Consider the following 57,018-nt stretch of genomic DNA (forward strand, 5'->3'; position numbering starts at 1 on the left):
TTTTGGATGTCAGAAACAGCAATTTCCTCTCAATGAATGGGAGAATGTTATGGTATGTTCTTTCGCAGCTTCTTCGGCTTTTACAGAATATGATCACATCATCAGCGTAACGGACAAATCGGTGATTTCTTGCTTCCATTTCTTTATCCAATTCGTTTAACATTACATTGGCAAGAAGCGGACTTAGTGGTCCTCCTTGTGGAACACCGAAATCATTTGTTGTCCTTATTCCTTTGATCATAACACCTGCATTTAGGAATTTATGGATTAAGGAGATTACACGTCCGTCGTGAATTGTTTCACTCAATATCTGGATAAGCTTACTATGGTTTACCGTGTCAAAGTACTGTTCTAAGTCCAGGTCTACTACATACTGGTATCCTTCATTTACATTCTTTTGGCACTTGAGAAGTGCCTGATTTGTACTTCTATGTGGTCGGAAACCATAGCTATTGTCTGAGAACTTTCTTTCATATATAGGGACTAGGACCTGCGAAATGGCTTGTTGGATGACTCGGTCTACTACCGTTGGTATTCCAAGTTTCCTTGTTTTCCCGTTGTCTTTTGGTATTTCTACCCTTCTAACGGGTTGGGGCTTGTATGTCCCATTTCGAATGGAGAGGACGAGTTCCCTCTGATGTTCAGTTAGGTATGCCAAAAGTTCACCTGTTTTCATTCCATCGACACCGCCCGCACCTTTGTTTTTCTTTACCTTTTTATAGGCACGGTGCAGGTTATTACTTGAAAGGATTCGTTCGAGCATCCATTCGTTCTGTCTGTTGGTGTTAGTGGTGTTGTTTTCAGTTATCCTCTTGAAACTATGCCCTCTGTCATATCCTTCCTGTTCCGCAGTATCTTTTTGACAGCAGGTTTCTTCCTGTTTTCTGCATTTGTTCGTTTCTTCGGTAACTTTCATTGACTTCCACTTCCTTTAGTTCAGCCCTTCCTTCGATGCTCCAGGCATCTCCGTACTATGGCTTCTGCTGACTTCTCACGGCAAATCTTGTTTCAACCAGGTTTCATACTCTGTTTCCACCTGTCCGTGAGACCTCCCGTGGTAAGGTGATTCACTTTCATTCCATGTACCCGCACCATTTACGTTTCCACATCCGGATAGCTTTTGGGCTTTGACTTGTTCAGCAGCCTTACCCTGTGAGAGTACGCCTAATGATGTTCGTGTTCCTCGGGTCAGAATTTTGCCTCCAGCTTCCTTCAGATTCCATCTCACGATGGACACCCTTGCTCTTGGCTAATGGTTGGTCGCTACCTACCCCCATAGCGGACTTACACCGCCTAGCGAATCGCCATGCACGGCGCACTAGCAAAAACAAACCCTGCCGGAAGCAGGGTTTGTTAAATATTTTGCCGCGTTTCATCTGCCATGCATTCCGGGCACGTGCCGTAAATTTCAAACTTATGGCCGGAAATGGCATACCCTTCCAAACCGCTCACCATTGGCATCGGGCAATCCGGGATTTCTTTCGTCTTCCCGCACGCCAGGCAAATAAAATGGTGATGGTGGTGGTTTGTCGAGCATTTGAAACGGAAATGCTTTTCACCGGACAGCTCTGTCACTTCCAGTATGCCAAGTTCAGCAAAAAGCGATAAATTCCTGTAGATCGTATCAAAACTGAGGCCCGGATACGCATCTTTCATCCATTCGAGCACGTCTTTTGCCGTCAAATACTTATTGCTCTCCGAAAACAAATCGAGCATTTTTTCCCTTTTTCCTGTATGCTTATAGCCGTTTTCCTTCAAGATTTCAATTGCCTCATCCAAAAGCATGTTCACACCTTCTTTTTGTTCAAACCGGCACCGGGCCGGAATCGTTTCATATAAACCGCCAAAAGCAAAATGACGATGGAAATCACCACAATTGTACCACCGGGCGGCAAATTCAGATAAAATGCCGTAACCAGCCCGCCCAAAACGGAAATTTCGCCAAAAAGAACGGAAAACAAAATGGTCTGTTTAAATCCCCGGCTGATGCGGATGCTGGCCGCTACCGGGAGCGTAATCAGCGCGGATACAAGCATAATCCCCACGATCCGCATCGCAGCCGAAATCACAAGCGCAATCAGCACCATAAACAGCAAATGGATCGTTTTCGCAGGAATACCGGACACTTTTGCATATTCTTCATCAAAAGAAAGCAGGAAAAGTTCCTTATACAGCAAAAGGATCACAGCCGCCACAATGACGGCAATCCCCAGAATGAGCCAAAGATCAGCCTGGCTTACCGCGCTTACGCTGCCGAACAGGTAATTCATCAAATCTACATTATACCCTCCGGCCACAGAAATAAAGATCAGCCCGATGCCAATCCCGCCCGACATGATAATCGGAATCGCAAGTTCTTCATAATGCCGGTAAACCCCGCGCAACCGCTCGATCAGCACGGATCCGAGCACGGAAAAGCCGGTGCCAATATAAAGCGGGTTCAACCCGGCAAGAATAGAAAGCTTGCTGCTTAAAAACAGGCTGATCGCAATCCCGGACAATGTGACATGGCTGAGCGCATCCGCAATCAGCGACAAACGGCGTACGACAATAAAACTACCGATCAAAGGGGCAATCAGGCCGATTAAAATGCCGGCCAAAAATGTATTTTGTAAAAAATGATAATGAAAAAGTGCAGCAATCATTCGGTTTCTCCTTCTCACCCATGTTCATGCGCCAGCAACCGGACATCGTGGGCATACCAGGATGAACGTTTTTCTTCATCCAACTGCTGAAACGCGTGGATGTCGCCATGGAAATATAAATGCTGGTTCAAGCATGCAACATGCGTCACTTTGTCGGAAACGGCGCCGATATCATGTGTGACAAGAATCAGGGTAATGCCCCATTCCCTGTTCAGCTGCTCCAGCATTTCGTAAAAAGACCGGACATGGCGCTGGTCCACACCAACTGTCGGCTCATCCAGCATCAAAATCTCCGGCTTGCTGACAATGGCCCGCGCGATAAACACACGCTGCTGCTGGCCGCCACTTAGCTCGCCAATATTTTGATGGGCGTACGCCTCCATCCCGACTGAGCGGATCGCTTCCATTGCTTCTTTTCTGGCGCCGGGGCCAAGGAAACGGAACAGGCCGGTTTTTTTCACCAGGCCGCTTTCGACCACTTCTAAAACGGTCGCAGGATAACCAGTATTAAATGCATTGGCTTTTTGCGAGACAAAACCGATCCGGCTCCAGTCTTTAAAGCGGCTGAGCGGCGTGCCGAAAAGGCGGATTTCCCCTTCCTGCGGTTTTAACAGCCCGAGCATGAGCTTTAGCAGGGTTGATTTTCCGGAACCGTTCGGGCCAATGATGCCGAGAAACGCTCCCTTTGGTATGTTTAAATCGATCTGTTCCAGCACATTCTGCCGGTCATAACGGAAAGAGAGGCCAGAAACTTCTACAACATATTCTTCCATACGCAAACTCCTCAATCAGAATCATTCCGATTTAAACATTATACCTTCTTTCCGAAAGATTGTAAAGCGCGGAGGGGTTCACGTGGAAATGCCGGTAATTGCCGCCTTCTTATCGCTTTTCTTCCTCCGCGGCAATATCCCCTTCCATAAGCATCTGAAACATTTCTTCCCGGCCCGCATATACATGAAGCGGGGAGAGTGATGGATATTGAAACTGATTCAAAATATGGTCAATTATAAGGTGAATATCATTACCGGCGCGGAACTTTTTAAATACGCGCGGCAGTTTAACGTGAAAATCAGCCGCGAAGATGCGGAAAAAATCGCGGATTATGTGCGGGGAAAACAGTTGGACATCTTTGATGACGAGGCCCGCAGCAAAGCACTGAAAGACATTGCAAAAATTACAAGCCCGCTCACCGCAAAAGAAATCAACCGGGTGTTTGTCTTATTGGCAAAATAGAAAAAGAACCGGCCGGAAAAAGCTTTTCGGCCGGTTCTTCCTTATTTCACTACGCGCCTGACAACGCCATTAAAGCACTGTTTCCAGTAACCGCTGCTCATGGTGTCGATGGAAACGCCATCTGAACTATTGCAATCGAGAAATTTGCCGCCGCCCAGGTAAATGCCCACATGGCCGTTGTACTTATAAGTATTGAAAAAGACCAGGTCTCCCCGTTTCATATGCGAAGCACTGACCGCTTGCCCAAGCCCTGCAAGCGTATCCGTATTCGCACCGGAGCCACCCAGGTTCACGCCTGCCTGTGCGTAGGCCCAATGAACAAATGAGGAGCAGTCAAAAAGCCCGTTTGCAATGTCGCTTTTCGTTCTTCCGCCGCCCATTTTATAGGAAGTGTGCCCGATTAAAGCTGAACCGGCGCTGATCGCTTTTTCAACCGTTCCGGAACCGTTGTTTGAAGCGCTGCCGTCATCAGAAAAGGAAGGTACGCGCGCCACATGTTTTGCGCGGGATCCGGACTTTGTCTTTTCCTTCTGTGTATGTGCCGCAGTTTCTCCATTTGAATCGTCTCTTCCGGTGCTCGTGCCGGTAGAGGCGGAATCATCCTGCTTCGATTCCTGAGGCGCGGAAGATTTTGCAGCAGTAGCAGATGGTGCGGTCTCGGTCTCTTTGCTTTCCAGTTCAGCGAGCGCTGCTTTTTCCTGCGCGTTTAAGGAAGCTTCCTTGTCTTTCAGCTTCGCCAATTCAGCTGCAGCAGCTTGTTTTTGCTCCTTCAGCGCCGCTTCTAAGCTTTTCTGGTCCGCAAGCTGGTATTTGTTTGCTTCTTTCAACTCCTCAAGCTCAGCTAAATCCGACTGCACTTTCTGAAGCTTCTTTTCCACTTCAGCTTTTGCTGTATTTAATGTTTTGTTGTCTTTTTCCTGCGCTTTTAAAATGGCGCGGTCTGCTTGGACAAACGTTGTTAACGCTTGCGCTCGGCTGACAAAATCGCTCAGGCTGCTGGATTCAAGCAGCACATTCAGATAACTATCCGCTCCGCCTTTTTGTTGAATGTCACGCGCACGCCGGGCAAGCACGTTGTTGCGCTCTTCTATTCTTTTTTGCGTTTCTTTCATTTTTTCATTTAACGATGCGACCTCGTCTTTCGTCTCTGACACTTCTTGCGTTTTTTCACTGATTTTCTGATTGGTTTGGCGGATCTTAGCCGAAATTTTTTCCATATCCGACTGAAGCTGCTTCGCGTTTTCTGCGATCTTCGCAATCTCGTTTTGCTTGCCGGAAATGCTTTCCTTAACGGCCGACTCCTCGTTTTGAATGCTCTTGACAGCGGTTTCTGCATTTGCTTTGCTAAGCGGGACGAAAGCGCTGCCTGCGATCACTGCAGCAGCGGTTAACGACAAAAACTTCCTATTCACCTTAACGCCTCCATTGCTATGTATCGGCTTTTTCTCATTATGTGTAGATTCCGTTCTATTAATCTATTGATATTTCTGATTATAGCATTGATGGTTTGATAAATAGATTACAGTTATATTTCATTTTGCAAATGGAGGTTTATTTTTAAAAAATCCCGGCCAAACGAAAACCACTGAAACTGTCCAGATGCAAAAAACGATGAGACACTAAGAATGTAGTGTCTCACCGTTTTGTTTCAGCGGCTTTAAAACCTGACCGGGATTCAAGCGGGCTGCTCCACAATTTTGGCCAGCAGATTTTCGTCAAATTTCCTGTTTCTAAGCATGGCAATTTCGTATTTGTACGGCGGCTTGCGGTTCTTTTTGTCTTCGCCGACATAAGGGGTTTCCAAAATTTTCGGGATGTCAGAAAGCGCCGGGTGATGCACGATATAGTCAAGGGCTTCAAATCCGATATGGCCAAACCCGATATTCTCATGCCGGTCTTTGTGCGAGCCGGCTTCATTTTTGCTGTCATTGACATGCAATACTTTCAGGCGGCCAATGCCGATGATCCGGTCAAATTCATCCAGCACTTCATCAAACCGGTTTTTCACATCATAGCCGGCATCATGGGTATGGCAAGTATCAAAGCAAACGGAAAGCTTGTCATTGTATTTGACGCCGTCTATAATTTCCGCCAGTTCCTCAAACGTCCTGCCGCATTCGGATCCTTTGCCGGCCATCGTTTCAAGCGCAATCTGGACGGTTTGCTCCGGAACAAGCACCTCATTCAGCCCTTCAATGATTTTCTTGATCGCTTTTTCCGGCCCTGCACCAACATGGGCGCCCGGGTGCAAAACGATCTGCTTCGCTCCGATCGCCTCCGTCCGCTCAATTTCCGACCGCAAAAAACGGACACCGAGTTCAAATGTCGCAGGATTTGTTGTGTTGCCGATATTGATGATATACGGCGCATGGACGACAATCTCCTCTATGCCATGTTCTTTCATATGGGCAAGGCCGGCTTCAATGTTCAAGTCCTCAATTTTCTTCCGCCTTGTATTTTGCGGTGCGCCCGTATAAATCATGAATGTGTTGGCGCCGTATGAAACCGCCTCTTCACTTGACGCAAGCAGCATTTTTTTGCCGCTCATCGAGACATGTGAACCAATTTTAAGCATGCTGTTTCTCCCCTTTTATTTCCGTTTTTGCAATTTCCTTTGCCGTTTTTTCAGCATTTCGATCTGCCGTTCCATTTTCTTTTTGTAGCCCGGCTTCACTTTTTTCGGCCTGCCGATTGCCTTTCTCGCCGCAGTCTCCGTTTGATCCGCCTTTTTTACCCGCTTTTTGCGGCGGTTCCGATCGCCCAGTTCCACCCATTCGCCGCGGCGCACATCGCGGTAGAGAAATGCAATCCCCATTTTCTCAAGCTGGGTGAGGGCAAACTCATCGGAAGGTTCGTAAATGGTCGCGCATATGCCCGACAGATCGGCGCGGGCCGTTCTGCCGGCGCGATGGACGTAAAACGTTAAATCTTTTGGCAGCTCGTAGTTTACAACATGGCTGACCCCTTCGATATCAATCCCGCGCGCGGCCAAATCAGTGGCAATGATGTACCGGTATTCCAGGTTTTTGATTTGTTTCATCGTTTTCGCCCGTTCCCGCGGCGAGAGGTCTCCGTGGATGCGGGCCGTTTTCATCCCTTTTGCTGAGAGCCCTGCTGCAATTTCATCCACCATCGCTTTTGTGTTTGCAAATACAATCGCCAAGTACGGGTTAAACGCCTCGAGGACATCATGCAACACGTCCATTTTCTCCCGCGCGCGTTTTGGGATCAAAATATGTTCAATTTTTTTCGCTGCGATTTGGCGCGGCGCTACCTGCTCGAATTTCGGATTTTCCATGTACTTTTTTAAAAACGGCTTTAATTTTTCGGGAATGGTTGCCGAAAACACGAGCATTTGCAGTTTTTCAGACATCCTCCCCGCGATTTGGTCGACATCCACGATAAAGCCCATATCGAGCATAATATCCGCTTCATCGACAACAAACGTTTTCGCTGTATGGACAAATAACGCCTGTTCTTTCACAAGATCATTTACCCTGCCCGGTGTGCCAACTACAATTTGCGGTTGTTTTTTCAGTTTGCTGATATCCCGCTGCTTGTCCGTCCCGCCGATAAATAGTTTAGCGGTAAGACGGCCTGTTTCTTCCCATTTTAAAATTTCCTGGATTTCATGGTATATCTGTGCCGCCAGTTCCCGCGTCGGGGCCGTAATCACCGCCTGGACTTCCGCAAGAGACGGGTCTGCTTTTTGCAAAAGCGGCAACACATAAGCATGTGTTTTCCCCGTTCCCGTCTGCGACTGTCCGATAGCGCTTTCCCCCCGCAAAACAAGCGGAATCATTTTTCGCTGTATTTCCGTCGGTTCGGCAAAGCCTTTATGTTCGATCGCTTTTTCGATAAATGATTTAAAACCGAAATCTTCCCATTTTGTTCCGTTCATGTTTCCACTCCTTTTCTCATGCAGCAGAACGTCTTGTTATTATAATCGACATCCGCGAAAAATGCCAATTTCCGCATGCCCCCGTATGCAAATGGAAATTTTTGTGCCGTTTACAGGCAGAAAGAAACTTTTTTTGCATGCCAGACGTTTCCGTTTGGCCTGCATATTGTAATATTGAACGAAAAAGCCAAACAGAAAGGGGGTCAAATGGATGCCGCCAAGAAATATGTCGCCCTTTTTCGGCCGGCAAAGTCCGTCCCCGTTCGGCGGAATGCAGCGAAATCCGTTTGCCGGGAACCGCCTGGGCGGGCCGGGCATGCCCGGGCAATTCAGAGCCGGAGGGCAAATGCCGGGATTTCCGGGTAGAGCAGGCGCAACTGCAGGACGGGGCGGAGGGCTTTTATCCAGACTGTTCCAAAGGGGCGGACAAAGCGCAGCCGCCAACCCGGCAGCTGCCTTCCAGCGGGGTGCCGCCGGGGGAGGCGGATCGCTTTTCAAATCCATCGCAAATCCTTCTTCGATCAGTTCGTTTTTAAACAATACACAAAATGTCTTAAAAACCGCGCAGCAGGTCGGCCCGATGATCCAGCAGATTCAGCAGGTCGGCCCGCTCGTCAAAAATCTGCCAGCGATGTGGAAACTGTACCGCGGCCTGAAAAATGCCCCGAATGAGGATGAGCAGGATGAGCAGGAAAATCGCGAATTAAGCAGCAAAGACAAAAAACCTGCGCCAGCAAAAGAGAAAAAAAGCAACCGGCAAGCGGAGCGTCCCGCATCTCAAGCCGCAGAAAGCAAAAATGACGAAAAACGCCCGGAAAAAGGAGTCTCCGTGCCGAAATTGTTTATTTAAGGCGCCAAAACCGTTTGTACCCGTGTGCAGACGGTTTTTTCTGTGGCCGGGAACCATTCGGTATCTGGCGCACCAAAAGTTTGCACCCGCGTATAGACGGTTCGTTCTATTAAAAGCTGGCATTAGCCTCTGCTTTTCCATCCTTCCGGGAGCGCGCCATATTTCGGGCACGGCCGGCTGTGCAAAAACCCGTTTTGTATTCTTTGCCGCATTCCGATATAATACAAATGTAATAGACTCATTTCCCAGCCCGGATGCCGGTGTTCCGGCACCCTGTTAGGAGGATCGCGATGGAAGTGCTGAAAATTTCCCCCCGGGGTTACTGCTACGGCGTTGTTGACGCAATGGTCATTGCCCGCAACGCCGCAATGGATAAAACTTTGCCGCGTCCCATCTATATTCTTGGCATGATCGTCCACAACCAGCATGTGACTGATGCCTTTAAAGAAGACGGGATCCTTACGCTCGACGGCAAAAACCGCAAAGAAATTCTCGAAAAGGTGGAGAAAGGCACCGTTATTTTTACCGCGCACGGCGTCTCCCCCGAAGTGCGCGAACTTGCCCGGAAAAAAGGCTTGACGGCCATTGATGCCACATGCCCGGATGTAACGAAAACCCATGATTTAATCCGTGAAAAAGAAAAAGAAGGCTATGATGTGATTTATATCGGTAAAAAAGGCCATCCGGAACCCGAGGGGGCAGCCGGTGTCGCACCTGCGATTGTCCATCTCGTCGAAACGGAAGCAGACGTTAAAGCCCTCGATATCCGCAATGATAAAATCATTGTAACAAACCAGACGACGATGAGCCAATGGGACGTGGCGGATTTAATGGAACTTATCCAAAAGAAATATCCGCATGCAGAAACGTACAATGAAATTTGCCATGCGACGCAAATTCGCCAGGAAGCCGTTGCCAGGCAGGCCGGGGAGGCTGATTTGCTGCTTGTAGTCGGCGACCCGCGCAGCAACAATTCAAACCGCCTCGCCCAAGTATCAGAAGAAATTGCCGGCACGAAAGCATACCGGATTGCCGATGTCGAAGAAATTGAGCTGGCGTGGCTTGAAGGTGTACAAAAAGTTGCCGTAACGGCAGGGGCATCAACACCGACGCCGATCGTACGTGAAGTCATAGCATTTCTTGAAAAATTTGACCCGGAAGACGAATCAACCTGGGAACGAAAGCGGAACGTACCGTTAACCAAAATTTTGCCGAAAGTGAAAGCGCCGCACCGTTCTTCCGGCCAAAAAGCTTGAAACCTGGTTGAAACGCTTCCGGCCGGAATGGAATATAAGCAAAAGGGCGGATCCCCACCGGACTCCGCCCTTTTGCCTTTCATCATCCATGCTGGAAAAAATGCAGCATCATGAAAATCAATTGGTGTGTATTTTTAGTCCATACGAGATGCAACGGGGCCCCGTCCAAAAGAAGGAAAATGAGCTATCGCAATCTTTTTAGGATAACGGGACCCGGGTTAAAAAAGGCCGTCTTTTTCCCTACTTCGAGCGGCCCGGGCGTTTTTTAAAGAAACTGAAACGGGTCTGTGTTCACTTCGGATGCAATAAAGCGGACATCGAGCTGATGCTCCCTGCATGCTTTCTGCATATAAGCCGCGACCCCTTTTTTCATCACCTTCTCCACGTTATGTCCGGGGTCTACAACATTCAGCCCGAGCGCCAGTGCATCGTGGGCGTTATGGTAATAAAAATCCCCGGTGACGAACACATCGGCCCCCGCCTTTTTTGCCTCAGCAAAATATTTGTTGCCGTCTCCGCCGAGAACAGCTACTTTTTTCACTTTTTCGTCGAGATTTCCGACGACGCGCAATGCCGGAACTTCGAGCGCTTTTTTAACATGTTCCGCAAATTCCCGCAGTGCCATTTCCCGTTCGATTTCGCCGATCCGGCCGAGCCCATACTTCCGGCCTTCATTTAAGACCCGATAAATATCATAGGCAACCTCTTCATACGGGTGCGCCTCAAGCATCGCAGAAAGCACCTGTTTTTCAATCGACACGGGATAAATCGTTTCAATCCTTGTTTCATCTGCTGCTTCGAGCTTTCCCGCTTCCCCGAGGAACGGGTTTGTCCCTTCCCCCGGCAGAAAACGGCCGGTACCGCGGGCAGAGAAAGAACAATGGCTATAATTCCCGATCGCCCCCGCACCGGCATTTCCAAGCGCCGTTCTTACGGCTTCTTCATGGGATACCGGGACAAAAACAACCAGTTTCCTCAATTTGTCTTCATAAAGAGGCGATAATACTTCCGTATCGCGGAGCCCGAGCGCCTCCGCCAGCAAATCGTTTACACCCCCTTCTGCGATATCAAGGTTCGTATGGGCGGCATAGACAGCAATCCCGTGGCGGATGCATTTTTCAATCAGCCGGCCCTGGGGGGTATCTGTCGCCATGTTTTTTAACGGCCGGTAAACGGAAGGATGGTGGGCGATAATCAGCTGGACATCCTTTTCGATCGCTTCGTCCACCACATCTTCCAACACATCAAGCGCCACCAGCACATTTTTCACCGGCCCGTTTAACTGCCCGATTTGGAGCCCGACCGGATCCCCGTCCATTGCAAACTTTTTCGGTGCGAACTGCTCAAATAGCTGGATGACATCATGCCCGTTCGCATGCTTCATGTTAAAACCTCCTCTGCCAAAGCAATCAAATGGCGATATACACGCTTTTTTTCTTCAATTTCCGGGCTTGCGTCTGCCTGCTCCAGATGGCTGAGCACGGATTGCCATTTTTCGATTTCATTACGCCATTTTTTCCGGAAAGCTTCATTTTGGTTTTTGATTAAAACCGGGCCCATCAGGCGTTCCGCTTCCGTGAGCACCACATGGCGGCCCGCGTATTCTGCCGCAATAATTTCGTATATTTTCCCGTCTTCCTCGAGAATGTCTTCTCCTGTGATGGCCCATCCGTTTTCCGCCAGCCATCCGCGGACAATGTGCGACCCGGTATTCGGCTGCAGGATGAGCGTTTCTTTGCCGTTTAGTTTTGCTTTTCCGCGATCGAGGATAGAGGCGATTAATGCGCCGCCCATCCCGGCAATTGTAATGCATCCCGCTTCGCCCGGAGCCAAGATCTCAAGCCCGTCTCCTTTCCGGACGCTGATTTTTCCGGTCAGCCCTGCTTTTTCCACTTGCTTTTGCGCCGAATGGTACGGCCCTTCCGCCACTTCCCCGGCCACCGCCGCTGTGACGCTACCGCCCTTCACGCAAAAAACGGGCAAATAAGCGTGGTCAGACCCGATATCTGCCAATACAGTGCCGGCCGGAATAAAAGCCGCCACCGATTCAAGCCTTCTTGAAAGTTTCCCGCTGTTCATTTCTTCACCACTTTACATCTGATACCTCTATTGTAGCCACTTTTTGTCATAAAAAAAAGGGGGATGCCCCCCGTACGGTGAACCTGCCCATTATTTTAATTTTGATACCCAGTCCGCCATTTCATCAATATGGTCTTCTTCGACAAGTCCGGCTGGCATGCCACCGCTCGTGCCGTTCCTGAGTACATCTTTAATCTTATCTTTGGACAATTTCTTACCAATGCCGTGGAGATTCGGCCCGGCCCCGCCTTGCAAATTATTTCCGTGGCAGGTCACGCAAGTCTTTTTGGCAAAGCTCTCCGGATCAAACTTTTCCGAGGAGGCGGTTTCGGTTTGCTTCGGATGCTCCTTTTCTTTGGCCACTTCTTTCGCATCCCCGATCCCTTTCACGGAAAGAAAAAAGATAAGGGCAAGCCCGAATACCATAATCAGCACATATGGGATTACAGGATTTCTTTTCAATACATTCCCCCCTTGTTTTTCCGCTTTTCCAGCGTATTTACCGTGCCCATCTCCTCCATTTTAACTGAAAATTCTTTTGAAAGAAAGCCTTTCCACTTAAAAATAACGGTTGAATGCGCTTTCATCTTGTATTATAATAAAAGCAGCAAAAAATTCAATAAAGTGATACAATTGCAGGCGGGCCGGAAAAGGGCAACAGGAAAACTGAAAATTATACATTATATTACTATAGAGACCAGCAAGATGACGAGGCCGAGAAACCCCGATAAGGTAAAATACAGCAGCTTGTATGCCTTTCCGGCGATAAGCCACAACCCGCAGTTGACAAGAAGCAGCAAATATAAAGTATAGCGGTGATTTCCAAACACCTTTTCATTCAAAAACACACTGAGAAGCAGCAAAATAATCGCGGCGCCAACAAAGAAAACCGGGTAAAAAATTTCTTTATTAGCATAATGAATTCCCAGAAAAAGTAAGCATCCGACAAAAGCTGTCAAAATCATCGTTTGCAAAATAAAATGTAATTCAGTAAAATAAATGACAAATACAGCGATTGCAATGAGGGCAAGAATGAAAACAGAAACCGCGGCTTGTTTTTTAACGGATTTCCCTGCGCCGTTTTGTTTGCGGGTATTGGCCTCATTTCCCTCCGTATAGATCGCGAGTAGAAAATCGCAGTATTCTTGTGGAATCATTTTGGTCTCTTTCCACATTTTAATTTCGTTGACAATGATTTGTTTTCTCTTATCGTCCATTTTTCAACACATCCTGTGTAACCTATTCGACAAGCGGGCGGAAAATCCTTTTTTTTGCAAGAAAAAAGTTTACTTCCCGAGGAAGTAAACTAAAAACAAGGCGCCTGTAAAAACAGATGCACAAGCGCCATGTCTGTTTCTTTTTCCGGCTTATTCAAGAAAATCTTTCAGGCGTTTGCTCCTGCTTGGATGGCGGAGTTTCCGCAAAGCCTTTGCTTCAATTTGCCGGATTCGTTCCCTTGTGACACCGAATACTTTGCCGACTTCTTCAAGTGTCCGAGTGCGCCCGTCATCAAGCCCGAACCGGAGGCGGAGCACATTTTCTTCCCTGTCGGTCAATGTATCAAGCACATCTTCCAGCTGTTCTTTCAGCAGCTCATAAGCGGCATGGTCAGAAGGTGATGTGGCATCCTGGTCTTCAATAAAGTCTCCAAGATGCGAATCATCTTCTTCGCCAATCGGCGTTTCAAGTGAAACCGGTTCCTGGGCAATTTTAATGATTTCCCGAACTTTATCCGGAGAAATATCCATTTCTTCAGCAATTTCTTCCGGTGTTGGTTCCCTGCCCAAATCCTGGAGCAGTGACCGTTGCACACGGATGAGTTTATTGATCGTTTCCACCATATGGACCGGTATCCGGATCGTCCGTGCCTGGTCTGCAATCGCGCGCGTGATGGCCTGGCGGATCCACCATGTGGCATAGGTGCTGAATTTGTAGCCTTTTTTGTAATCGAATTTTTCAACCGCCTTGATGAGGCCCATATTGCCTTCCTGGATCAAATCCAGAAACTGCATGCCACGGCCGACATACCGTTTTGCAATGCTGACAACAAGGCGCAAGTTGGCTTCAGCGAGCCGGCGTTTTGCTTCTTCATCGCCCTGCTCGATTCTTTTGGCCAGTTCGATTTCTTCGTCTGCGGAAAGAAGGTCGACCCGCCCGATTTCTTTCAAGTACATGCGTACCGGATCATTGATTTTCACACCTGGGGGAACACTCAAATCATTCAGGTCAAACTCTTCGTCATTCTCTTTTTCCAGTTCGAGATGGGAAGGGGCATCCTCGTCGCTGGTGTCATCTGTCACATCGATTCCTTGTTCACCGAGCGATTCATAAAATTCATCCATCTGATCGGATGTTAAATCAAAATGGCCGAGTTTTTCGGAAATGGTATCATAAGTGAGAAACCCCCGCTTTTTCCCGCGTTCAACGAGTTGCTCTTTTGCTTTTTCTACTGTAAACTCACTTTCTTCTACTTCTTTGGAACGTGCTGACTTTCCAGCCATATGTTCCCCTCCTTCCGACAATTTCAACACTTTCAATGATCCAACAGCAACTTGATCATTTATAAAAAGCAGAGATTTCAAGTCATAGACTTTCTCAGTGCCACAATTTCACCCGCCAATTGCAGCGCTTTTTGGAAATCATTCTGCCGTTCGGCATCTTTTTGTGCCCTCAGTTTTTCCTGAATGCGCAGCAACTTCTGGTGTTTTAGCACATATTGCACATAATCTTCCAATTCCTCATCCGTCAGCTCCCCGCCTACCGTCATCATTTCGATTTCGGCAGCAATCCGCTGCAGTTTTGCATCGGGCAAATAAGACAGGAAAGCGCTCGTATCAGGCGGATTCCCTTCTTCGTACCAGCCAAGCAGGTAAGTAAAAATTGCCTGGTGTTCATCCCCGTAAAAGCTGTTTTCGCCAAGGAAATCTTTCACTTTATAGGCAATTTCCCCGTCCCGCAGCATATGCCAAAGCAGCCTTCTCTCTGCAGTCATATTGGCAGGGAGCATCCGGGCTTCCTCATGTGCAGGCACCGGATTCTCTGCAGGGCGGCTTCTCTTCCGGGTCCCGGTTTCACGGGAACCGTATTGCCTTTCCTGCTCTTTCAGGGCGTCCAAAGACAACGAAAATTCTTCGGACAGCTGGCGCAAGTAAAGGTCTTTCTCCACCGGATTCTCCAGTTTGGCAATTTCCTGAATGACTTCTTCTATATACGCCAGCTTTTCTCCTTCATTTTGGAGATTTTTATTCATGCGGAAATATTGCATTTTAAAAGCCATAAAAGTCAGGCTGGCCCCTATTACATCCATGCGGAACTTTTCTCCGCCATGCTGGTTTATGTAGTCATCAGGGTCCAGCCCATCCGGCATTTGCGCAACCCGCACTTCACAGCCGTTTTCACTGAGCATTTTCCCCGCACGGAAAGCAGCAGTGAGGCCGGCCTGGTCCGAATCGTAGCAAATGACAACGCCGTCCGTGAGCCTTTTTATCATCCGGACGTGTTCCGGTGTAATCGAAGTGCCCATTGTGGCAATACCGTTTTCAACGCCAGCCCGGTCGGCGGAGATCACGTCCGCATAGCCTTCGAAAATGACTGCCTGCTGTTTTTTGCGGATCGGCCCTCTTGCCCGGTTCAGGTTAAAAAGCAGCTTGCTTTTATTAAAAAGCGGCGTCTCAGGGCTGTTTAAATATTTCGGGTGTTCCTGTTTCCGGACCGCTCTTCCGGCAAATGCGACCATGTTTCCCTTTTCATCCATGATCGGAAACATAATCCGGTCCCTGAAACGGTCGAAATATTTGCCGTCCTTTTCATTGCGGATGACAAGCCCGCTTTCTTCCAGCACGGAAAGGGGAAAACCGCGCTTTTGTAGCATATTGGCGGCAAAATCCCAGGCAGGCAGCGCATATCCGATCCCGAACTTTTCGATTGCTTCGTCTGTAAATCCACGCCCGCGCAGGTACTTTAGCGCAGGTTCTCCTTCTTTTGTATGCAAAAGCAAATGGTGGTATAATTTTTGCAGCAGTTCGTGCGCTTCCAGCATCTGCCGGCGCTTCGGATCGATGTTTTTCTGCTCTTCGTGCCGTAAAACGACGCCAAGCTCGATATGCGCTTTTTGTGCCAGTTTCTCTGCCGCTTCCTGAAAAGAGATGCCTTCGATATCCATGAGAAAAGTAAATACATTGCCGCCTGCGCCGCATCCAAAGCAGTGAAAAATCTGCTTATCTGGGGATACGGAAAATGACGGCGTATGCTCACCGTGGAACGGGCACAGGCCGAAATAATTGCGGCCCTGCTTTTTGAGCTGTACATATTCGCTCACGACCTCCACAATATCGGAAGACCGGCGGATCTCATCAATTTTTTCATTTGGAATCATCCCTGTCATCAAACAATCCCTTCTGCTCCACCTTTATTCACAGCATTTCATCCGGGATACGGCAATGCTTATTCGTTTGCTGTTTTTCTTTTCATCCTAAAATATTCTACATTGCTCCGCAGAATCCTGCATGTTTTGCGCTTCTTCCCATAATTTTTTTGGCCCTGTCGAAATTTATTCAAATTCAGACTTGACATTTACTCATAAATAGTTTATTCCTTAAAAGCTTACTCTAAACCCGTATCATACATTTTTATCACAATTTTTTATTATAGTACACTTGCTCCATTTTGACTATAAATAAATACTGAAAAACAGAAAAAAATATGCCTCGTTTTTTTCAAAAGAAAAATTTTTAAAAAAACGGGTGGAAGCAAAGACCGTTTCAGCCTGCTTCCACCGTTTCAATTGGATTTATTTTCATCCGGCCGATGCCGCAAAAAGGCATGCGCTTCTCGAACCTTGACCGCTTTTACTTTCTCATTTCATCCATAATAATATTTGCCGTTTCTTCGACCGCTTTGTTGGTGACATCGATCACTTTGCAGCCAAGCCGCTCCGCTACCTGATTAAAATAATCCAGTTCGTATTTGATGCGTTCAATGGTCGCATAACTTGCCGAACCATCAAGCCCGAGTGTTTTCAGCCGTTCTTTCCGGATATGATTTAATGTATCAGGATCAATTTTTAAACCGATACATTTTTTGGAAGGAATACGAAAAAGTTCTTCCGGCGGATCCACTTCCGGCACAATCGGCACATTCGCAACTTTATAGCGGTGATGCGCCAGGTATTGTGAAAGCGGCGTTTTGGACGTACGGGAAACACCGATGAGGACAATATCCGCCCGGACAATGCCGCGCGGATCCCGGCCGTCATCATATTTCACCGCAAATTCGATCGCTTCCACCTTTTTAAAATAAGCTTCGTCCAATTTTCTGACGAGCCCCGGTTCATAGAGCGGCTTGGATTCATACAATTCGAGCAGCCGGTCCATGAGAGGTCCCATTAAATCGACAGCAGCAAGGCCGTGTTTTACGGCTTGGTCGTTCATGTATTTCCGCATTTCCGGCTTCACAAGCGTATAGACGATCATGCCGAAATTCATGGATGCAAGCGAAACCACTTCATCAATATGGATCGTATCTTCCACATACGGGAAGCGTTTTAATTCTGCGTCCTGGTTTTCAAACTGGCTGATGGCCGCCTTTGTGACGAGCTCCGCCGTCTCTCCGACCGAGTCTGAAACAATATAAATATGGGGTTTTGCCAAAAATGATCACTTCCTTTTTAATCGCCGTCTGCAAGTTCAACGAACGCTTTCGTGATATTCGTTTTCGTTATCCGCCCGGTCACTTCAAGCCCGCTTTCTGTTTCTTTCACAACGGGCACCGAGTCAATTTGTTTTTCAATCAGTTTTTTTGCCACATCAATCAGAAGATCATCTTTTTTACAGCAGGTAATATTCGGCATTCTTGTCATAATGATATGCACCGGCAATGCCGATAGGTCTTTGTTTCCAAGGCTTGCCCGCAACAAATCTTTTCGCGACAAAACACCGATCAGATGGGATGCATTGTCGACGACATAAAGCGTGCCGACATCTTCAAGAAAAACCGTTACGATGGCATCGTACACGGACATATTCTCGTTCACCACGACCGGCAAAGACTGATAATCTTTTACGTAAATATGTTTTAAATTTTCCGTAAGAAGCTGCGTGCTCGTTTTTCCGGTATAAAAATAGCCGACGCGCGGGCGTGCATCCAAGTAACCTGCCATTGTTAAAATGGCAAGATCCGGCCGGAGTGTTGCCCTCGTTAAATTCAGCTTTTCGGCGATGTGCTCGCCTGTAATCGGCCCGTTCGTTTTGACGATCTCGAGAATCTGTTCTTGCCTTTTCGTTAATTCGATCGTAATCACCGCCTTCATTCACACAACCATGCAAGACAATAGTATAACACATTTACGGAAATCTGTCCTTATCTGCCACTATGATACATAAAAATGCCATTGATATTTTGGAAGACAGCTGCGTATACTCAGATAGCGGGTCATGATTTTTCGGCCGGGCAAAAACAGTTAAAGCAGAACCGCGGGCCGTGCGATGCATCATCCGGCCCCGGGCAGCAAGGAAAGTCCCCCTTTTTCTTCGATAGGGGGATGTCTTATGCATTGTCCGGCCCGAGCCTTTTTTCGAGCGACTCTATCTGGCTAAGAAACCGGCCGGCTTTCAGTTGCAGGCCGGTATATTCATCATAGTACATGGAAATCGCCGTTCTCAGCTCTTTTTTTGTCGAGTCTTTAACAGAAATGCTGCCGAGCCGGTTGATGTCCAGAAAATAAAAAAGCCGGAGCAGGCGGATCGCAGGCCGTGACAACGGGAGCCGGTACGGGTCGCGCGCAAAACAGCGGGGGCAAAGAAGGCCGTTTTCCCGGATGGAAAAAGCAAAGGGCCCTTCCGTGTTGCCGCATACCGCACATTTGTCCATCACCGGGTACATACCGAGTACATTCAGCATCTTCATTTCAAAGATGTCCCTGATAATTTCCGGGTCATAGCCTTCATCGATATATTCGAGCGTCCGGAGCAAAAGCTCAAATAAAGACGGATTCTTTTTTTTATCTTCGACCGCCCGGCCCAAAAGTTCCACCACATAGGCAGCATACGCCGTTTTGAAAATATCTTCGCGGATATGGCGCATCGGTGAAACGGTCTCTCCCTGTTGGAGGGTGGCAAGACCGCGCGACGGCTGAAAAAGGAAATTCCCATATGTAAAAACCTGGGAAACCGCCGCCAGTCGGCTGTTCGGCTTTTTGGCTCCGCGCGCCATAAAGCCTAGCTTCCCAAATTCTTTTGTGTAAATATGCAGGATTTTATTGGATTCGCCGTAGTCTGTATTTTTAATGACGATCCCTTCACATTTTTCAAACAACCTCTCCACCTCTTGCCCGACAGGCAGTACGGCTTATCCTTAAGTAATGGAAAAATCCGCATCTGCCGGATCTTCTTCACGTTCATACCGGTCTTGACGCCGGTCCCTTTCCAGTTCCTTAAAAAGCAGGTACGTATCAATATTGCCGGTATCCGCAAAGACTTTCCAGGTAAATTCTAACATATTCACCACGCCTTTCATGTTGTAGGTCATGAAATTTCTTTAAAAGCCTTTTATAGCTTCACCAGGGGACACGCAAACATTCGGGGTAAAAATTTACAACCAGAAGCGGGCGCCAAAATCAATATTCGTCTTCCCGGAAACCGAAATCGCGCAGCTGGCTGATTTTATTCCGCCAATCTTTCTGCACTTTTACCCATAATTCCAAATAAACTTGCGACCCGAGCAAATTTTCGATATCAGCCCTTGCTCTTTTGCCAATCTCTTTCAGCATGCTTCCCTGCCTGCCGATGATAATCCCTTTTTGGGACGGCCGTTCGACAACGATCGTCGCCATCACGTGAATGACATCCTTGTTCTCTTCCCGCTCCATTTTTTCAATAACAACCGCAATCGAATGCGGCACTTCTTCTCTTGTAAGCTGCAGCGCTTTTTCGCGGATCAGTTCCGAAATGATAAAGCGTTCCGGATGGTCTGTCACCTGGTCTGCCGGATAATACTGCGGCCCTTCCGGCAAATATGCCTTGATGGTATCGAGCAGCCGGCTGACGTTGTTTCCTCCGAGTGCGGAAATCGGGACCACTTCACGGAACGGGTATAAATCTTTGTACTGTTCTATGAAGGCAAGCAAATCATCCGGATGAACGAGGTCAATTTTGTTGATGACCAAAAAAACAGGCGTGCGCACGTGTTTAAGCAGTTCGATAATGTACTCGTCCCCGCGGCCGCGTTTTTCTTCCGCATTGACCATAAATAGAATCAGGTCCACTTCTTTTAATGTATCCGTGGCTGATTTTACCATGAAATCGCCCAGCTTATGCTTCGGTTTATGGATGCCGGGTGTATCGATAAAAATCATCTGTGCGTCATCAGCTGTGTAAACGCCCTGTATCTTATTCCGTGTTGTCTGCGGCTTATCGCTCATGATGGCGATTTTTTGCCCGACCACCTGGTTGATGAAAGTGGACTTCCCGACATTCGGGCGTCCAATGATAGAAATAAAGCCTGATTTATATGTTGGTTGTTCCATGCAAATCCTCCGTTGAATAAGTGCCCGAAAGCAGCTTTACCATTGTTTCCATATCTTTTCCCCTTACCTGTATTTTACTACAAATAGACCCGAAAGTTAAAATGTATTTTTCATCACTTTTGAATATTTTAAAAGTTCGTGAAAATATTGTCGACTCGTGGTGAATTTACACTGATTTTAGCGTCACTTAGTATGCCATGGCCGTTTTCAAGTAGTGTGATTACCTTTATTTTAGCGCAACGGCCTGTGCCTTTCAAATTGCGGCATATCCATGGGAAGACCTCTCTCTTGATGTTCATTTAACGGTGTACATTTAGATAATAGAGTGTCTCCCCATTTTTTCCACTCATCTGCCCTTCGAGTAAAATTTTACACATACCAGATCTCGTATGCCGTTTCTGTACGACAGTCCGGCTGAAGCAGGGCATCTGCTTTTTTACGCCGAAATCGCGCAGGTAAGGACATTTGGGGGAGGGCCATAAAAAAGAAGCCGCATTAAAAAGCCGCTCCCTGGAATACATGCCATAATTTTGGAAGAAATACGATGCAGCCGATAATGGCCGCAAGCACGGCCCACATCAGGACTGCTGCCGCCGCTGCGTCTTTCGCAAGCTTGGCAAGCGGGTGGTATTTCTGCCCGACAGTCAGGTCAACCGCCCGCTCAATTGCTGTGTTCATCAGCTCCATTGCGATCACGCCGAAAATGGAAATTAAAATGGCGATCCATTCTGTTTTGGAAAGGGAGAAGAAAAAGCCGAGCAAACAAGCGCAAAACGCCGCCAGAAGATGAAAACGGAAATTCCGTTCCTGCCGGATGGTTGCAAACAGTCCTTCCACAGCCGGCCGGAAAGGGGTGCGGTATTTCGGGATTTTTTTATCGTTTAAGTCCATAGCGATCGAGGATCTCGTTTTGGCGCCCGAACATTTCCGTTTCATCTTCTTTTGTCATATGGTCATAGCCGAGCAGGTGAAGAAATCCGTGAACCGCCAAAAAGCCGAGTTCCCTTTCAAACGAGTGCCCGTACTCTTCGGCCTGCTCCCTTGCCCGCGGCACGGAAATAATGATATCCCCGAGTACGCGCGGTATTTCTGCACCAGTAATTTCGATCTCCCCTTCCCCCATTTCTTCAAGCGCGAACGAAATGACATCGGTCGGCTGGTCTTTGCCGCGGTAATCGCGGTTGATTTCGCGGATCCCTTCATTATCCGTAAACGTTACCGACAACTCGGTGCCGTCCTCCACCCCTTCCTGACGGGCAGCATAATCGAGCAATGTCCGGACAAGCTCGAGATGCTCCGCTTCAAGCTCATTTGTTTCATCCATCATATCGAGTGATAATGTCATGTCAGCCATCCTTTTTCTTATTTTTACGGGATCCTTATTTCGGATACTGGATCCTTGAATGAAAGATGCCGTTAAGCGTCTCGCAAAGCGTGCGTTTAACGGTCTCCAGTTCTTTCAAAGTAATGTCACATTCATTAAATTGCCCATCCATGATCCGCCCTTGCACAATATTGCCGACTAAATTTTGAATATCATCGGGCGTCGGATGGTTCATGGACCGGACAGCCGCTTCCACGCTGTCCGCAATATTGATGACAGCCGCTTCTTTCGTCTGCGGCTTTGGACCTGGGTAACGGAACGCTTCTTCTTTTACATCCGGGTTTTGCGCTTTTGCCTTATGGTAAAAATACTGCAGCAAAGTCGTGCCGTGATGTTGTTCGGCAATATCCGAAAAGGCTTTCGGCAGCTTATATTTTTTCAATGTTTCCGACCCGTCTTTCGCATGGGCAATAATAATGTCCCTGCTTGTTTCAGGCGAAAGGCGGTCATGCGGATTCGGGACGTTCAGCTGGTTTTCGATAAAAAATGCGGGCCGTTTTGTTTTCCCGATATCATGATAATAACTGCCGACCCTGGCAAGGAGGCCGTTCGCCCCGATCGCTTCACAAGCCGCTTCGGCAAGATTGGCAACCATCAGGCTATGGTGATACGTGCCCGGTGCTTCCGTTAAAATCTTTTTCAAAAGCGGGTGGTTCGGATTGGACAGCTCCACAAGGCGGATCGGCGACAAAATGCCGAACGCTGCTTCAAAAAACGGCTGCAGCCCCATCACGAACACAGCGGACAAAATGCCGGAAAGAAACGCAAATAAAAGGGTATATAAAAAGTCCGCTTTTACGATTTGGCCGGCATTCAAAAAATAGATGACACAGACGGCAAGCACATTCAATAGCGCTGCAAAAATCCCGGTTTGAAACAACCGGGTGCGCTCCGGCCGTTTCGGTAAAAGCAAAATGCCCCCTGTCCCTGTAATAAGCGCGTATACAACCATCTCGGCGTTAAATGTATCTGCAATGTCGCCATGAAATTCGATGCTCGCACAAGCGGCAAGCAGGGCTGAAAGCAAAAATGCGGAACGGTCCCTGAGCAAAATCCGAGCGAGCAGCGGCGCCATTGCGGCCGGATAAGCGTATTCGATACCCGGAATCTCAAGATGGGTTAAAATACCCGCCAGCTTCATCAATGCCAGGGCGATGACAAGAATCAGCCCGGCCATGACAAGCCGGTTTTGCTTTTCTTCTTCCGTTGCGCGCATCCGGCTCGTATAGAGGTACAAAACGCCAGATGCAAAAAAGGCAAATAAAGCCAATCCGATATACGGCTTAACCGATCCGCTGCTTTTTAACAGCCCGAGCAGCTGGAGTTCGCGGTAAGTTTCCCGGTCGATCAGATGCCCTTCCTGGACGATAACCTGTCCCTGCAGGATTTTCACCGGTTCAACGTTATCCCTCGCCTGCTGCCTTCTTTTTTCCGTCAGCTTTGCATCGTACACATAATTGGGCACGATCGCATATTGACCAAGCTCGGACGCAGCATTCCGGATACCCGCTTTTAACCCCGACCTTTCGATTTGCGAGGCCACCCGGCTTTTGGCTTCAGCCGCATTGTTTTCTGTCACTTTTTGGCTAAGTGCCTCATTGACATTCGTTTCGACAATGTTTCTTGCCGCTTTCAATTCATCCGGGGTAGCGGACAAAAGCGCGCGAAAACTTGTGTCGGAAATCGAACCGGTCACATTGCCGGACACATTTTCAGACAATATTTCCTTCAATTTTGCCAGCTTCTCTTCCTGCAGCCCGCTGCTGTTTTTTCCGCCGTGTTTTTTATTTTTATATTCCGCGTTCACTTCTTCTGCAACGTCAAAAATCGAATCCATCAGCGAAACCCGGTTTTGTGCCAGGCCGCTGTCAAACGTATAGACTTTCGCAACACTGGCGGCCGCCAGCTGTTTTTCTTCTTTTGTTTTTTCATCATCGACGATCGTTTTTGGAGAACGGATCGTATTGTTCGCAACTGAAAATAACTTAATATCATACGTCTGTGGCCTGATGTTCGGATAAAAAATGCCGAATAAAATAAGGGCCAGTAAAAACAGGATCACGAATGTAAACCATTTAAAGCTTAACATCATCCGCAACCTGCCCATTTGCCCGGGAATTTTCATTTGCTTTTCGTACACCGCCTTTTGCAATCGCTCTTAACGGTACCATCATATCAGTTTTCTGGAAAAAATGCATGGCAAAACAACCCGGGTGCCACGGCCCGGGTTATGCGTTTTGATAAGCTTCGATAATTTTCGCAACAAGCGGGTGGCGAACGACATCACTTTCTTCCAGATAGACGAATGAAATGCCGCGGACTTTCTCCAGTACTCTTTCAGCCGTCAAAAGGCCGGATTCCGCGCCTTTTGGCAGGTCAATCTGCGTTCTGTCCCCTGTAATCACCATTTTAGAGTGAAAACCGAGGCGCGTTAGAAACATTTTCATTTGTGCCTGTGTCGTATTCTGCGCTTCATCGAGAATGACGAACGCATCATCAAGCGTGCGCCCGCGCATATAGGCAAGCGGGGCAATTTCGATTGTTTCCCTTTCAATCAGGCGCTGTGTATGCTCCGCGCCGAGCACATCGTTTAATGCATCATAGAGCGGGCGCAAATACGGATCGACTTTTTCCTTCAAATCCCCCGGCAAAAACCCGAGGCTTTCCCCCGCTTCAACAGCCGGGCGGGTTAAAATAATCCGTTTTACTTCGCCATTTTTTAAAGCATTTACCGCCATGACAACGGCCAAATACGTTTTTCCCGTTCCGGCCGGGCCGATGCCGAACACAAGGTCATGATGGCGGATTGCCTGGATATAGTCGCGCTGCCCGAATGTCTTGATCCGGATCGCTTTCCCTTTCGCATTCCGGGCAATTTCTTCTTCGTACAGGCTTGCCAAATATTCAAGATGGCCCTTTTTTTCCATTTCGACAGCGTAAAGCACATCGCGCCCGCTGATCGGGATGCCTTTTTTAATCAAACCAAGCAGTTCGGACATGACGGCGATCACCCTTTGTGCCGCATCTTCTTTGCCGCTTGCCTGGATCGTTTCGCCGCGGGTGAGGATGTGGACCCCGTAGGCATCCTCAAGCATTTTCAAATGATGGTCGGAAATGCCGAATAAAAGCACTGCTTCGTTTGTATTCTCCAATTGAAGTTTTGCCGTACTTTCTTCTGTCATTCTAAGTCTCCTTGAGCAATTGGTTTTGCGATTGCGATATTTTCTACTACTTCATAATAAATCATCATTTTTAATGTACCATTGCGGACATGTTCTTGCAAAACATATTCATCCGTAACGGTTGCTTCTTTTGGCAGTTTTTTGTGCAAATCCTGCCTTGCTAATTTTTTTGCTTCTGCTTCGGCCTCTTTTTTGGTATAATTTCTGTCCCGCTCTTCTTTCTCACGGACCGTTTCCCTAATAAAGCGGATCGGCAATGTCCATTTTAAAAACTTGACTTTTTCTGCTTCTTCCGATGTCCGGTACTGTTTAAAACGGGGGTTCCGGAAGCCCCATACGTGCAGCTTCATCGACCCGATTCCAATATAATATTTTTGGGCTGCATTGCCGGTGTAGACTTGAAAACGAGAGGAAAGCGGAAGTTCAACCGCCGTTTTATACCACGTTTTTCCGTATACTTTCCCTTTGGCTGCCACAGGGTATTTTTCTTTATCATTCCCAATGACACCGGAAACAAGCAGCTGGCCTTTTTTCACATACTGGTTAATTTTTACAACCGGCTTACCTTTTTCAACAAACATATTTTCCACCACTGCTTTCTGTGAAGCGACAAGATGCTGTGGGCCCGGATGTTTCACCGGTTCCGGCATGTTTTTCTCCACAACGGTAAAATGATAGGTTGTCCCGCGCAGCTCCACGCCGACCCATGTCACGTCCGGAAGATTGTTTGTCAGCTTGCGCTGGATGGTTTCAATATCATCGAGAAAAAACTGTGAATGCCCTGTTTGAATACCCAGTTTGTCCAATTGTTTGCGGATTTCGTGCTCGGTTTTTGGTGTTGCACCTTTGATCTCCACGCCCCAAACCATGTTGGAAAGCACCGTGATCACGGCAAGAAAGAGAAAAAAACCGAACAGGAATCCGGCGTTTTTCAGCGTCCTTTTCCATAAAAAAGGAACGCCGCGCCCCCTTAAAAAGCGGACATGCAAATCTTGTCCCCTTACTGCTTTTCTGAGCTGGTGAATGTCTGAAAGGCGCAATTCGAACGTGACGGCCATAGTGCCCTGCCGCCTGACATTCCAAACAGCGAGGCCGGCCCTTGTCAGCTGGTTGATAAAACGTTCGATCCCTTTTCCCTCAATTTTTACAGCCACCGACCCCTGTAAAAAAGTTACCCAATGATTTTTCAACCATAGCCACCCCTATCCGTTCAAATACAACACTTCATCTATTTTGCCTTCCAGTAAAATTTCTTCGGGCAAGATCGTTTTGATGACAAAAGACCGGCCTTTGATTAACAGCTGCCCGTTTTTTAAAAGCAGCCGGACTTCTTTATCGGAAAAAGTCAAAAGGCCGCGGTGGTTCTCAACATAAATATGGATTTGACCGATCATCGTGATTCTCGGAAGGTCCATCATGACATCCTGCGGAAGGTCCATTTTTTGTAACATCCAGTTTTGCAAATGCTGCCGCCATTTTTTTGCCATAAAAAGAACCCCCTTTCATCTCATATTTATGAAACAAAAAAGGGGTTCATCACTTTATTTGCAGTTTTTTTGTCCGAAACGTCCAGGGCCGTTTGGAAACCCTCGTTTCCTGCTCAAGGATACGGCAAAGAGGCGCAAAAAACATAGCGAAAAGCCGGAAATCATAATGATTTCCGGCTTATATGAGAAAGGTCAGGATAATTGCTGCTGCACAATATTTCTCACAACCGTACCGTCAGCTCTGCCTTTTACTTTTGGCATGACGGCTCCCATGACTTTTCCGAAATCAGCTTTTGACCCGGCATGCACTTCTTCAATGGTCTGCCGGACAATTTCACGCACTTCGTCTTCAGAAAGCTGCTCCGGCAAATATGCGTTCACATATGCCAATTCGTTTTGGACTTTTTCAACAAGGTCACTGCGACCTGCATTTTTAAATTCTTGGAGGGAGTCTTTCCGTTGCTTTACTTCGCGAGAAAGGACTGTTAACTCTTCATCATTCGTCAAACCGTCTTTTCCGAGCCTGATCGCTTCGTTTTGAACAGCTGCCTTAAGCATACGAATTACGGAGAGTCTTTCTTTATCTTTGTTCTTCATCGCTTGCTTCATATCGCTATTTAAACGCTCGAGAAGACTCATCATTCCACCCTCTCTTACCACTTACGTTTTTTAGCAGCTTTTCTAGCAGCTTCTGATTTCTTTTTGCGTCTTACGCTTGGTTTTTCGTAAAATTCGCGCTTTCTATATTCCTGTAAAGTTCCGGTTTTCGAAACAGTACGTTTAAAGCGGCGAAGCGCATCATCAAGCGACTCGTTTTTTCGAACGACAGTTTTAGACATTTCTTTCCCTCCCTCCGAACACAAACGGTTACATGTCAGGTTGAGCAACCCGTGCACTTTATTATTATATAATATCCTCCATAACCGGTCAACATTTGCGCCTTGTCTTTCGTGATTTGGCTTTTGCTTATTTGCCCCGCCTGTTCCTCCTTTTGGTATAATAGAGATCAAAGATGGCATGGAAACGATTGGAGGGAGACGATGGAACAACAGGAGACGCTACATATCATTGTTTCAGGAAGGGTGCAGGGCGTCGGCTTCCGCTACCACACCCAATTTTTGGCAAAACAATACAATATATGCGGGTGGGTCCGCAACAAAGACGATGGCACTGTCGAAGTGATGGCGCAAGGCGAGAAAAAAGAGATGGAACAATTTATCCGCGGGCTGAAAAAAGGGCCGTCGCGCTTTGCAAAAGTAACCGGAATGGATATTGACTATTTACAGCAACAAGAACAGTACCGTGATTTTCGTGTGTTGTATTAAATGAATTCCCAAATAAAAAGGCATGTTCCTTCTCCCCTTTCCATATGATCATACGGGGGGAAGGACATGCTTTATTTACTTTCATTTCTTTTGTTAACGGTGACGTTTTTATTCGGCATTCACCGGCTGCGGACCGGGCTGTTTGCCTTATCCGGCGGCCATGCCGGAAACATGCTGAAAAAACTGGCAGGCCGGCCGCTGTCCGCGATGCTGTTCGGGATGGTTTTGACGGCGCTTTTACAAAGCAGCTCCGCCGTGATGGTCATCACTGTCGGGCTCGTTTCTGCCGGAATGCTGACGTTTTCGCAATCGATCGGAATCATTTTGGGCACAAATATTGGCACGACTTTCACACTTGAATTGCTGACATTTGACTTCTCCTCTTTGAGCCTGCCTTTTTTGGGGGCAGGGGCAGTTTTCTATTTTTTCGGAAAAGGCCGCGTCAAAAGCGCCGGGATGATTCTGTTCGGCCTCTCGCTTGTGTTCGGGGCGATGCGCGGATTTGAGCAGCTTGCCGTGCCGGTATCAAAAACCGCTTTTGTCCAGCATTTGTTTACCGTTTTAAATACCCACCTCTTGTCCGCTTTCTTACTCGGAATCTTGCTTTCTGCAGCGATCCAGTCTAGCACCGTGACGATCGGGATGGCGATGGGTTTTCTTGCAGCCGGGGTATTCCCGCTTGAAACCGGGATTAGCATCATGCTCGGGGCCAATATTGGGACATGTATCACCGGTCTTCTGGCAAGCATCGGGGCCGGAGAGGAAGCAAGGCTGACGGCATTTACCCATGTCTGGCTGAATGCCGGAGGGGCGCTTGTGTTTTTGCCTTTCCTCCATGTGCTCGCGGACACCTGCCGGATGCTGTCGGCTAATCCGGAACAGCAGCTTGCCCATGCAAGCCTATTGTTTAATCTTCTATCCTCACTGGCTGTTTTGCCCTTTTCCGAAAGATTTGGCCGGTTTATCATCGCTTTTCATGGAAAAAAATAAACAACCGGGCCCAAAGCCCGGTTGTTTTTGCCATATGCTTTAAAGGATGGGCATTTTATCCGAAAGCTGCCCCGGCCTCTTAAACGCCATTCTGTTTGTGGGGGGCTGCCTTTATATCGGGCACGCCTTTTCGGGCAAACAGGCCCATCTTGTTTTTCGTTACATGGCTTCGTTTACGGCCGGCATGACATCGTCCATCACTCTGACGAACTGTGCTTCATTATAAGGATACCCGGCTTTTGTAATTTTCACTTTGACGAGTTTTCCAACCATATCCGGGGTGGCCGGGAAAACGACTTTCAGGTAATTATCTGTATAGCCTTCGTACAGCCCGCTTTCCGGATCTTCTTTGAACGGCTCTTCCGGAATGACTTCAAGCACCTCGTTTTCAAATTGGGATGCATATTCTTTTGCCAGCTGGTCGCTTAATGCAATCATGCGATGGACACGTTCATTTTTGATTTCTTCATCAATCTGGTCCTTCATTCTGGCAGCAGGCGTGCCTGTCCTAGGCGAGTACGGGAAAACATGGAGTTCCGCAAACCGGTGTTCTTTTATGAAATTGTATGTTTCCATAAACTCTTCTTCCGTTTCACCCGGGAAGCCGACGATGACATCAGAAGTCAGTGCAAGACCCGGCAATGCTTCTTTCAATTTGGTAATCCGTTCCGCGAACTGGTCCATCGTATATTTTCGGCGCATTCTTTTCAGCACCGTGTCAGAACCGGACTGGATCGGAACATGCATATGGCGGACAACGACTTTCGAATGTTTAATCACGTCAATCACTTCATCCGTCAGCTGGCTGGCTTCAATGGACGAAATGCGGACGCGTTTCAGCCCCTGCACTTTTTCCTCCAGGTCCTTTAGCAGCATTGCAAGATTGTAATCTTTTAAGTCCTGGCCGTAGCCGCCCGTATGAATGCCGGTTAAAACCAGTTCTTTATAGCCTGCATTGACAAGCTTTTGGGCTTGCGCGATGACCTTTTCGGGATCTCTTGACCGCATCAGGCCGCGTGCCCACGGGATGATGCAAAATGTGCAGAAATTGTTGCAGCCTTCCTGGATTTTCAAGGAAGCCCGGTGCCGGTCGGTAAAATACGGCACTTCCATTTCTTCATACACACGGTTTTTCATAATATTTTTCACAGCATTGACCGGTTTGCGCTCTTTCAGGTACTGTTCAATATACCCAAGCATTTTGGTACGGTCCTGTGTGCCGACAACGACATCGACACCGGGAATTTCGAGGATCTCGCCCGGCGAGGTTTGCGCATAACAGCCGGTCACGCAAACGACGGCGTCCGGGTTTTGTCGGACTGCCCGGCGGATGATCTGACGGCTCTTTTTGTCTCCTGTATTGGTGACCGTACAGGTATTGATCACGTAGACATCGGCATTCGTTTCAAAGTCGGTTCTTTCATAGCCCGCTTTTTTAAACAGCTGCCACATGGCTTCCGTCTCATAATGGTTCACTTTGCATCCTAATGTATGGAATGCTACGGTTGACATCCTCTTCACCTCATTAATTCAAAATGGTAACTTATGGCAGAAAGTACATATAAAGGCGCCGTCTCCGCCCGCAAAATGCGCGGACCTAAGCCGCAGGATACAAATCCGGCTGCTTCAAGCTTTTTGATTTCATCAAGGGACAGGCCCCCTTCCGGCCCGAAAACGGCCAGTACATTGCCGCCTTCCGACATGTTTGACAACATTTCCGCAAACCGGTGCTGTTCCCCTTCTTTTGCATTTTCTTCAAAAGCAACCAGCTTATATTGATATGTATGGCTTTCTTCGATCAGCTGCTGGAAAGAAACAGGGGGGCTGACTTTAGGCAAGTGGCTGCGGTGCGACTGTTCTGCGGCTTCCCGGGCAATCTTTTGCCAGCGTTCGCGTTTTTTTGCTTCTTTCTTTGTGTCCCATTTTACAACGGATCTTTCTGCAAGGAAAGGCAAAAATTGAAAGGCGCCGAGCTCTGTTCCCTTTTGGATGATCCATTCCAGTTTATCCGCTTTCGGGAGTCCGCATGATACCGTCACATGGACCGGAAGCTCTTTTACAGCGGTTTCCCATCCGGTAATCCGGGCCACAACGGCATCACCTGTAATCTCCCCGATTTCACAAATGCACACCTTTTCATCTGAAAATACACCATAGAAGCGGCTTCCGACGGACATTCTCATGACGCGCGCGATATGATGGTAATTTTCGCCACTCAGGCGGATTTCCTGCTCACCGCGATACGGCCGATCCAAAAAATAACGCTGCATGGCCAATCACCCGCGCTTTGCGATGAGCGCAACCCAGTCTTCCATGACCATCGTTTCTTCAATGATGAAGCCGGCAGAAGTGAGTGCGTCCACGACAAGGTCCTTTTTTTGCCGGATAATTCCGGAAGCAATAAAATGGCCGCCCGGTTTGACATGTCCGAATGCGTCTTCAGCAAAACGGGCGATCACTTCAGCAAGAATATTGGCCACCATCACATCGGCTTGTTCGTTTACGCCCTTCAACAGATCATTTTGTTTGACGGTTACCCGGTTTTGGACTTTATTGAGTTTCACATTGAGCGTAGCCGCCCGAACCGCCACCTCGTCCAGATCAAGTGCAAGCACCCGCTCTGCTCCAAGCATGGCGCTGGCAATGCTTAACACGCCGGAACCGGTGCCGACATCCATCACCGAGTCGCCCGGTTTTACCGTTCGTTCCAATGCCTGAATGCACATGACCGTGGTCGGATGGGTGCCGGTGCCGAACGCCATGCCGGGGTCCAGTTCAATGATCAGCTCATCGCTTGATACCGGCTCATAATTTTCCCACGTCGGCACAATCGTAAATTTTTCGGATATTTTCACGGGATTGTAGTATTTTTTCCATGCCGTTGCCCATTCTTCTTCATGCACTTCGCTGATCGTCACCTTGTTCGGGCCGATATCAATATCAAAAGTGGTCAGATTGGTAATCGCCTGTTTAATTTCCTCGACAGTTTCACCTAAAAAGCTGTTCACAGGCAGATAGGCTTTAATGATGACCCCTTCTTCCGGAAAATCGTCCGGATCCAGTTCATAAATTTCACCGTACTGGTCGTCGTGCTCTTTCAGCAGCTCATCCGAGTCCTCGATCACAATCCCGCCGGCGCCCGCTTCATATAAAATATTCGAAATCGGCTCCACCGCTTCATTCGTGGTGTGAATCATAATTTCCGACCATTTCATGAACGCCTCACTCCATTCCTGTTTAGTCCCCTTTAAATGCCCGTTTCATTTTGTCAAAAAAATTGCTGCTTTGTTCATCCGGGACCTCTCCGCTCACTTCGGCGAATTCACGCAATAGTTGTTTTTGCCGTTCGGTGAGCTTCGTCGGGGTTACAATTCTCGTGATGACATGCTGGTCGCCGGTGCCGTGCCCATGGACATTCGGCACGCCTTTCCCGCGCAGCCTGAATTTCGTGCCGGATTGTGTGCCGGCCGGAATTTTTAATTTAACTTTCCCGTGCAACGTCGGCACTTCGATTTCGTCGCCTAAAGCAGCCTGGGTAAAAGCAATCGGGATTTCGCAGTAGATGTCATCGCCGTCCCGTTCGAACAGTTCATGCGGCCGGACATGGAAAATAATGTACAGGTCACCGGCCGGTCCGCCGTTTATACCCGGTTCGCCCTGGCCTGCAACGCGGAGCTGCTGCCCGTCGTCGATGCCGGCCGGAATTTTGACATGAATTTTGCGGCGCTTTTTCACTTTTCCGGTACCACCGCAAGTTTTGCATTTGTCTGTAATGATCTTGCCTGTACCGCCGCAGTAATGGCATACCCTGCGGTTCACAATCCGGCCGAACGGTGTTGATTGCTCGGTATTGAGCTGGCCGGTTCCGTGGCAGTGCGGGCATTCTTTCGGATGCGTTCCCGGTTTTGCCCCGGTTCCGTGGCAGGTGTCACAAGTTTCCTCGCGCGGAATCCGGATGTCCGTCTCTTTCCCGAAAACCGCTTCCTCAAATTCAAGCGTCATCGTATATTGCAAATCAGCCCCCTGCCTTGGCGCATTCGGGTCATTTCTTCTGCCGCCGCCAAAGAAAGTGCTGAAAATATCTTCAAAACCAAAACTGTCAAAATCCGAGCTGCTGAATCCGCCAAAACCGTTTCCGCCCCCGAAGCCCTGGTTCGGCCCTGCATGCCCGAACTGGTCATATTGAGCGCGTTTCTGGTCATCGCTCAACACTTCGTACGCTTCCTGGATTTCCTTGAATTTTTCTGCAGCATCAGGCGCTTTGTTAATATCCGGGTGGTATTTTTTGGAAAGCTTGCGGTACGCTTTTTTTATCTCGTCTTTCGATGCATCTTTCGCGACGCCCAACACTTCATAGTAATCCCGTTTACTCATTTCTTCTCACTCCCGAAACGTTCACATAAAGGTAATTGTAGCATTTGCATAAGAAAAAAGTCAAAGCCGAGAATAGACCAGACTTTGACTTTTTTCCTGACTCATTGAAAAATGGCCATATTGTTTTATCGTTATTTTTTATTATCATCGACTTCTTCAAAATCAGCGTCGACAACATTGTCATCTTTTTTTCCGTCTCCCCCGGCATCCGTGTTTTGCTGCTGTTGTGCCGCCTGCTGATACAGTTTGACGGACAAGTCTTGGACGATTTCCTGCAGCGCATCTTTTTTCTGCCTGATTTCATTGAGATCGTTCTTCTCAATGGCCGCTTTTAATTCGTCTTTTGCTTTTTCGGCTTTGGAAATTTCAGATGCGTCCACTTTTCCTTCCAGTTCTTTTAATGTTTTTTCAGCAGTGAATACAAGCTGGTCGGCTTCATTGCGGAGTTCCGCTTCTTCTTTGCGCTTCTTGTCTTTTTCTGCGTTCGCTTCCGCTTCTTTTACCATCCGTTCGATTTCTTCATCGGACAAAGTGGTGGACGATTTGATCGTAATCTTTTGTTGTTTGCCGGTGCCAAGGTCTTTTGCGCTGACATTGACAATCCCGTTTTTATCAATATCAAACGTAACTTCGATTTGCGGAATGCCGCGCGGTGCCGGCGGAATATCGGTCAATTGGAAACGGCCGAGCGTTTTGTTGTCGGCAGCCATCGGGCGTTCGCCCTGCAGGACATGAATGTCAACGGCTGTCTGGTTATCCGCTGCAGTTGAAAAGATTTGCGATTTTGAAGTCGGGATCGTTGTGTTGCGCTCAATCAGTTTCGTGAACACGCCGCCCATTGTTTCAATTCCGAGCGACAGCGGCGTAACGTCGAGAAGCACGACGTCTTTCACATCCCCGGTCAATACGCCGCCCTGGATTGCGGCACCCATCGCCACGACTTCATCCGGGTTGACACCTTTATGCGGTTCTTTCCCGATTTCTTTGCGGATCGCTTCCTGAACGGCCGGAATCCGGGTCGAGCCACCGACTAAGATGACTTTATCGATGTCATTCGCCGTGAGCCCTGCATCCTGCAACGCCTGGCGTGTCGGGCCCATTGTCCGTTCAACAAGGTCTGCCGTCAGTTCGTCGAATTTCGCACGGGTTAACGTCATTTCCAGGTGGAGCGGGCCTGATTCCCCTGCTGTAATAAACGGCAGGGAGATTTGGGTGGAAGTGACCCCTGACAAATCTTTTTTCGCTTTTTCAGCCGCATCTTTTAAACGCTGGAGCGCCATTTTGTCTTTCGACAGGTCGATGCCGTGTTCTTTCTTAAATTCACTGACAAGGTAATCGATGATCGCCTGGTCGAAGTCGTCGCCGCCGAGATGGTTGTCACCGGCTGTCGCGTGCACTTCAAAGACGCCGTCGCCGAGTTCAAGGATGGAAACATCAAATGTACCACCGCCAAGGTCAAATACAAGGATGGTCTGGTCTTCATCCGTTTTATCAAGGCCGTATGCCAGCGCTGCGGCAGTCGGTTCGTTGATAATCCGTTCGACTTCAAGCCCGGCAATTTTCCCGGCGTCTTTCGTTGCTTGGCGCTGGGCATCATTGAAATAAGCAGGGACCGTAACGACCGCTTTTTCGACTTTTTCGCCCAGATAATCTTCCGCATACGATTTCAAGTATTGCAGAATCATGGCGGAAATTTCCTGTGGCGTATATTCTTTTCCTTCCGCCGTGACTTTGTGTGTCGTGCCCATATGGCGTTTGATCGAGATAATCGTATTCGGATTTGTGATCGCCTGGCGTTTGGCGACTTCCCCTACCTGGCGTTCCCCGTTTTTAAAAGCGACAACAGACGGTGTTGTCCTGCCTCCTTCCGGGTTCGGAATGACTTTCGGTTCGCCGCCTTCCAAAACTGCGACACATGAGTTCGTCGTACCTAAGTCAATGCCGATAATTTTGCTCATGATAATGCCTCCCTTAAAAATTATGTAAAGCGCGTTACTCGTTCACTTTCACCATGGACGGGCGGATCACCCTGTCTTTTAAAATGTACCCTTTTTGGAATTCCTCGATCACAACATTGGACGCAGTGCCTTCTTCCTGCCCCTGCATGATCGCCTGGTGATAGTGCGGGTCGAATTCTTTCCCGAGTGCTTCAATCGGTTCTGCGCCTTCTTTTTTCAGCGCCTCCAAAATGCTGCGGTAGACCATTTCCATCCCGTCCAGCAACTGGGCCGTATGTTCATTTTTTTCAGCCATGGACAGTGCGCGTTCAAAATTGTCAAGCGCCGGCAGCAGGTTCACAATCAGATCCTGTGCCCTGTATTTCTCGGCTGCTTCGCGGTCCAGATTTACGCGGCGCCTGTAATTGTCAAAATCTGCGCGCAGGCGGAGATAACGGTTTTCAGCCTGATCGAGCTCATTCCGCAATTTCTCAATCTCCTCTTTAGCTTTATTCAGTTCTTCAGCGGCATTTTCGGTTTCAGGCTTCTCCGCCTTTTCCGCTCCATTACCTTCGCCCTCTGGCGGCGCCTGCTGATTTTCCGTATCTTTTTCTTCCGCAAAAACGGATTCAATTTGTCCTTCTTTCACTTCATCCGAAGCCCGTTTTTGTTCGTCTTTCACTTCTTCTGAAGCACGTTTGTTTTGTTCGTCTGCCATGAGCGTTCACCCCCTTTAAAATGAGACGGGCATAAAAAAGTCCAGTAAGAAAGGACTTAAAGCATGTGCTTTTGCGCTTTAAGCCTCCCTACCCAATATGCCCGTATTGCCTATCCGTCATACAGTTTCGTCAAGGCGTTGGTCATATCATTACTCAAGAAATCCACTATGCTGATGACGCGTGAATATTCCATGCGCGTAGGGCCCAAAATTGCAATTTTGCCGACCGGCTGGTTACCGATCGAATAGGTGGCTGTAATCATACTGCAATCTGCCATCTCGGAAATCTGGTTTTCTTTCCCGATTTTTACGTGAATGCCGCTCGGCACGCGTTTGACCAGGTCATAAAAACTGTCTTCCCGTTCTATCATATCAAGAAGGGGACGGACTTTCTCAAGGTCATGGAACTCCGGCTGGTTCAAAATATTGGCTTTCCCGCCGACAAAAATTTTATCATGCCGGTTTTCGTTGAACATGCTGATTACGGTCTTCAGGATCGATTCATAGTTTTCAGTATGGCTGCGCAAAATGTCAGCGACTTCTTTATATATTTTATCCCTTAAATCCGGAATCGGCACATTGGCCAGCCGCTCGTTAAAAATATTGACCATTTTTTCAAGTTCGCCCGGGCGGAATCCTTCCGGCAGCGAAATCGTCTTGTTCTCCACGCGGCCGGTATCGGTAATCATAATGGCAACCGCCGTTTTTTCATTCAGCGGGACGATCTGCATATTTTTCAGTTTCGTATCTTTGACTTCCGGGCCAAGCAGAATCGCCGTGTAGTTCGTCATTTCGGAAAGGATTTGGGCAGACTTTTTCACAAGCTCTTCCATTTCGTCTATTTTTTCGGCAAAAATCGAATGAAGCTGCGATATGTCTGCCGGTCCCAGTTTTTGTGGCGACAGAAGATGATCGACGTAATAACGGTACCCTTTTTCAGAAGGTACCCTGCCGGATGACGTATGTGTTTTTTCAATAAACCCAAGTTCCTCAAGATCTGCCATTTCATTCCGGATCGTAGCGGAACTGAAGGAAATGCCGTTTTTCTTGGAAAGCGTCCTGGAACCTACCGGCTGGGCGGAACGAATAAAGTCATCAATGATCACTTGCAAAATCAACAGCTGACGATCAGTTAACAACTTCCATCACCCCTGTTAGCACTCCGTATAAACGAGTGCTAATTTATATAAATAAATTAACAAAATCCCCTGTTGTTGTCAATATATTTACATCAAGCGTCAACTGAGGAGAAAAGCTTCAAAGACTTCATTGCCGAGAAAACGCCCTTCCCTTGTCAGCCGGAGAGAACCGCCCTTTTCTTCAAGAAGCCCGCGTTCTGTCATTTCTTTGATCGCGCCTGCAAAAACTTCTTTCATATCCACTCCAAATTTTTCACGGAAATGGCGGAAACGGACGCCTTCGTTTTTTCTGAGCCCGAGAAACATTTCTTCTTCCATTTTTTCTTTTTTTGTCTCTGTATGTGTTTCCATAACAGGGAGGCACCCGTCCCGGAGCATGCCGATATATTTTTTCAATGCGCCGTAATTGGACAGGCGGACACCTTTTTCATACCCATGGGCGCCGGCGCCGAAACCGAAATATTCTTCATTATTCCAATAGACGAGATTGTGGCGGCTTTCATAGCCGGGTGTGGCAAAATTGCTGATCTCATACTGCTTTAGGCCGTGCTTTTCCATCTCGTCCATTAACATGCTGTACATATCCGCTTCCGCATCTTGTGACGGCAGGCGGAGTTTTCCTTTCCGCAGCAGATTGTAAAAAATCGTCTTCGGCTCAATGATCAGCGAATAACTTGAATAATGCGGCAGCCCCATCGACAAGGCTTCGTCAAGCGTTTCGCGGAAATCTTCAAGCGTCTGCCCGGGAAGCGCGAACATCAAATCCATGCTGATATTGGAAAAACCGATCTTTCTCGCATGGCTGATCGTCCGGTAGACATCTTCCCGGCGGTGGGTCCGTCCGATTTTCTCAAGCAGCCGGTCATTGAACGACTGGACGCCGAAACTCAGCCGGTTGACACCGTAGTCATGCAGAAGGCGTAGCTTCTCTTCTGACGTTTCCCCGGGATTGGCTTCAAATGTAAACTCCCCGTCCCCGTCATAAGGCAGGATCGTGCGGATTGCGGCAAGCAGTTTTTCAAGCTGCCGCTCATTCAGCGCGGTCGGCGTGCCACCTCCGACAAAGACCGTGCTCAGCTTTTCACAAGGGGCTTCAGCCGTTTTGATCCGCATTTCTTCCAGCAGCATCTCAATGTATTCATCCACCGGCTGGCCTTTTAACAAAAATTTATTGAAATCGCAGTAATAACAAATATGTTCACAAAATGGAACATGAATATATGCGGCTTTCATTGCATCACAACCTTATTTGTTTTCATCACGGGCATGCCCCGGGGAAAAGGAGCGCGCGGACAGCCGCCAATCCGCTCCCTACCCGCCCCCGGTTATTTTTTCGGGGTCTCGTCCATTTTCAGCACAGCCATAAACGCTTCCTGCGGGATTTCAACAGAACCGACCTGCTTCATCCTTTTCTTACCTTCTTTTTGCTTTTCAAGCAGTTTCCGTTTCCGGGAAATGTCCCCGCCGTAACATTTTGAAAGCACGTTTTTGCGCAATGCTTTAATATTGGAACGCGCAATAATTTTCTGGCCGACTGCCGCCTGTACTGGCACTTCAAACTGCTGACGCGGGATGAGTTCTTTTAATCTTTCGACAATCGTCTTGCCGCGCTCGTACGCAAAGTCGCGGTGGACGATGAAACTGAGGGCGTCCACTTTTTCCCCATTCAGTAAAATATCCATTTTTACGAGATTGGACTGTTTGTAGCCGATCAATTCGTAATCAAAGGAAGCATACCCTTTTGTACTCGATTTCAGCTGGTCAAAAAAGTCGTATACAATCTCAGAGAGCGGGATTTCATAAATGACATTGACACGGATATCATCGAGGTACTGCATATCGATAAAATTGCCGCGTTTTGCCTGGGCAATTTCCATCACTGCGCCGACATAATCGTTCGGAACCATAATGGACGCGCGCACGTACGGCTCTTCGATATATTCGATTTTCTGCGGTTCCGGCAAATTCGCCGGATTATCAACCGTCACTTCACTGCCGTCCGTCAGTTTAGTTTTATAAATGACGCTTGGCGCGGTCGTAATCAGATCAATGTTGAATTCGCGTTCAAGCCGTTCTTGGATGATTTCCATATGCAGGAGCCCGAGAAAACCGCAACGGAAACCAAAACCGAGCGCCTGCGATGTTTCCGGCTCATATTGCAGCGACGAATCATTTAACTCCAGCTTTTCAAGGGCATCCCGCAAATCATTGAATTTCGCGCTGTCTACCGGGTACAGGCCGCAGTAAACCATCGGATTCATCCGCCGGTAACCGGGAAGCGCCTCTTTTGCAGGATTTTCAGCGCTTGTAATCGTATCGCCGACGCGCGTGTCTTTTACATTTTTAATCGATGCCGTTAAAAATCCGACATCGCCGACAGTTAATTCGTCTATGTACAACGGTTTCGGGGTGCTTACGCCAAGCGCTGTCACTTCAAATTCCTTGCCGGTTGACATCAGTTTAATCTTATCCCCGACTCTGACAGAGCCCTCCATTACACGGATATAGGCAATCACGCCGCGGTACGAATCATACAGCGAGTCAAAAATAAGCGCCTTCAGCGGGGCATCCGGATCCCCCTCAGGCGCCGGTACTTTTTCGACAACCTGTTCAAGAATATCTTCAATCCCGATTCCGGCTTTAGCGGAAGCAAGAACGGCTTCCGATGCATCAAGGCCGATCACATCTTCTATTTCCTGCTGGACGCGTTCCGGATCGGCGGAAGGCAGGTCAATTTTATTGATGACCGGGATAATTTCAAGATTGTTATCCAATGCAAGATAAACATTTGCAAGCGTTTGCGCCTCGACCCCTTGCGCGGCATCGACAACGAGCACCGCTCCTTCACAGGCGGCAAGGCTGCGTGACACTTCGTATGTAAAGTCTACATGTCCCGGGGTATCAATCAAATGGAAAATGTATTCTTCCCCGTCATTTGCTTTATAGTTCAGCCGGACGGCATTTAATTTGATCGTAATTCCGCGTTCCCGTTCCAGTTCCATCGAATCGAGGAGCTGGTCCTTCATTTCGCGCTCGCTCAGCGCATGGGTCTTTTCCAGAATGCGGTCGGCCAAAGTCGATTTGCCATGGTCGATATGGGCAATAATGGAAAAGTTGCGGATCCTCCTCTGCCTGTCTAATTTTTCTTCACGGTTCATCATTTACCTTCACTCCTGTATTCGGCACATGTACACTATTTCTGATTATATCAGCAGGAAAGCGCGACTTCAACGAAAAATGATCAGCCGCGCCTCGCCAAAAAAAGAACCGCCTGTTCAGACGGCTAACGGTTTCCTGATTGTCCGCTCCCGGCGCCGTTTACACTGTCCGCCTGCCAGTAATACCCAGCGAACACATCGGCAAAAACATCCATCGTCCGGTACATTTCTTCAAAAGTATTATCCACGCCGCCGACTTCAATGAGAAAAGCATTTCCCGATAAATCCTGGTTGAATTTTCCGTTGGTTGACGCCCCTTTCTTCAAAATGACACCCCTTGACAGGTTTTTATACTTCTTTTTGATCAAGTTATGCAAATCCTCAGCCAGCTTTGCATTCTTTTCCCAGTTCGGGTTTTCCCCGCCGATCACAAAAGCAATTTTTGCATACGATTTTCCATTGATGGTAACGGTCGTATCTTTTTTTCTTCTCGAATCGCGGTGGATGTCAATAAAATATTGAAGGTCGCGGTCGTTTTTCATCGCCGATTCGACGACGGTGCGCGATCCTTGGTAAGACTGGTAATACTGCATATGGTTTTTCTCAAGTAGCTTCAACACATCAGTCGTATTCGCCTCTGCGCCAATTCCCTTGTCCTCGAGATCCTGCGCGAGCCTCGCCCCGACTTTTGTTACGTTGATCTTCGAATGCTGGGCAAGGTCGGGATTCGTGACGCCTTTTAAATACGGCAGATAGGATTCATGTGTATGGGTAAAATAAATCAACACCCGTTTCTTGCCGCCCGTTGTCCGCCCGGGCCGCTGTTTTGCATCGTCCGATCCGCCATTTTCCTCGATTTTTTCCGTATTTTGTGTGGCCGGGTCTTTCGATTGCAAGGCGCTGTCAGGCGGGACGGATTCAATCGGCATATTCGTATAGTCAGCGCCGTCTCCGGCAACAAGGATTTTGCTGTCAAAGATTTCAAATCCCGGCAGTTCACGCCCGAGAAAGCTGCGCGGGTCTTCAAAGCGGATGTTGGTGAGCATTTCAAACACGAGATTTCCGACCGGCCGCTCGTCCGTATCCGGAAAATGGTGTACAAGCAGCTGGCTGTCCGACAGCAGGTACTTGTACAATGTTTTGCTTGAAAGATGCTTTGCGGCTTCATTGACAGCCGAAGAGGAAACCCGGTATCCCGGCTTCAACGACGTCAATGTGCCAATTAAGATGACAACAAGCACGAGGGACAGGATGATTATAGAGATTAGGCGTATCACACTGGTCAGATTCAATATAAAAAAATGGCTGGAATGCCTGCCGCTTTTCATCGTCCCACCCTTTCCAATCGATTCTATTACATTCTATGAATCTCATGGAAGAATAGAACACCGAAAAGCGGGGGCGCCCTCGGGCTATGGCGGAGCGCCTGCAACTTACCTCGTCTTAAAACCGGTATTTTCCTGGTTCACATGGGGGTGGAGCGCCGCATTTAGCCCGCTCGCCAGAAGATTTGCCATATCTTCCATAAAAATGTCCACTTCTTTTGGCGTCACCATTAAGTTATGGCCGAGCGGCGCGAGCACTTCGTGAATCAGTTTCCGCTTTTCCTGTTCATCCAGATTGCCGACAATTCCCATAAACATTTTCCGTGCTTCACTTCCCGGCAGATCTTCTTCCGTTAGCCTCCGCTTTTCCCCGAACGAAAGCCCTGCCGGTGCAAGCGCCCGTGAAGGCCGGCCTGATTCTTTCATTTCTTTGCCAAAATGTTTTAAAAGAAAATCGATCGTGTCGCTCGTAATCGTCACGGCGTCCACCACTGTCGGAACGCCGATCGCAATTACCGGCACACCGAGCGTTTCTTTCGACAATTCTTTCCGCTTGTTGCCGACACCGGATCCCGGTTGAATGCCTGTATCCGAGATCTGGATCGTGGCATTCACCCTTTCCAGCGAACGGGATGCGAGTGCATCGACGACAATAATAAAATCCGGTTTCGATTTTTCACTGACGCCGAATATAATATCGCTCGTTTCGATTCCGGTCAGCCCCATAACCCCCGGGGCAAGCGCACTCACCGGCCTGTAGCGCGATTCAACATTTTCCGGCTCGATTTTAAACAGATGGCGGGTGACGAGCACTTTTTCGCAAACAAGCGGGCCGAGCGCATCAGGCGTCACATTCCAGTTGCCGAGCCCGACAACAAGGCAGCTCGCCTCCGGACCAATATTTAAATGTTTCAAATATTGATTAAACTCAAGTGCAAACAATTCTTCCACCTTTTGCTGGATGTCCATATCCCCGCTGCGGATGCCCTGCATTTCAATCGTCAAATAATTCCCGGCCTTTTTTCCGATGACTTTTTCCCCTTTTTTGGAAATTTGAACCGTCGTCACCTTTATATCGTTTACGGTCCGTTCTTCCACCGTTACGCCTTCCAGTTCTTCGCTTTCCCGGTTCTTCACTTTCTCTTCCACTGCAAGATCACGCGCTTCAATCGCTAAATCTGTGCGGACGGAATAAACACTGAGATCCATTTGTTCTTCTTCCTCCTTTTGGCCGTTTCCTTTATCCTTGTTTTTCCCCATTCCAGCCAGACCATTCGTTTTGTGCAAATTCCGGCTGTATGTATTGCAATCTTGTCTTCCATTTGTTACAATATCATTTGTTCTAAAGTGAAAGTGGACGAGCCAAACTAAGTTTGCTCGTAGGAGGTGAAACGGGTGCCAAACATTAAATCTGCGATTAAACGCGTAAAAGTGAACGAAAAAAACTATGCTCAAAATACAGCGGCAAAATCCGCCATGCGTACGGCAGTGAAAAAGTTTGAAGCGGCGGTTGAAAACAACGACGAAAACGCAAAAGCACTTTTAGTCGATGCGGTGAAACGCCTTGATAAAGCTGCATCTAAAGGCCTTATCCATAAAAATGCGGCAAGCCGCCAAAAATCACGCCTGATGAAAAAATTATCCGAACAGGCGTAACGCACCAAAATAAAAAAGACGCGCAATCCGCGTCTTTTTTATTTTGCCTTCATTTCATGCAGTTGAAACAAAAACATTTCAATGATCATTTCTTTTTTCAGCCCGCCCGATTTCATCTGGTAGTCGCTATCGGCAAGCAGCGCCATGATCCGGTTCAGTTCATCCGCGGAAAAAAGCCCCGCCTGCCCCGCCGCCAGTTTTACTCTGTATGGATGCACTTTTAAATAAGACGCGATTTGCTGCTGGCCGTAGCCGCGCCTTGCCAACTCTTTCGTCTGGTAGATGAGCCGGAACTGGCCGGCAAGGAGCGCCAATATTTTAATCGGCTCTTCATTGAGCTTTAAAAGGTCATAATAGATCCGGAGCGCCTCATCAATGCGGCGGTGAACCACTTTTTCGACAAGTTCAAATACATTTTGCTCAAGCGACCGTGCCGTCAGCAATTCCACCATTCCATCTGTAATTTCATTACCGCTTCCGGCATACAGGGCCAGCTTGTTTATTTCATGATCGAGCGCAATCATATTGGTTCCGGCAAGCGAAATCAAGTGTTCCGCAGCCTTCCTGTCAATCCGGCAGCCTTCTTCAGCGGCGCGGGAAACAAGCCACCCTTCAAGCTCCCTTTCATTTAATTTTTTTGCCTGGAAAGTTGCGGCCTGCTTTTTGATCAATTTCACCAGTTTTTTCCGTTCATCCAGTTTTTCATAAGGCGCAACCAGCACAAAAACCGTGTAAGGGGCGGGAGATTTCACGTATGCTTCCAGCTTGTCCAGCTGGTGTTCCACTTTCTGTTTTTGCTTTTCAGCAGTCAAAAAAAACGGATGGTGCGCAATCACGAGCCGCCTCTCCCCCATAAAAGGGAATGTCTCCGCATCTTCGACCGCTGTCTCGACCGGCACTTCCTCCAGGTCATACGAAGCATAATTAAAATCTGCCTCTTCCGGAGTGAGCGCATGATCCAGCAACTTTTGTTTCGTTTTTTGAATGAAATAATCTTCTGCGCCGTACAATAAATAAAGCGGGGAAAATTGCCCGCGTTCAATCTTTTTCCATAATTCATCCATTCTGTTCCGCTCCCAAACCTTTCTTACTCCCTATGTTAAGAGAACGGGCGCATGGTTGCAAGTAGAAAACAAATGGAAAAGGGGATCCGTAAAATCCCCTTTATCTATATAAACGTTAACGGAACAGTCCCGGGAAGCTTTTCCGTTAACGGTGGACCCGTACCCTTATTGTCACACGCAGCCGGATATCTATGAATGACAACTCCATCCAAAACGGTGGAAATCGTTCTGAAATTATCATATAATCAAAAAACAGGGAGGGATTTGGATGAATGAATTCGAGCAGGATGTCCAGTCAAAAACGAACGATGTTGCCGATGCCGGAGCAGGTTTTCTGATCTCTTTTTTGTTTTTTGCGCTGATATTTATCATTGCCACCGCAGCAGACATCATTGGCAGATAGCCCCGCTCCGGGCAGTGCCGGAGCCATTCCGGACGGTTCCTTAATTAATGTATATTATGGGAGGACGGTAGAAAAGGTTCCCTTTTCTTTGAAAAAGCGGTATTGCACCGCCCCGTCCTCATCCGTCCGGAATATGAATACCCCGTTTTCGCTGAGCCGTTTGACCACTTCCGGAGATGGATGCCCGAAACGGTTATGCTTTCCGACAGAAATGACGGCGATCCGCGGATGATACTTTTGGATGAGCGTTTCGCTTGTCGAAGTTTTGCTGCCGTGATGCCCGGCTTTTAGTACGTCAATGTGGATATCCGGATAAGCCGCCACGAGTTTTTCTTCTCCTTCCTGCTCAAGGTCTCCGGTAAACAGCCACGTCTTTCCCCCTGTTTTCGCATAAAGGACAAGCGAGTCATTATTCCCCTCATACGTTTCGTCAAACGGCGAAAGATATTGAAATACGCCCGATTTGTTTTGCCATCCGTTCCCACTTTTCATTTCATATACCGGGATTTTTTTCTGTCGGGCACAAGCGAGCACCTTCTGCATCAGCGGTTTTTCCCATGAATGAGGCGAGATATCGATTTCTTTGACGCGGAGAGACGTGATCACCGCCGTTGCGCCGCCAATATGGTCCTCGTCGCTGTGCGTTAAAATCAGCTTATCAATCGTTGTAATCCCCTGGCTTTTTAGAAATGGCACCACAATATCTTTGCCGGTTTCAAACGGATGCTCCCTTTTTTTCCATGCCGGTTTCGGAAACTGGACGGTCCCTCCTGTGTCAATCAAATACGTCCCCCTTGAAAGCGGCAGCCGGATTAAAATACTATCCCCCTGCCCGACGTCAATAAAGGTGATTTTACCGAAAAGCGGATATCTGTTTGCCGCAAGGAGGAGCAAAAGCACAGAAAAAAGTGGCAGGACAGCCCGGATCGTTTTCTTGCCGTTTTCCATCGCCACCAAACCATAAAATCCCGCACCTGTCATCAGGATCAATCCCCAGTATGGCGGCCTCCCGGTAACGAGCGTGGACCAGCGGCCGTCGAACGCTTCCCCCGTTTTTTCCGACAGCGTTACAAGCCCGTCAAAACACGTGGCAAAGATGGAAAACAGCGGCGGCGCCCATTCTGAAACAAAGGCAAGCGCAGCAAGCGGGAGCAAAACATACGTATAAAGCGGCACATAAAAAAGATTGGCAACAAGCCCCGCAATAGAAAACGCGTAAAATGAATAAGAAAGGATGGGGAGGGCCGCAAGCTGGGAAATGAACGAGATTGCGAGCCCTTTTTGCAACGGGCCCCGGAACCGCTCTAAAAGAGGCCCTGAAAGAAGCAGTGCGGCGCAAACGGCAAAAGAGAGCTGGAATCCGATATTATACACAATATTTGCATTTTTTAACCCATACAAAATGAAACAGATGGACAAAGCATCGAGCGGCCCGATTGGCAGTTTTTTTTGCCCAGCCAGCACAAGCAGCATCGTCATCGCCGCCGACCGGACAACTGGCGGGTTCATGCCGCATAATACCGCATAAACCGGCATCACCCCCAGTAAACAAACGGCGGCACGTTCCCTTGTCATCCCGAGCCGGATGAACAAATAGTAGCAAAACCCGGCAACGAGCTGCACGTGAAGCCCGGAAATGGCAAGCAGATGGACGACGCCAAGCCGCTGGTACAGCTGGTAAACATCGTCATCAAAGTCTGTTTGCTCGCCAAACAAAAGCGCTTCTGCATACGGTACGGATTTTTCCGGAAATGTTTTTTGAATTTGAAGCAGGAAGTGGTGGCGGATTTTTTTCAAGAAACCGAGCAGATGCTGGGGCGGGCTGTTGCACGCGGAAAGCCGGTCCGCTTTTAAAATCCAGCGGATATGCTGATGAGCCAAATAGGTGCGGTAGTTAAATGTAGACGGGTTGCGGTTTGGCTCAGGGGCTTCCAGTTCCCCTTGAGCCATGCAAACCGTTCCGGGGGATAAGATTTGTTTCAAAGATTCCAGTTCTGCTTCGTTCCCAGCGTAATACGTTAACATAAACGTTTCTTTCCCGGTTTCCGCCTTTCCCTTGATCGCGTTCCCGTCGATACGCGGATAATCGCTGAAGCGGACGGGCGTCCGGGCACTGCCGGCATGAAACTTTGTATCATACGCAACTGTCTGAAAGGTACCGCTCAAAAACCCCAACCCGTAAAAAACAGCGGACAAAAGGAGCAAAGGCCGGTTTCGGGCCAGGAAAATCCGGATCCAAACCAAATGGGCCGAAAGAACCAGAAGCAGCGGCGCGTGAAGGCCAATCAGGATGCCGCTTAACGTGGCGAGCGCGGCGAACAGCCAGTTGCCTTTCACACCATCACCGTGTTACGCTTTCGGAACGGATCCCGTTTCCATTTCTTGATAAGTGCCTGCAAATAATGCCGCCGCCATTTGCTGCAATTCCTCCAGTTCTGCCGCTTCCGCCCCGTGGTCCTTTGCAATCATGAATAATTTCTCCACCAGTTTGGCTTTTTCTTTCGCCCGGATATCGAGCGTTTCCGGATGGAACGGGACATGTTCGACATGCACCCCCGCTTTTTCAAAAAGCTCCTTTGCATACGGATGTACCCGGTAATCTTGGGCATAGTACACGTTTTGAATCCCTGCCTGAATAATTGCTTTCGTACAGTGCAGGCACGGGTAATGAGTCACATAAAGATCCGCGCCGTTTGTTGCCACCCCGAACTTTGCACATTGCAAAATCGCATTCATCTCCGCGTGGATGGTCCGCACGCAATGTCCATCAATCACGTAGCAGCCTTTGTCAATGCAGTGTTCGTCCCCCGCGATCGATCCGTTGTAGCCGCCTGCGATAATTCTTTTATCCCTGACGATCGTCGCCCCAACCGCAAGCCTTGAACAAGTGCTCCGCCAGGATAATAAATGGCTTTGCGCCAAAAAATACTGGTTCCAGGAAATCCGGTCCATTTTTCTCTTCCTTTCTGCTCATGTGATTACTGTAAAGTGATGGAATTTTCGATTTTCGCAAAAGTCTGGTCCCCAATCCCCGACACATTTTTCAAATCTTCCGGTTTTTGAAAAGGGCCGTTTTTCTCCCGGTATTCGATAATGGCCGCAGCTTTTGACGGCCCGATGCCCGGAAGCGTTTCAAGCTGGGTCTGGTCGGCCGTATTGATATTGACCTGTGCGGCCGCTTCACCGCTTGCCGCCGTCCCGGAAGAAGAGGAAGCGGGCGCAGAAATTCCGGCAGCCGCCGTGGCAGTTTGGGCAGAAGCCGCTTTTTCGCCTTTTTTCGGCACCTCAATCACCATTTCATCTTTTACTTTCTGCGCGAGATTGACCTGATTCCGGTCGGCGTTTTCATTAAAGCCCCCTGCTTCCTGAATGAGGTCATAGACCCGGTCATCCGCTTCTGCTTTGTAGATGCCGGGATGCTTCACCGCGCCTTTTACATCCACGTAAACTTCGGCAGCGTTCTGCGTTTGGGCCGGGGCTTGCGTTTGTGCGGTATTTTGGGTCCCGTTTTGATTTTGCACATCTGTCCCGCCCTCCGCAGGCTGTCCGGACTGCACGGCCGTTTCGGGTTGCTGGTAAGCCCCGGAAGCAGTGTCCATACCTCCATTTTGGCTAAAATAGTAAAAGATTGCAATCGTAATGGCTGCCACAGCCGCAGCTGCATGCCAGCGGTATTTGAGAAACAACGTTTTCAAAGACGTTCACCTCTTTTTTTCCATTTTGTTTTTGGATACATAATCGCCTGAATTTGTACATATATTGTACCGGGCGCTGAAAGATCGGCGGCTTGAGGAGGGGAAGCCAGCATGAACATTGGCGTGATCGGAACGGGAAATATGGGTAGCATGTTAATTGAAGCTTTGATAGAAACAAAAGCCGTTACGCCTGCACAATTCCGGATCACAAATCGCACACCTGAAAAAGCCGCAAAACTTGCAAACAAGTATCCCGGGATGCAGGTTAAAAATATAGAAAATACTATTTTGGAGAGCGACTTAATTTTGCTGTGTGTAAAACCGCTTGAGATGCACGGCATTCTAGAGAAGGCTGGGGGCGCCTTCCGGAATGATCAGTGCCTTGTCAGCATTACAAGCCCGGTTACAGTCGGGCAGCTCGCCACAATGGTTCCCTGCTCGTGCGCAAGAGCCATCCCGAGCATTACAAACAGGGCAGCTGCCGGTGCGGTGTTGCTGACATTTGGCAGCCAGTGCACAAGCGAGTGGCAGGGAAAATTAAAAACATTGTTCTCCAAAATATCCACCCCGGTTGAAGTTGACCAGCAAATCACGAGAGTGGCATCGGATTTGGTCAGCTGCGGTCCTGCTTTTTTCAGTTTTTTGGCACAAAAAATGATAGAAGGAGCCGTCAACAAAACAAAGATTGACAGCGACACCGCTTGCATATTAACGGCTGAGATGTTGATCGGCCTGGGGGAACTGCTGAAGCAGCAAATTTATACGCTACCTGCCCTGCAGGAAAAAGTGACGGTAAAAGGCGGTATCACCGGCGAAGGATTAAAGGTGCTTGAAAAAGGGACGGATGGCTTATTCGAAAAACTGTTTGAAGCGACGCATGAGAAATTTAAGGAGGATACGGACGCGGTGGCCGGGCAATTCGGCACACCATGATATTTCGACATCTTTCTGTTTATTCCTGCTTCTTTTTTAAATTTTTTTCAAAAAAAGCATTCTGCGTAGGCAGAATGCTTTTATCGTTTGATGCACGTAAAAAATATCCTTTCACTTTTTGGGCCGGGCGCTTCTTCTGTAAAATCAGCAGCGGGCGGCATAACATGGAAGCCCGATTCCGTAAGCCAGTTTTCATAATCAGCAACCGGAAACGTCCGCTGTTTATGTAATTCATCAAAACGTTCATACAAGCCGGATTTCTCATCATATACGAAAAAACTGAGATCATGTTCAACGGCATGCGGGCGCTCACCCGGAAAGCAGTTCCAGATATAGGAAACCTCATCCCCGTTATCGGCAAAAGTGTGATGAGGGAATAACACATCTGTTTTATAAACGGAATGCACGTCAAACAAAAACATTCCCCCGGCCTTCAGGGCTGCATGCACATGCCGGAACGTTTCTTTGACCTCTGTTTCCGTTTCCAAATAGTTCAGAGAATCACAAAAAATCGTGACCATATCAAAATCATGCAGGCCGCAAAGCGCGCGCATATCCTGCTGCAGGAAAGTGAGGTGTGCCCCTTCAGCCAGTGCTTTTCCGCTCGCGACTGTAAGCATGTCTTCCGATAAATCAACGCCCGTTACTTCAAAACCTTCCCGTGCAAGCAGCAGTGACAGTTCACCGGTACCGCAGGCAAGATCGAGCATGCGCCTTCCTTTGACACCATGCCGCTCCCTTTGCTGCTTCACCCACTGCAGCCATTGCGGATAGGGGGCATCTTCCATCAACGCATCATATACGTAGGCGAAATTTTCGTAGCTCATTGCAAGACGCTCTCCGCACTAACAGTCGGTGCGTCTCCCCAAAGCCTTTCCAAATTATAGTAATTCCGTTCATCACGGTTAAAAATATGGGCGACAATATCCCCAAGGTCAATCAGCACCCATTTTCCCTCTTCAAACCCTTCCATGCGCCTGACCGCAGTTCCTGCTTCTTCCGCTTTTTCTTTCACTTCACGGGCGATCGCCTGAATTTGTTTATCGGAATTCCCATTGCAGATCAGGAAATAATCCGCAATCAATGAAATCCCGCGCATATCGAGGACGACGATGTCTTCCGCACGTTTATCATCGCAAGCTTTTACGACTGTTTTTAATAACGTCTGATTGTCCATTTACTCCCCTTCTTTCTTCATCACTAAATCATTGTATAACGCAATCGTATCCGGAAAAACGGGCTGATTCCGGCCAATTAAAAATGTAATGGTATGCCCGGCTGCATACAATACTGCTTCATCGAGATCTTTGGCCGCAAGCCGCCTTGCTTCTTCGACACCCGGAAAATTCCGGCCGGGTTCAATATAATCAGCCAGATATACAATTTTTTCAAGCAACGCCATTCCAGCCCTGCCTGATGTATGGTACTTGATGGCATCGAGCACTTCCCGGTCCGTGACGCCGGCTTCTTTTTCCACCAAATAAGCGCCAACAGGGGCATGCCATAATTCATGATGAAAAGAAAGCAGCCGTTCGTCCATTTTCTGGTCGAGGATGATTTGTTTCATTTCCTCTTTCGGGCGGAATTTTGCATAATCATGAAAAATCGCCGCAAGTTCGGCTTTTTTCTGATCAGCATGATATTTTTTCGCCAGCCGGACGGCGCTTTCAGCAACACCGAGCGTATGGATGTAACGGCGCTCCGTCAGCTGTGCTTTGACAAGTTCCAATGCTTTCTCACGTTCCATATAAATGATGCTCCTTTATATATTCCCACACTGCATCCGGAATTAAATATTTTACCGACCGATTTTTTTGCAGACGTTCACGGATCAGTGACGAGGAAATATGAATTTCCGGAATTTCAACAAATTGGACAGGATACTTGGTCTGGTGCGAATATGCCGGCCGGTTGACGCCGACAAAGCGGACGAGCCGAACGAGTTGGTCGATATTCCGCCATTTCGGCAAGTATTCGATCATATCCGCGCCAATGATAAAATAAAAGTCCGTATCAGGTTCCCGCTTTTTAAGCAGCACCATTGTGTCATAGGTGTAGGAGCGGCCGGGCCTCTCCATCTCTATTCCCTCAATCGAAAATGCCGGCTGCCCCGAAATGGCAAGCGTGAGCATTTTGATTCGGTCATGGCCAGTGATGCCGGCCGTTTTTTCTTTATGGGGCGGGTCCTGGTTTGGCATAAAACGGACTTCGTCAAGTTTCAGATCCTGCAAAATTTCGTTCGCGATAATCAAATGACCAATATGCGGAGGGTCGAACGTCCCCCCTAAAATACCCACTCTTTTCATGCCGCCCACCCTTAAGGCAAAACAATCTCTTTATGGTTTTTCGATTCTTTATAAAGGACAATCGTATTGCCGATGATTTGCACGAGTTCCGCACGCGCCCCTTCTGCAAGCGCTGCGGCAACAGTATCTTTATCTTCATCGCAGTTTTGCAGGACGCTGATTTTGATCAGTTCCCGCGCTTCAAGCGCCTCCTGCACCTGTTTGACCATATTTTCATTGACCCCGCCTTTTCCGACCTGAAAAATCGGGCTCAAATGGTGGGCTTTTGCCCGCAAAAAACGTTTTTGTTTACCTGTTAACATGAGTTTCCTCCTAGAATGCTTTCAACGACGTTTTTCATTTTCCTGGTATCCGGCTTCACACCGGTCCATTTTTCAAACGCAATAGCCCCCTGGTAAATAAACATGCCGAGGCCGTTTTGCACCCGGGCGCCGCGTTTTTTTGCTTCGTTTAAAAATTTCGTTTCAAACGGATTGTATATAATATCAGATACAAACGCATCTGGATTTAAATTGCGGACGGAAAGCGGCTGTGCGTCTGTATTTGGATGCATGCCGATCGATGTCGTCTGCACAATCAGCGTATATTCTCCCAGCTGTTCTTCCGCTTCTTTAAGCGTAAGCACCTTTGACGGGCACGGAAAAGGGCTTTCGTCCCGCATTTCTTCCGCTTTTTTTACCGTGCGGTTGCACAGATCAACGGTTACTGCCCCTTCCCGGCATAGCGTATAATAAATCGCTCTTGCCGCACCGCCCGCGCCGATGACAAGCACTTTTTCCCCGGAAATCACCCGACCGCTTTCTTCTTTCAGCGCCTGCATAAACCCCGGGCCGTCTGTATTATACCCGGCCCATCCGTGTGGAGTGCGGACAACGGTATTCACCGCACCGATCGTTTCCGCAAGCAAGTCAATCTCATCCAAATAGGGCATGATCGCCTGCTTATGCGGAATGGTCACATTAAATCCGGCCACGCCGATTGCTTTCATGCCGTTTACGGCGGCTTCCAGATTTTCCGGCGTGACATGGAAAGCATGATAGTCTGCATCAATCCCGAGTGCCCGGAATACTTCATTGTGCATCGCAGGCGACAGCGAATGGGCAATCGGGTCACCGATCACCCCATATAAATCGCGCACATTTCTCACTCCCCGTTAAAAACAGAACCTTTTTCAGATCAACGACTGGCGCAGCATGACCTGAACACCCTTTGGCACATAGGCCGCGACAACGGCGCCCGGTTCGTTGACCGTCACCCAGCCAAGCCCGGAAAAAACAATATCCGTCTTTCCTTCTTTAATGGAAAATTCATGGCGAACGAGCGCCGGGAAATCCGCGGCTTCCGCTTTTCCCGGCGGCTGGAGCAGTTCCCCGAGCTGGCGCGCATACAAATCATCCGCATTTTCAAGTTTTGTACGGTGAATCTTTAAAGCATTTGAAACATAGCAGACAAATGAACGTCTGCCGCCCTTTATATAATCAAGCCGTGCAAGACCGCCGAAAAACAGCGTCTGCTGCTCGTTCAGCTGGAATACGGTCGGCTTGATTTCTTTTTTCGGCGTAATCACCTTTAATTCGTTCTTCCCGACGAAATGCGCCATCTGGTGGTGGTTGATGATCCCCGGCGTGTCATAAAGAGAGGTCCCGTCATCAAGCGGGATGCCGATCATATCCAGCGTCGTCCCCGGAAAATAAGATGTAGTGATGACATCTTTTTCCCCTGTTGCCTGCCGTATAATGCGATTGATAAAAGTGGATTTCCCAACATTCGTACAGCCGGCAACATACACATCTTTCCCGTTCCGGTACTGTTCGATGGCAACCATCGCTTCATCCATGCCGTGCCCCTTTGCTGCGCTCACAAGCAGCACATCAACCGGACGGAGCCCGAGTTCTTTCGCCTGCTGCTTCATCCAGTTGGCCATTTTCGCTCTTTTCACCGATTTTGGCAGGAGATCCTCTTTATTGCCGATTAAAAGAACCGGGTTTTTGCCCGCGAAACGGTGAAATCCCGGCAGCCAGGACCCGTTGAAATCAAAAATATCGACAATTTTTACAACAAGCGCATCCACTTGCCCGAGCCGGTTTAAAATTTTTAAAAAATCATCGTCTGTAAGCGGCACGTCCTGCACTTCATTGTAATGTTTCAATCTGAAACAGCGCTGGCAAATGACCTGCTCTTTTTCCAGCGCAGATTTTGGCGCGTAACCTGCCTCATCCGGATCTTCCGTCTGGATGAGTGCCCCGCAGCCGATACAATGGACAGCTTGTTTTTCCAAATTCAATCCTCCCAAGTCAAATAACCTTTTTTCCTGAACCAACCCATAATCCGGCGTTCAATCATCCGGTTGAGTTTTGTCGCAAATCCGTCTGATTGCGCAACCGGAACGACGAGAATCGTATAAAAACCGCTTCTATTGCCACCGAGCACATCGGTCAAAAGCTGGTCGCCGATCACGACAGTTTCTTCCTTTTTCACGTTCATGATGGCAAGCGCCTTACGAAACGCTTTGCCAAGCGGTTTTCTCGCTCTGAAAAGAAACGGGATGCCAAGCGGGTCCGCGAATGTTTTGACCCTCATTTCATTATTATTGGAAACAATCGTGATTTTGATATGATGTTCCTGCATGTCTTGGAACCATTGGACCAGTTTTGGCGGCGCACTCGGCCTGTCCCATTCGACCAATGTATTGTCCAAATCGGTGATGATGGCTCTAATGCCATGCTTTTTTAATTCTTCCGGCCTGATTGACAACACCGATTTCACTTGCCGATCCGGCAAAAAATTTTTCAAGATCAATCCGTGACACTCCATTCATTTTACCGTTCTGTCCACAAGATGCAAGCTTATCCGCCCGTTTATGCGTATATTGTCCCGAATATGCTTCATTCAAGTTTCTTTTATCATAACAATTTTTGCAAAAGATTCAACTGATAGCAATACCCAGTTCCCCGAAAGCCGGAAAAACAGGAAAAACCGCCGGGCAGGGTACGCTCAGCGGTTTTGATTGCTTTCTAACAGTTCGGTTCGACTCCATGGGTAAATCGCAAGGTCGCTATGCCCGGTCCGCTAAAAAACTTTGCGCTTTATACCGGCACTTTTTCCCCAATCGCTTCGATCAGCAAGTCGGCGATATGGACAGCGCGGACTTTTCCGCTTAAACCAGCCCGTTCGATCCCGAGTTTCATTTGCAGCAGGCAGCCCGGATTGGCGGTCACAATGGTTGTGGCATGTGTTGCTTTTGCGTTTTCCATTTTATGATCCAAAATTTGCATGGACATCTCCGACTCGACAATATTGTAAATGCCGGCCGACCCGCAGCAATGGTCCGCTTCCTTCATTTCCCGGAATTCCACATTTTCGATCGCGTCAAGGAGCAGGCGCGGGGCAGAAGAGGTCTTCATCACATTGCGCAAATGGCATGAATCCTGGTACGTCACCACTTGTTCCGGGAGGCTGAGTTTCCGTTTATGGAAGCCCAGTTCTACGAGGATAGCAGAGATATCTTTTATTTTGCTTGAAAATGCCGCGGCCCGTTCCGCCCATTCCGGATCGTCTTTTAACAAATGGCCATAATCGATTAAATAGGCGCCGCAACCACCGGCATTCGTAATAATATAATCGGCGTGCAAATCTTCAAAAGCCTTGATATTGCGGCGGGCAAGGTCTTTTGCCATCTCTTTTTCGCCGCCGTGGCCGTGCAGCGCCCCGCAGCATACCTGGTCCTGCGGAATGACAACCTCACAGCCGGCAAGCTGCAATAGTTTCATTGTCGCATCATTGGTCTCCATGAACATCGTATCCATCAGGCAGCCGGTAAAAAAGGCAACGCGTTTTTTTACTTCTGCTTTTGGCATCAGATGTTCCGGGCGCTGTTTCATTTCCTTCCATTTTGGGATGTTTGGCAGCACTTTTTCCATAGACGATAGATTTTTTGGCAAAAGTTTTAAAGCGCCTGTCGCATGCGCCGCTTTTTGCAAGCCGCTTCGCTGGTAAAAGCCGATCAGGCCTGTTAAAGCACGCATCCGGTTCTGGTGCGGAAACAATTCTTCAAAGACCGCTTTTCGGATCACTTTTACCGGCAGAGACTGCTTCTTTTTCTTCGATTGCTGAATAATATCGCGCGCTTCTTCCAAAAGATGCCCGTATTGGACGCCGGGCGGGCATACCGCTTCGCAAGCCCGGCAACCGAGGCACAGGTCCAAAGAGCGCTCCACATCTTCATCCGGTTCGATAACGCCGTCCACAACGGCTTTCATCAATGCAATCCGGCCGCGCGGCGAGTGCGATTCTTTGAACCCCGATTCAATATAGGTCGGGCAAGACGGTAAGCAAAAGCCGCAGCGCATGCAGTTTAAAAGCTGGTCTTCGTCCATTCTATCCCTGAATTTCTGCTGGATTTCTTTTTGCTGTTCTTGTGTTATCATTTTTCCATCACCACTCGATCCGTTTCTTTGGCAAAGACTTTGCCGGGATTTAAAATATGGTTCGGGTCCAGCGCATTTTTGATCGCATTCATGACGCTAATGCCCGGTTTCCCGAGTTTCCATTCAAGGTACGGCGCTTTAGCCATCCCGACGCCATGTTCGCCGGTAATCGTGCCGCCCAGTTCAATCGCTTTTTGAAAAATTTCCGCAAACGCTTTTTCAACCCGCTCCATTTCGTCCTGATCGCGGATATCAGCAAGACAGGTCGGGTGCAGATTCCCGTCCCCCGCATGGCCGAATGTTCCGATATGAAGCCCGTATTTTTCAGCGATTTCATTGATCGCCACTACCATCTTTGCGACTTCAGAACGCGGCACGGTCGCATCTTCCAAAATTGTTGTCGGCTTCAGACGGGCGAGTGCGCTTAATGCGCTCCGTCTTGCCGTCATGAGCGCTTCCGCATGCTCCGGGGAAGCTGCCACCTTTACATCGACTGCATGCTGCTTGCGGCAAATGTCCGCAATCTTTTCAATGTCGCGTTCCACCACTTCCTGCGGGCCGTCCTGCTCGATCAAAAGCACTGCCTTGACATTAGTCGGCAGCCCGATATGCGCAAAAGCTTCGACTGCCTGCAGTGTCGGCTGGTCCAAAAATTCAAGCGTTGCCGGGATGATCCGGTTCGCAATAATATCGGAGACCGTTTGTGCGCACGCTTCAATATCCTGGTAAAGCGCAAGCATCGTCTTTTTCGCTTCCGGCATCGGCACAAGTTTCAATGTCGCTTCCGTAATGACAGCGAGCGTCCCTTCCGAACCGACCAAAAGCCGCGTCAAATCGTAGCCGGCTACATCTTTTGCCAGTTTTCCGCCGGTGCGGATGACCTCGCCATTTGCAAGCACGGCTTCAAGCGCCAGCACATAATCGCGGGTCACCCCGTATTTCAATCCGCGCAACCCACCGGAATTTTCGTTGATATTGCCACCAATGGTCGAAATCTTCATCGAACTCGGGTCCGGCGGGTAAAACA

The 57,018-nt window shown here is 48.4% G+C and carries 59 protein-coding genes (1 of these 59 only partly in view); 8 read left to right on the top strand and 51 right to left on the bottom strand.

Annotation, left to right across the window (positions count from 1 at the left end):
* From ltrA to P9687_RS03850, 4 genes are all read right to left on the bottom strand, one after another.
* Positions 1 to 916, bottom strand: a 916-nt coding sequence (ltrA, locus tag P9687_RS03835) for a group II intron reverse transcriptase/maturase (protein ID WP_328228867.1), incomplete at its 3' end; no start/stop codon positions are given.
* A gap of 437 nt (positions 917 to 1,353) precedes the next feature.
* The gene (locus P9687_RS03840) at positions 1,354 to 1,785 is read right to left on the bottom strand and encodes a Fur family transcriptional regulator (RefSeq protein WP_014098005.1); all 432 of its coding nucleotides are present in this window, start codon (positions 1,783 to 1,785) and stop codon (positions 1,354 to 1,356) included.
* A 2-nt stretch (positions 1,786 to 1,787) separates the two neighbouring features.
* Entirely contained in the window at positions 1,788 to 2,645 is an 858-nt protein-coding gene (locus tag P9687_RS03845; protein WP_014098004.1) for a metal ABC transporter permease, read from the bottom strand.
* A gap of 14 nt (positions 2,646 to 2,659) precedes the next feature.
* Positions 2,660 to 3,418 (bottom strand): metal ABC transporter ATP-binding protein, encoded by a 759-nt coding sequence (locus tag P9687_RS03850; RefSeq protein ID WP_014098003.1) that lies wholly within the window; start codon positions 3,416 to 3,418, stop codon positions 2,660 to 2,662.
* 208 nt (positions 3,419 to 3,626) lie between these two features.
* On the opposite strand from P9687_RS03850, the gene P9687_RS03855 reads away from it, so the two are divergent.
* Complete coding sequence (locus P9687_RS03855) at positions 3,627 to 3,881, top strand: DUF2624 domain-containing protein (RefSeq protein ID WP_014098002.1); 255 nt, start codon at positions 3,627 to 3,629, stop codon at positions 3,879 to 3,881.
* Positions 3,882 to 3,922: 41 nt separating this feature from the next.
* On the opposite strand, the gene P9687_RS03860 is transcribed toward P9687_RS03855, so the two are convergent.
* From P9687_RS03860 to P9687_RS03870, 3 genes are all read right to left on the bottom strand, one after another.
* Positions 3,923 to 5,293 (bottom strand): C40 family peptidase, encoded by a 1,371-nt coding sequence (locus P9687_RS03860; protein ID WP_014098001.1) that lies wholly within the window; start codon positions 5,291 to 5,293, stop codon positions 3,923 to 3,925.
* Between the two features lie 263 nt (positions 5,294 to 5,556).
* The gene (locus tag P9687_RS03865) at positions 5,557 to 6,456 is read right to left on the bottom strand and encodes a deoxyribonuclease IV (RefSeq protein WP_014098000.1); all 900 of its coding nucleotides are present in this window, start codon (positions 6,454 to 6,456) and stop codon (positions 5,557 to 5,559) included.
* A gap of 15 nt (positions 6,457 to 6,471) precedes the next feature.
* Positions 6,472 to 7,782: a DEAD/DEAH box helicase gene (locus P9687_RS03870; RefSeq protein WP_014097999.1), complete on the bottom strand. Its 1,311-nt coding sequence runs from the start codon at positions 7,780 to 7,782 to the stop codon at positions 6,472 to 6,474.
* A 211-nt stretch (positions 7,783 to 7,993) separates the two neighbouring features.
* Between P9687_RS03870 and vrrA the strand changes: the two genes are divergently transcribed.
* Together vrrA and P9687_RS03880 are read left to right on the top strand one after the other, a co-directional pair.
* Positions 7,994 to 8,632, top strand: a complete 639-nt coding sequence (gene vrrA / locus P9687_RS03875; protein WP_017550547.1) for a VrrA/YqfQ family protein — start codon at positions 7,994 to 7,996, stop codon at positions 8,630 to 8,632.
* A 290-nt stretch (positions 8,633 to 8,922) separates the two neighbouring features.
* A complete protein-coding gene (locus P9687_RS03880; RefSeq protein ID WP_014097996.1) occupies positions 8,923 to 9,888 on the top strand; it encodes a 4-hydroxy-3-methylbut-2-enyl diphosphate reductase in 966 nt (321 codons plus the stop codon).
* A gap of 265 nt (positions 9,889 to 10,153) precedes the next feature.
* On the opposite strand, the gene P9687_RS03885 is transcribed toward P9687_RS03880, so the two are convergent.
* The 19 genes from P9687_RS03885 to rpsU all read right to left on the bottom strand — a co-directional run bounded on the left by P9687_RS03885 (position 10,154) and on the right by rpsU (position 27,380).
* Positions 10,154 to 11,272, bottom strand: a complete 1,119-nt coding sequence (locus P9687_RS03885) for a Nif3-like dinuclear metal center hexameric protein (RefSeq protein WP_014097995.1) — start codon at positions 11,270 to 11,272, stop codon at positions 10,154 to 10,156.
* Positions 11,269 to 11,967, bottom strand: coding sequence for a tRNA (adenine(22)-N(1))-methyltransferase (locus tag P9687_RS03890; RefSeq protein ID WP_017550549.1), 699 nt, complete (start codon positions 11,965 to 11,967; stop codon positions 11,269 to 11,271). Before P9687_RS03890 ends, P9687_RS03885 begins: the two co-directional genes overlap by 4 nt.
* Before the next feature lie 90 nt (positions 11,968 to 12,057).
* The gene (gene cccA, locus P9687_RS03895; protein ID WP_017550550.1) at positions 12,058 to 12,429 is read right to left on the bottom strand and encodes a cytochrome c550; all 372 of its coding nucleotides are present in this window, start codon (positions 12,427 to 12,429) and stop codon (positions 12,058 to 12,060) included.
* A gap of 218 nt (positions 12,430 to 12,647) precedes the next feature.
* Positions 12,648 to 13,184, bottom strand: a complete 537-nt coding sequence (locus P9687_RS03900) for a hypothetical protein (protein ID WP_017550552.1) — start codon at positions 13,182 to 13,184, stop codon at positions 12,648 to 12,650.
* A 150-nt stretch (positions 13,185 to 13,334) separates the two neighbouring features.
* Complete coding sequence (rpoD, locus tag P9687_RS03905) at positions 13,335 to 14,468, bottom strand: RNA polymerase sigma factor RpoD (protein WP_328228777.1); 1,134 nt, start codon at positions 14,466 to 14,468, stop codon at positions 13,335 to 13,337.
* A gap of 77 nt (positions 14,469 to 14,545) precedes the next feature.
* Positions 14,546 to 16,351: a DNA primase gene (gene dnaG / locus P9687_RS03910; protein WP_014097990.1), complete on the bottom strand. Its 1,806-nt coding sequence runs from the start codon at positions 16,349 to 16,351 to the stop codon at positions 14,546 to 14,548.
* Positions 16,352 to 16,814: 463 nt separating this feature from the next.
* Positions 16,815 to 17,615 (bottom strand): pyruvate, water dikinase regulatory protein, encoded by an 801-nt coding sequence (locus P9687_RS03915; RefSeq protein ID WP_014097989.1) that lies wholly within the window; start codon positions 17,613 to 17,615, stop codon positions 16,815 to 16,817.
* A gap of 17 nt (positions 17,616 to 17,632) precedes the next feature.
* Complete coding sequence (locus P9687_RS03920; protein ID WP_014097988.1) at positions 17,633 to 18,274, bottom strand: helix-turn-helix transcriptional regulator; 642 nt, start codon at positions 18,272 to 18,274, stop codon at positions 17,633 to 17,635.
* Between the two features lie 236 nt (positions 18,275 to 18,510).
* The gene (recO, locus tag P9687_RS03925; protein WP_017550555.1) at positions 18,511 to 19,278 is read right to left on the bottom strand and encodes a DNA repair protein RecO; all 768 of its coding nucleotides are present in this window, start codon (positions 19,276 to 19,278) and stop codon (positions 18,511 to 18,513) included.
* A gap of 39 nt (positions 19,279 to 19,317) precedes the next feature.
* The gene (locus tag P9687_RS03930; protein WP_014097986.1) at positions 19,318 to 19,461 is read right to left on the bottom strand and encodes a YqzL family protein; all 144 of its coding nucleotides are present in this window, start codon (positions 19,459 to 19,461) and stop codon (positions 19,318 to 19,320) included.
* Between the two features lie 118 nt (positions 19,462 to 19,579).
* The gene (gene era / locus P9687_RS03935; protein WP_014097985.1) at positions 19,580 to 20,488 is read right to left on the bottom strand and encodes a GTPase Era; all 909 of its coding nucleotides are present in this window, start codon (positions 20,486 to 20,488) and stop codon (positions 19,580 to 19,582) included.
* A gap of 495 nt (positions 20,489 to 20,983) precedes the next feature.
* Positions 20,984 to 21,379, bottom strand: a complete 396-nt coding sequence (locus P9687_RS03940) for a diacylglycerol kinase family protein (protein WP_014097984.1) — start codon at positions 21,377 to 21,379, stop codon at positions 20,984 to 20,986.
* Positions 21,363 to 21,833 carry an rRNA maturation RNase YbeY gene (ybeY, locus tag P9687_RS03945; RefSeq protein ID WP_014097983.1) on the bottom strand — a complete coding sequence of 157 codons (471 nt, stop codon included), beginning with the start codon at positions 21,831 to 21,833 and terminating at the stop codon, positions 21,363 to 21,365. Before ybeY ends, P9687_RS03940 begins: the two co-directional genes overlap by 17 nt.
* A 34-nt stretch (positions 21,834 to 21,867) precedes the next feature.
* A complete protein-coding gene (locus P9687_RS03950; RefSeq protein WP_014097982.1) occupies positions 21,868 to 23,964 on the bottom strand; it encodes an HD family phosphohydrolase in 2,097 nt (698 codons plus the stop codon).
* A gap of 136 nt (positions 23,965 to 24,100) precedes the next feature.
* Positions 24,101 to 25,054, bottom strand: coding sequence for a PhoH family protein (locus P9687_RS03955; protein ID WP_017550557.1), 954 nt, complete (start codon positions 25,052 to 25,054; stop codon positions 24,101 to 24,103).
* Positions 25,051 to 26,244 (bottom strand): sporulation protein YqfD, encoded by a 1,194-nt coding sequence (yqfD, locus tag P9687_RS03960; protein WP_014097980.1) that lies wholly within the window; start codon positions 26,242 to 26,244, stop codon positions 25,051 to 25,053. Before yqfD ends, P9687_RS03955 begins: the two co-directional genes overlap by 4 nt.
* Positions 26,245 to 26,256: 12 nt before the next feature.
* Positions 26,257 to 26,541: a sporulation protein YqfC gene (gene yqfC / locus P9687_RS03965; RefSeq protein WP_014097979.1), complete on the bottom strand. Its 285-nt coding sequence runs from the start codon at positions 26,539 to 26,541 to the stop codon at positions 26,257 to 26,259.
* 192 nt (positions 26,542 to 26,733) lie between these two features.
* Positions 26,734 to 27,180 (bottom strand): GatB/YqeY domain-containing protein, encoded by a 447-nt coding sequence (locus P9687_RS03970; RefSeq protein ID WP_026104524.1) that lies wholly within the window; start codon positions 27,178 to 27,180, stop codon positions 26,734 to 26,736.
* A 14-nt stretch (positions 27,181 to 27,194) separates the two neighbouring features.
* On the bottom strand, positions 27,195 to 27,380 hold the full coding sequence (gene rpsU / locus P9687_RS03975; RefSeq protein ID WP_014097977.1) for a 30S ribosomal protein S21: 186 nt from the start codon (positions 27,378 to 27,380) through the stop codon (positions 27,195 to 27,197).
* 201 nt (positions 27,381 to 27,581) lie between these two features.
* Between rpsU and P9687_RS03980 the strand changes: the two genes are divergently transcribed.
* A complete protein-coding gene (locus P9687_RS03980) occupies positions 27,582 to 27,866 on the top strand; it encodes an acylphosphatase (RefSeq protein ID WP_061565566.1) in 285 nt (94 codons plus the stop codon).
* Between the two features lie 66 nt (positions 27,867 to 27,932).
* A complete protein-coding gene (locus P9687_RS03985; RefSeq protein WP_017550559.1) occupies positions 27,933 to 28,856 on the top strand; it encodes a Na/Pi symporter in 924 nt (307 codons plus the stop codon).
* Between the two features lie 159 nt (positions 28,857 to 29,015).
* Here the strand turns inward: P9687_RS03985 and mtaB are convergent, their stop codons facing one another.
* The 11 genes from mtaB to gpr form a co-directional block, all read right to left on the bottom strand.
* On the bottom strand, positions 29,016 to 30,368 hold the full coding sequence (gene mtaB, locus P9687_RS03990) for a tRNA (N(6)-L-threonylcarbamoyladenosine(37)-C(2))-methylthiotransferase MtaB (protein ID WP_017550560.1): 1,353 nt from the start codon (positions 30,366 to 30,368) through the stop codon (positions 29,016 to 29,018).
* Positions 30,369 to 30,373: 5 nt separating this feature from the next.
* Positions 30,374 to 31,126, bottom strand: a complete 753-nt coding sequence (locus tag P9687_RS03995) for a 16S rRNA (uracil(1498)-N(3))-methyltransferase (RefSeq protein ID WP_017550561.1) — start codon at positions 31,124 to 31,126, stop codon at positions 30,374 to 30,376.
* A 6-nt stretch (positions 31,127 to 31,132) separates the two neighbouring features.
* Complete coding sequence (gene prmA, locus P9687_RS04000; RefSeq protein WP_014097972.1) at positions 31,133 to 32,071, bottom strand: 50S ribosomal protein L11 methyltransferase; 939 nt, start codon at positions 32,069 to 32,071, stop codon at positions 31,133 to 31,135.
* A gap of 22 nt (positions 32,072 to 32,093) precedes the next feature.
* Positions 32,094 to 33,230 carry a molecular chaperone DnaJ gene (dnaJ, locus tag P9687_RS04005; RefSeq protein ID WP_061565565.1) on the bottom strand — a complete coding sequence of 379 codons (1,137 nt, stop codon included), beginning with the start codon at positions 33,228 to 33,230 and terminating at the stop codon, positions 32,094 to 32,096.
* 131 nt (positions 33,231 to 33,361) lie between these two features.
* Positions 33,362 to 35,188 carry a molecular chaperone DnaK gene (gene dnaK / locus P9687_RS04010; RefSeq protein ID WP_328228778.1) on the bottom strand — a complete coding sequence of 609 codons (1,827 nt, stop codon included), beginning with the start codon at positions 35,186 to 35,188 and terminating at the stop codon, positions 33,362 to 33,364.
* Positions 35,189 to 35,222: 34 nt separating this feature from the next.
* Positions 35,223 to 35,885 carry a nucleotide exchange factor GrpE gene (grpE, locus tag P9687_RS04015; protein WP_014097969.1) on the bottom strand — a complete coding sequence of 221 codons (663 nt, stop codon included), beginning with the start codon at positions 35,883 to 35,885 and terminating at the stop codon, positions 35,223 to 35,225.
* Positions 35,886 to 35,995: 110 nt separating this feature from the next.
* Positions 35,996 to 37,024, bottom strand: coding sequence for a heat-inducible transcriptional repressor HrcA (gene hrcA, locus P9687_RS04020; RefSeq protein ID WP_014097968.1), 1,029 nt, complete (start codon positions 37,022 to 37,024; stop codon positions 35,996 to 35,998).
* Positions 37,025 to 37,123: 99 nt separating this feature from the next.
* Positions 37,124 to 38,257 (bottom strand): radical SAM family heme chaperone HemW, encoded by a 1,134-nt coding sequence (gene hemW / locus P9687_RS04025; RefSeq protein ID WP_014097967.1) that lies wholly within the window; start codon positions 38,255 to 38,257, stop codon positions 37,124 to 37,126.
* A 92-nt stretch (positions 38,258 to 38,349) separates the two neighbouring features.
* A complete protein-coding gene (lepA, locus tag P9687_RS04030; RefSeq protein WP_035199711.1) occupies positions 38,350 to 40,182 on the bottom strand; it encodes a translation elongation factor 4 in 1,833 nt (610 codons plus the stop codon).
* Between the two features lie 125 nt (positions 40,183 to 40,307).
* Positions 40,308 to 41,510, bottom strand: coding sequence for a stage II sporulation protein P (locus tag P9687_RS04035; protein WP_014097965.1), 1,203 nt, complete (start codon positions 41,508 to 41,510; stop codon positions 40,308 to 40,310).
* Between the two features lie 105 nt (positions 41,511 to 41,615).
* Positions 41,616 to 42,767 (bottom strand): GPR endopeptidase, encoded by a 1,152-nt coding sequence (gene gpr / locus P9687_RS04040; RefSeq protein WP_017550563.1) that lies wholly within the window; start codon positions 42,765 to 42,767, stop codon positions 41,616 to 41,618.
* Between the two features lie 135 nt (positions 42,768 to 42,902).
* Between gpr and rpsT the strand changes: the two genes are divergently transcribed.
* Positions 42,903 to 43,163 carry a 30S ribosomal protein S20 gene (rpsT, locus tag P9687_RS04045; RefSeq protein WP_017550564.1) on the top strand — a complete coding sequence of 87 codons (261 nt, stop codon included), beginning with the start codon at positions 42,903 to 42,905 and terminating at the stop codon, positions 43,161 to 43,163.
* Positions 43,164 to 43,201: 38 nt separating this feature from the next.
* Here rpsT and holA read toward each other — a convergent pair whose 3' ends face one another.
* A complete protein-coding gene (holA, locus tag P9687_RS04050) occupies positions 43,202 to 44,227 on the bottom strand; it encodes a DNA polymerase III subunit delta (protein WP_014097962.1) in 1,026 nt (341 codons plus the stop codon).
* Between the two features lie 268 nt (positions 44,228 to 44,495).
* On the opposite strand from holA, the gene P9687_RS04055 reads away from it, so the two are divergent.
* Entirely contained in the window at positions 44,496 to 44,630 is a 135-nt protein-coding gene (locus P9687_RS04055) for a YqzM family protein (protein WP_014097961.1), read from the top strand.
* 54 nt (positions 44,631 to 44,684) lie between these two features.
* Here the strand turns inward: P9687_RS04055 and P9687_RS04060 are convergent, their stop codons facing one another.
* From P9687_RS04060 to P9687_RS04070, 3 genes are read right to left on the bottom strand one after another with little or no spacing between them, the layout of a single operon-like run.
* Complete coding sequence (locus tag P9687_RS04060) at positions 44,685 to 46,967, bottom strand: DNA internalization-related competence protein ComEC/Rec2 (RefSeq protein WP_061577077.1); 2,283 nt, start codon at positions 46,965 to 46,967, stop codon at positions 44,685 to 44,687.
* Between the two features lie 12 nt (positions 46,968 to 46,979).
* A complete protein-coding gene (locus tag P9687_RS04065; RefSeq protein WP_061577078.1) occupies positions 46,980 to 47,582 on the bottom strand; it encodes a ComE operon protein 2 in 603 nt (200 codons plus the stop codon).
* A gap of 26 nt (positions 47,583 to 47,608) precedes the next feature.
* On the bottom strand, positions 47,609 to 48,325 hold the full coding sequence (locus P9687_RS04070; protein ID WP_014097958.1) for a helix-hairpin-helix domain-containing protein: 717 nt from the start codon (positions 48,323 to 48,325) through the stop codon (positions 47,609 to 47,611).
* Positions 48,326 to 48,436: 111 nt separating this feature from the next.
* On the opposite strand from P9687_RS04070, the gene comER reads away from it, so the two are divergent.
* Positions 48,437 to 49,258, top strand: coding sequence for a late competence protein ComER (comER, locus tag P9687_RS04075; protein WP_061577079.1), 822 nt, complete (start codon positions 48,437 to 48,439; stop codon positions 49,256 to 49,258).
* Between the two features lie 80 nt (positions 49,259 to 49,338).
* Here the strand turns inward: comER and P9687_RS04080 are convergent, their stop codons facing one another.
* The 10 genes from P9687_RS04080 to glcD form a co-directional block, all read right to left on the bottom strand.
* Positions 49,339 to 50,085, bottom strand: a complete 747-nt coding sequence (locus P9687_RS04080; RefSeq protein ID WP_014097956.1) for a class I SAM-dependent DNA methyltransferase — start codon at positions 50,083 to 50,085, stop codon at positions 49,339 to 49,341.
* Complete coding sequence (rsfS, locus tag P9687_RS04085) at positions 50,082 to 50,435, bottom strand: ribosome silencing factor (protein ID WP_014097955.1); 354 nt, start codon at positions 50,433 to 50,435, stop codon at positions 50,082 to 50,084. The genes P9687_RS04080 and rsfS overlap by 4 nt, the downstream gene beginning before the upstream one ends.
* Positions 50,436 to 51,005 carry a bis(5'-nucleosyl)-tetraphosphatase (symmetrical) YqeK gene (yqeK, locus tag P9687_RS04090; RefSeq protein WP_035187915.1) on the bottom strand — a complete coding sequence of 190 codons (570 nt, stop codon included), beginning with the start codon at positions 51,003 to 51,005 and terminating at the stop codon, positions 50,436 to 50,438.
* Entirely contained in the window at positions 50,995 to 51,564 is a 570-nt protein-coding gene (locus tag P9687_RS04095) for a nicotinate-nucleotide adenylyltransferase (protein ID WP_017550570.1), read from the bottom strand. The genes yqeK and P9687_RS04095 overlap by 11 nt, the downstream gene beginning before the upstream one ends.
* A gap of 11 nt (positions 51,565 to 51,575) precedes the next feature.
* On the bottom strand, positions 51,576 to 51,866 hold the full coding sequence (gene yhbY / locus P9687_RS04100) for a ribosome assembly RNA-binding protein YhbY (RefSeq protein ID WP_017550571.1): 291 nt from the start codon (positions 51,864 to 51,866) through the stop codon (positions 51,576 to 51,578).
* Positions 51,860 to 52,702 carry a shikimate dehydrogenase gene (aroE, locus tag P9687_RS04105; protein ID WP_061577080.1) on the bottom strand — a complete coding sequence of 281 codons (843 nt, stop codon included), beginning with the start codon at positions 52,700 to 52,702 and terminating at the stop codon, positions 51,860 to 51,862. The genes yhbY and aroE overlap by 7 nt, the downstream gene beginning before the upstream one ends.
* Positions 52,703 to 52,735: 33 nt before the next feature.
* Positions 52,736 to 53,842 carry a ribosome biogenesis GTPase YqeH gene (gene yqeH / locus P9687_RS04110; protein ID WP_017550573.1) on the bottom strand — a complete coding sequence of 369 codons (1,107 nt, stop codon included), beginning with the start codon at positions 53,840 to 53,842 and terminating at the stop codon, positions 52,736 to 52,738.
* Between the two features lie 2 nt (positions 53,843 to 53,844).
* On the bottom strand, positions 53,845 to 54,363 hold the full coding sequence (locus P9687_RS04115) for a YqeG family HAD IIIA-type phosphatase (protein ID WP_017550574.1): 519 nt from the start codon (positions 54,361 to 54,363) through the stop codon (positions 53,845 to 53,847).
* Positions 54,364 to 54,650: 287 nt separating this feature from the next.
* Complete coding sequence (locus P9687_RS04120; RefSeq protein ID WP_014097948.1) at positions 54,651 to 55,991, bottom strand: (Fe-S)-binding protein; 1,341 nt, start codon at positions 55,989 to 55,991, stop codon at positions 54,651 to 54,653.
* Positions 55,988 to 57,018, bottom strand: the 3' portion of a protein-coding gene (gene glcD / locus P9687_RS04125) for a glycolate oxidase subunit GlcD (RefSeq protein ID WP_035184558.1). It continues 379 nt past the right edge of the window; the window shows 1,031 of its 1,410 coding nt (coding positions 380-1,410); the start codon falls outside the window, past its right edge — the gene reads right to left on this strand; the stop codon is at positions 55,988 to 55,990. The genes P9687_RS04120 and glcD overlap by 4 nt, the downstream gene beginning before the upstream one ends.

This window comes from Weizmannia sp. CD-2023 (assembly GCF_036225245.1).
Classification (GTDB): domain Bacteria; phylum Bacillota; class Bacilli; order Bacillales; family Bacillaceae_C; genus Weizmannia; species Weizmannia faecalis.

What these genes read in the sequence shown, in the direction of transcription:
- P9687_RS03920 (WP_014097988.1), bottom strand. Translation starts at nt 18,274, where the DNA reads ATGAAGGCGGTGATTACGATCGAATTAACGAAAAGGCAAGAACAGATT.
- P9687_RS03840 (WP_014098005.1), bottom strand. Translation starts at nt 1,785, where the DNA reads ATGCTTTTGGATGAGGCAATTGAAATCTTGAAGGAAAACGGCTATAAG.
- mtaB (WP_017550560.1), bottom strand. Translation starts at nt 30,368, where the DNA reads ATGTCAACCGTAGCATTCCATACATTAGGATGCAAAGTGAACCATTAT.
- prmA (WP_014097972.1), bottom strand. Translation starts at nt 32,071, where the DNA reads ATGAAATGGTCGGAAATTATGATTCACACCACGAATGAAGCGGTGGAG.
- P9687_RS03955 (WP_017550557.1), bottom strand. Translation starts at nt 25,054, where the DNA reads ATGACAGAAGAAAGTACGGCAAAACTTCAATTGGAGAATACAAACGAA.
- P9687_RS03930 (WP_014097986.1), bottom strand. Translation starts at nt 19,461, where the DNA reads ATGTTAGAATTTACCTGGAAAGTCTTTGCGGATACCGGCAATATTGAT.
- ybeY (WP_014097983.1), bottom strand. Translation starts at nt 21,833, where the DNA reads ATGACATTATCACTCGATATGATGGATGAAACAAATGAGCTTGAAGCG.
- holA (WP_014097962.1), bottom strand. Translation starts at nt 44,227, where the DNA reads ATGGATGAATTATGGAAAAAGATTGAACGCGGGCAATTTTCCCCGCTT.
- yhbY (WP_017550571.1), bottom strand. Translation starts at nt 51,866, where the DNA reads ATGTTAACAGGTAAACAAAAACGTTTTTTGCGGGCAAAAGCCCACCAT.
- P9687_RS03940 (WP_014097984.1), bottom strand. Translation starts at nt 21,379, where the DNA reads ATGGACTTAAACGATAAAAAAATCCCGAAATACCGCACCCCTTTCCGG.
- P9687_RS03850 (WP_014098003.1), bottom strand. Translation starts at nt 3,418, where the DNA reads ATGGAAGAATATGTTGTAGAAGTTTCTGGCCTCTCTTTCCGTTATGAC.
- gpr (WP_017550563.1), bottom strand. Translation starts at nt 42,767, where the DNA reads ATGGGGAAAAACAAGGATAAAGGAAACGGCCAAAAGGAGGAAGAAGAA.
- dnaJ (WP_061565565.1), bottom strand. Translation starts at nt 33,230, where the DNA reads ATGAGTAAACGGGATTACTATGAAGTGTTGGGCGTCGCGAAAGATGCA.
- P9687_RS03950 (WP_014097982.1), bottom strand. Translation starts at nt 23,964, where the DNA reads ATGATGTTAAGCTTTAAATGGTTTACATTCGTGATCCTGTTTTTACTG.
- P9687_RS04035 (WP_014097965.1), bottom strand. Translation starts at nt 41,510, where the DNA reads ATGAAAAGCGGCAGGCATTCCAGCCATTTTTTTATATTGAATCTGACC.
- P9687_RS04095 (WP_017550570.1), bottom strand. Translation starts at nt 51,564, where the DNA reads ATGAAAAGAGTGGGTATTTTAGGGGGGACGTTCGACCCTCCGCATATT.
- P9687_RS03865 (WP_014098000.1), bottom strand. Translation starts at nt 6,456, where the DNA reads ATGCTTAAAATTGGTTCACATGTCTCGATGAGCGGCAAAAAAATGCTG.
- rsfS (WP_014097955.1), bottom strand. Translation starts at nt 50,435, where the DNA reads ATGGACAATCAGACGTTATTAAAAACAGTCGTAAAAGCTTGCGATGAT.
- P9687_RS04065 (WP_061577078.1), bottom strand. Translation starts at nt 47,582, where the DNA reads ATGGACCGGATTTCCTGGAACCAGTATTTTTTGGCGCAAAGCCATTTA.
- P9687_RS04055 (WP_014097961.1), top strand. Translation starts at nt 44,496, where the DNA reads ATGAATGAATTCGAGCAGGATGTCCAGTCAAAAACGAACGATGTTGCC.
- comER (WP_061577079.1), top strand. Translation starts at nt 48,437, where the DNA reads ATGAACATTGGCGTGATCGGAACGGGAAATATGGGTAGCATGTTAATT.
- hemW (WP_014097967.1), bottom strand. Translation starts at nt 38,257, where the DNA reads ATGAAAGCCGCATATATTCATGTTCCATTTTGTGAACATATTTGTTAT.
- P9687_RS03845 (WP_014098004.1), bottom strand. Translation starts at nt 2,645, where the DNA reads ATGATTGCTGCACTTTTTCATTATCATTTTTTACAAAATACATTTTTG.
- yqeK (WP_035187915.1), bottom strand. Translation starts at nt 51,005, where the DNA reads ATGGAACGTGAGAAAGCATTGGAACTTGTCAAAGCACAGCTGACGGAG.
- rpoD (WP_328228777.1), bottom strand. Translation starts at nt 14,468, where the DNA reads ATGGCTGGAAAGTCAGCACGTTCCAAAGAAGTAGAAGAAAGTGAGTTT.
- rpsU (WP_014097977.1), bottom strand. Translation starts at nt 27,380, where the DNA reads ATGTCTAAAACTGTCGTTCGAAAAAACGAGTCGCTTGATGATGCGCTT.
- lepA (WP_035199711.1), bottom strand. Translation starts at nt 40,182, where the DNA reads ATGAACCGTGAAGAAAAATTAGACAGGCAGAGGAGGATCCGCAACTTT.
- vrrA (WP_017550547.1), top strand. Translation starts at nt 7,994, where the DNA reads ATGCCGCCAAGAAATATGTCGCCCTTTTTCGGCCGGCAAAGTCCGTCC.
- grpE (WP_014097969.1), bottom strand. Translation starts at nt 35,885, where the DNA reads ATGGCAGACGAACAAAACAAACGTGCTTCAGAAGAAGTGAAAGACGAA.
- P9687_RS03980 (WP_061565566.1), top strand. Translation starts at nt 27,582, where the DNA reads ATGGAACAACAGGAGACGCTACATATCATTGTTTCAGGAAGGGTGCAG.
- P9687_RS03880 (WP_014097996.1), top strand. Translation starts at nt 8,923, where the DNA reads ATGGAAGTGCTGAAAATTTCCCCCCGGGGTTACTGCTACGGCGTTGTT.
- era (WP_014097985.1), bottom strand. Translation starts at nt 20,488, where the DNA reads ATGGAACAACCAACATATAAATCAGGCTTTATTTCTATCATTGGACGC.
- dnaG (WP_014097990.1), bottom strand. Translation starts at nt 16,351, where the DNA reads ATGACAGGGATGATTCCAAATGAAAAAATTGATGAGATCCGCCGGTCT.
- P9687_RS03995 (WP_017550561.1), bottom strand. Translation starts at nt 31,126, where the DNA reads ATGCAGCGTTATTTTTTGGATCGGCCGTATCGCGGTGAGCAGGAAATC.
- dnaK (WP_328228778.1), bottom strand. Translation starts at nt 35,188, where the DNA reads ATGAGCAAAATTATCGGCATTGACTTAGGTACGACGAACTCATGTGTC.
- P9687_RS03985 (WP_017550559.1), top strand. Translation starts at nt 27,933, where the DNA reads ATGCTTTATTTACTTTCATTTCTTTTGTTAACGGTGACGTTTTTATTC.
- P9687_RS04120 (WP_014097948.1), bottom strand. Translation starts at nt 55,991, where the DNA reads ATGATAACACAAGAACAGCAAAAAGAAATCCAGCAGAAATTCAGGGAT.
- yqfC (WP_014097979.1), bottom strand. Translation starts at nt 26,541, where the DNA reads ATGGCAAAAAAATGGCGGCAGCATTTGCAAAACTGGATGTTACAAAAA.
- P9687_RS03885 (WP_014097995.1), bottom strand. Translation starts at nt 11,272, where the DNA reads ATGAAGCATGCGAACGGGCATGATGTCATCCAGCTATTTGAGCAGTTC.
- P9687_RS03890 (WP_017550549.1), bottom strand. Translation starts at nt 11,967, where the DNA reads ATGAACAGCGGGAAACTTTCAAGAAGGCTTGAATCGGTGGCGGCTTTT.
- P9687_RS03900 (WP_017550552.1), bottom strand. Translation starts at nt 13,184, where the DNA reads ATGGACGATAAGAGAAAACAAATCATTGTCAACGAAATTAAAATGTGG.
- P9687_RS03970 (WP_026104524.1), bottom strand. Translation starts at nt 27,180, where the DNA reads ATGAGTCTTCTCGAGCGTTTAAATAGCGATATGAAGCAAGCGATGAAG.
- P9687_RS04080 (WP_014097956.1), bottom strand. Translation starts at nt 50,085, where the DNA reads ATGAGCTACGAAAATTTCGCCTACGTATATGATGCGTTGATGGAAGAT.
- P9687_RS03870 (WP_014097999.1), bottom strand. Translation starts at nt 7,782, where the DNA reads ATGAACGGAACAAAATGGGAAGATTTCGGTTTTAAATCATTTATCGAA.